The organism is Inhella gelatinilytica, assembly GCF_016093295.1.
GTDB lineage: Bacteria > Pseudomonadota > Gammaproteobacteria > Burkholderiales > Burkholderiaceae_C > Inhella > Inhella gelatinilytica.
This window is the reverse complement of sequence record NZ_JAEDAL010000009.1, coordinates 1-56,027: the sequence shown is the minus strand read 5'-3', so window position 1 is coordinate 56,027 and position 56,027 is coordinate 1. Positions and strand designations below refer to the sequence as shown.

Sequence of the window (56,027 nt, the reverse complement as noted above, 5' to 3'; positions counted from 1 at the left end):
TCAGGCGCGCTGGTCAAGCGTACGTTGAACTGCGTGTTGCACAGCGGGCTGTCTGCTTGGCCGGCCGGGCAATCCGGGTCGACCTGCGGATCCGCGGTGTTGGTATTGCTGGGCGGGCTGTTCACGTCCCACAGCGTGGGTGCGCGGAAGCCGGTGCCAGCGCTGGCGCGGAACATCACTTCTTTCGAAGGCTGGAAGCGGGCGCGCAGCATCGGGTTGAAGGTCCCCCCGAAGTCGCTGTAGCGGTCGTAGCGGGCCGCAGCGGTCAGCTCGAACTCCTTGCTGAAGGGCATGGCCAGCTCGCTGAACACGGCCATGACGTTGCGGCTGGCGCTGGTGGCCGGCACCGAGCCTTCGCCACCGATGTGCTCGCCGCGCTCGTACACGCCTTGCGTCGGGCGGTCGCTCGCCTTTTCCTTGCGCAGGTCGGTACCGATGGCGAGGGCCATGGCGCCGCCGCCGAGCTGACCGATTTCCTTGCTGGCCTTGGCGTCGAAGGCCATGGTCGTGCCCTTGGACTTGCGGACCGTGCCAATGAGCTGGGCGCCGTCGAGCAGCGCCACGCCGGTGGCGTCATTCGGGCCGAAGGGGTTGACGTTGCCGGTGCGCAAGGCGGCCAGATAGGGGTCCTGAGCCAGGTAACCTTCGTAGTCCAGCTTGCCGCGGGACTGGGCCAGCGTGAACGCCGCATCGACGTCCCAGCCTGCCATCACCGTGGTGGTGCCCACCATGGCGCGGTACTGCTCATTGGTGTTGTCGCTGACGCGGTTGCCACGGTCCAGCGAGCGCGTGGCCACTTCGGTGTACTTGCGGCCGTTGCCATCGACATAGGAAACGTAGTCCGCTTCCGTGTAACCCAAGCGGGTGAGCAGGGCCAGCGGGAAGTACTTGCTGTCGATCGGCATCACCATGCGCGGGTAATTGCCGTCGGCCTGCACCTTCATGGCCGAACCGTCCAGCGGCGAGGGCGCCGCCCGGCCCGTCGTGTGGTTGCGGGCAATCGAAAGTTCGGTGAACCAGCTGGTGTCGGCATCCACCTTGAAGGTGCCGCGGGCGAACAGGTCGGTCTTGGTGCTGTCCGGCAGGTTGTCCAGCATGGCCGCGTAGATGGCGCGGCAACGCAGAGCATTGTCGACGCCATTGGGGGTCTTGCCGCCGACCTGGATCACGGTGTTGGCGGGGTCGCAGGCAGCCATGTTGGCGCCAGGATTCGCGTAAGCACCGGGGCTCACGCCAATGTCCATCAAACGGCCCGGATAGGCGCGGAACGACGTCGGGGGGATGGAGCCCGGCACTTCCGTGGCGTGGCGCCAGTACCAACCCTGCTCCGCCGCTTCCAGTCGGCTCTGTTCCTTGATGTTGGCCGTCACCAGGAGGTTGTAGCCCTCGCGGTTCAGGTCGCCCATGCCGTAGGACAGGTTGCCGCCGTGCTCTTTGCCACCCTTGGTGGCTTGCGGGTCGTAGTAGCGAACGGTCAGCTCGCCCTTTTGGTAATCCTTGCGCGTGATGAAGTTCACCACGCCGCCCACAGCGTCAGTGCCGTAAATGGCGGAGGCGCCATCACGCAGCACCTCGATGCGCTCGATGGCGCCGAAGGGAATGCTGTTCAAGTCCACCGCGACCGAGCCGCCGATGGAGCCGAAGGGGTGGCCCGCCATGCGGCGGCCATTCAGCAGCACCAGGGTGGAGTTGGCACCCAGGCCGCGCAGGTTGGCGTTCGAAGTGGCGTAGCCCGCACCCTGCGTGGAGTCCGACAACATGCCCGTCATGCCGGAGATGCGGCGCAGGATGTCTTCGACGTTGGTCGCGCCGCTCTTCTCGATCTGATCTCGGGTCACAACGGTGACCGGAAGCGCGGTTTCAGCGGCGAGGCGCTTGATCGACGAACCGGTGACGACAACGCGCTCGAGTTGCTGGTCGGCGGCTTGAGCCATGACCTGGCCGGCGGCCAGGCCGCCAAACGCAACGGCCAGGGCCGCGCAAAGACGGGTGGGATGACGCATCAAAACTCCTTGAATCGGGAAATGGTTGGGGCAAGGACGCCCCGTCCGGCGAAATCGGTTCACCGGGTGGGGGCGGATTGTTGGGGCCTGAAACCCGGCGAAACCGTCAGGGTTACCCTGTAATTGATGCGCCAGGGCAACACCCCCGCCCACCCCTCCCCATGACGAATGGCGGGGCAACCCGGGGAGTGGCACATCCTGGCAATCAGACGTGGCCCCAGGCCACCAACACGTCCCGCCCTTGCACCACCAGTTGCGCCTTGGCCCCCACGGGCAGACAGACTTTGGTGCGGGGCACGTGGCCAATCGGCAAGCCTTGCAAGATGGGCGTCTTGGTGCGCGCCTGCACCGCCGCCAGGGCATCCTTCAGTCGATAGCCGCCGTCATGGGCAGCCGGTTTCCAGCCCCCGCAATCCCCGACCAAAACGACCTTTTGCTGGTCCAAAACGCCAGCCTGCGCCAGCTGCAGCAGCATGCGTTCGACCCGATAGGGGTGCTCAGCCACCTCTTCCAAGAACAGGATGCCGCCCTTCACCTTGGGCCAGTGCGGCGTGCCCAGCAGCGAGAGCACCATGGAGAGGTTGCCGCCCCACAGCAGCCCTTCGGCCTCCAGGCCCTCATGCGGCTGAGTTCCGCGGGGCGCTCCGCTCTCCCGAAAGCCAATCGCCTCCAATTCGCCGCGCACGGCTTCCACAAAACAGGCTTCCGTGATGTCATCGACCCCACCATCGGCCGCCGCCACACCGAAGTCCGCGACAGCCAAGGGGCCGTTCCACGTCACACCGCACCCCTTGGCGTGAGCAAGCAGCCCCAGTTGCAGGGCCGTGATGTCGCTCATGCCCACCCAGCGGGTGCCCCGCGCCACCGAAGCAGCGATCTTGGGCCAGTCCAGCGCGTCCAGCAGCCGGGTCAGCCCATAGCCCCCGCGGGTGGCCAGGGCAACTTCCACTCCGCTGTCGGCCACGCGATGCAACGCGGTCAGTCGGTCCGCATCGTCACCCGCGAAGCGCTGACGGCGTGCCGTCGCTGCAGCATCAACTTCCACCTCGAACCCAAGGCCAGACAAGTACTTCTCCGCCCGGCGCAAGCCGGCGCGATCGGTCACCACCCCCGACGGACTGAATAGACACAGAGTTTGCGATGCAATGGAGGCGGTCATGGGTGTTCTTTTGAAGGTTCGAAGGGGCCATCGTGAAGCTCAATGGCCTCACCCACAGGAATGGGGGCGGCCTGGCCAGACCGCAGCGCTCGCCGCTCACGCGCCTGCGCTCGCCGCTCTGCAAAAAAGTCACGCAGCAGGCGGGCGGCAGGGTCGGCCAACACGCCACCCTCGATCTGCGTGTGGTGATTCAACAGGGGCTGAGCAAACAGGTCGACCACCGATCCGGCAGCCCCGGTCTTGGGGTCCGGTGTGGCGTAGACGATGCGGGAAAACCGCGCATGCATCAACGCCATGGCACACATGGCGCAGGGTTCAAGGGTGACGAAGAGCTCGCAATCGGGCAGCCGGTAGTTGCTCTTGAGCGCCGCGGCGTGCCGCAGTGCCACGATTTCTGCGTGCGCCGTGGGGTCGTGGGTGGTGATGGGGCGGTTGTAGCCCGTCGCCAGCACCTGCCCCTGATACAAGATGACGGCCCCCACCGGCACCTCGCCAGCCAGCCAGGCGTTCTGGGCTTGGTCCAAGGCCAGGCGCATGGCCCATTCGTCGTGGGGTCGGGTCATGGCGTCGCCGCAGCGCTGGCCCGGTCAGCCGCCTGCTGCAGCTGCCCTTGAACCTGCTGCTCCACGGCGGCCGGCAGGGCCTGCAGCGGAACGGCGGAGGCGCCGGCGGCCGCACTCGCCGCGTCGCTGGGCAACGTCACCGTCGTTTGCATTTGCTTCTTGGCCAAGCTCAACACCATGGCCGCCACCAGGACCAGGCCCAGCACACTGAAAACCGCACGCATGGGTTTCGCCTTTTGTTTGTGATTTGCGGGGGAATTGTGCCGCTGCAAGACAATGGGCCCATGGATCGCATCGCCTTTGATTACACCCGCCAAGACGCCCACGGAGACGCCGGCACCGCACAAGCTTGGGCTCAAGTGCCGGAACCTGTCAGCCCCCTACTCGCCCAAACCCTGAAGGCCGAAGCCGCCGAGTTGCTGAAGGCCAAAGGGGCGGTGCTGGTCGCGCATTACTACGTCGACGGCCATTTGCAGGATTTGGCCCTGGAAACGGGCGGTTGCGTCTCCGATTCGCTGGAGATGGCGCGCTTTGGCCGCAACCATGCGGCGCAAACGCTGGTGGTGGCCGGGGTCCGCTTCATGGGGGAGACCGCGAAGATCTTGTCACCCGAGAAGACGGTGCTGATGCCCACGCTGGAAGCGACCTGTTCGCTGGATTTGGGCTGTCCAGAGGCCGAATTTGCAGCGTTTTGTGATGCCCACCCGGATCGGACGGTGGTGGTTTACGCCAATACCAGTGCCGCGGTGAAAGCACGAGCCGATTGGATGGTCACCAGCAGTTGCGCCCTGGACATCGTGAACCACTTGAAAAGCCGGGGTGAAAAGATCCTGTGGGCCCCAGATCGTCACTTGGGGCGCTACATCCAGGAGCAAACCGGCGCTGACTTGCTGATGTGGCAGGGCGACTGCATCGTTCACAACGAGTTCAAAGGGCTGGAATTGCAGTTGCTGCGGGAGCAGTACCCCGATGCCCCGGTATTGGTCCACCCCGAGAGCCCGCGGGCCGTGGTGGATCAGGCCGATGTGGTGGGCTCCACTTCGGCCCTGATTCAAGCCGTGGTCGAAGGGCAAGCCCAGCGCTACATCGTCGCCACCGACAACGGGATCTTGCACCGCATGCGGCAACTGGCCCCGAGCAAAACCTTGATTGAAGCCCCCACAGCCGGCAATGGCGCCACCTGCAAGAGCTGCGCGCATTGCCCGTGGATGGCCATGAACAGCTTGCGCAGCCTGATCGAGTGCCTCAAACAGGGCGCCCCAGCGGTTGCCGTGGACGAGGACACGCGCATCCGGGCGGAACGCTGCATCACGCGGATGCTGGATTTCACCGCGGCGCGCAAAGCCCAGGCAGCGCTGGCCTCGGGGATGGGTGCGGCCTGATCCCCTTTCTTGGCTGTGGCGGGTATAAAGTTCTCCATTGCGGAGGAACCATGGCGAATCCAGACTTTTCTCAGATCTACAACCACCACGAGCGAGAGGTCTTTGCCGCCGTGATGGATGCGGCGGCAGACTACCCGGACGTCGCCATCTCGCAGGACTTGCTGCTGGATGTGGCTTGCGTGGCGCTGAACAGGCTGCCGCCGCGTTACATCCGCCACGCGGTCGACTTCAGTTTTTATTTAACAGAGCACGAGCGCCTGGAGATTGACCAAGGCATCATCGATGCCGTGGCCTACGCCTTTAACTTTGTGGGCGCTCGCGTTGCGATGCGCAACAAAACCAGCTGAAGTCACAGCTGCCCCGGCACGCTGTCAACCGCGTCCCATCGGCCGATGGCGCGAAACGATACGCCGCCCCCCGTGCACCTCGTGACGCCGCCGACGGGCCTCCATCGGGTCGACCGTCAAGGGGCGATACACCTCCACCCGGTCGCCGTCCCGCAGCCCATCGTGGCGTTCCGCCTTGTGCCCCCAAATCCCCACGGTCTGCTGCGGCACCCCCAAAGGCAGATGCGCCAGGGCCTGTTCAACGGTTGCACCGATCGGCAGTCGCAGGGGCAGAACCTGGACCCGACCCGGCTCTGGGCTCCACGCCAGCTCAATATTCAGCTCAACGCTTGCCATAAACCGCCTCGGCTCGCTCCACAAACCGGTCGACAAACGTAGACGCCACCTTGTCGAAAACGGGGCTCAGAACGGCTTCAAGGGCACCGCTGGAAAACGCATAGCGGAGTTCAAAATCAATCTTGCAGGCGTTCACCTCGCCAGGCAGTGCCCCCGGCCGTGACAGGGGCTTGAACAGCCAGTCACCATCTAGATGGGTGAAAGGCCCATCCACCAATTGAACCCGTACCCGTCTGTCCCCGTCGTGGGTGTTGCGGGTGGTAAAGCTGGAGCGCACCCCCGCAAACGCCAGCGCCAATCGGGCCGTCACCCCGTCCTCGTGTTGGGCCAGCACCTCAGCCCGTTCACACCAGGGCAGAAACTCCGGATACCGCTCCACGCCGATGACCAAGTCGACCATCTCTCGCGGGCTGTACCAAAGCAAAACGGATTTTTTTACGGGCTTCATAGAATGCCCTCCATTCTAGGAACCCCGCCCACGGGGTTTTTCTTTTCCCATGAGCATCATTGAAAACCGTCGCGCCCGTTTTGAATATCACCTCGAAGAGCAGTACGAGGCCGGGATGGTGCTCGAAGGGTGGGAAGTCAAAGCCATCCGCGCGGGTCAGGTTCAGCTGACCGGCGCCTACGTCGTGGTTCGCGACGGTGAGCTGTTCTTGATCGGATGTCAGATCAACCCGCTGCGCTCGGCATCGACGCACGTTCGACCGGAAGCCCAGCGCAGCAAGAAATTGCTCCTGGCCAAGCAGGAAATCCGCCGACTGATCGGGAAGACCGAGCAAAAAGGCTACACCCTCGTCCCCTTGGACTTGCACTACAAGGCGGGCCGCGTGAAGTGCCAATTCGCCCTGGGCAAGGGCAAGGCGCTGCATGACAAGCGCGAAACCGAGAAAAAACGCGACTGGGAACGAGAAAAGGGTCAGCTGATGCGACACAAGATCTCGTCCCCACGGGAGTAAACCCTAGGTTCTGGGGCGACGCCTGGCGCCTCATTGCGCGGAAGATCGAGGCTGTTGCCTTAACCCACTTCGACCGCCGTGACCGACGACGATCGCACCGTTTTTCAGCCGCGCCCTGACCCCGCGCCGGCGCCACCCACACCAGCGGCTTGGCCCACGGACACCAGTCAAGCGCTACCGAATGGCTTCCGCCTGGACGAATTTGAAATTCAGGCCAAGCTGGGCGAAGGCGGCTTCGGCATTGTTTATCGGGCCTGGGACCACTCCTTGGGCCAAGTGCGAGCCATCAAGGAGTACATGCCGGGTGCCGTCGCGCACCGAGAAGGCACCGAGGTGGTTCCGCGTTCAGAGCGGGTCAAAGAGGCCTTCGACAGCGGACTGCAGCGTTTCATTGAAGAAGCGCAGACCCTGGCACGGTTTGACCATCCTGCTCTGGTGCGGGTGCTGCGCCGTTGGGAGGCCCATGGAACGGCCTACATGGCCATGCCGCTCTATGAGGGCAGGACGCTGCGTGAGCACATCAAACAGAGCGCCGAAAAGCCGAGCGAAAGCTGGTTACTCGGTTTGCTGGCGCCGTTGACCGAGGCCATGCAAGGCGTGCACCAGAACCACTGGCTGCACCGGGACATCGCGCCCGACAACATCATGTTGCTCAAGGACAGCGGGCGGCCCTTGCTGTTGGACTTTGGTGCCGCACGCCAGGTGATTGGCGACGTGACCCAGGATCTGACTGCCATCCTGAAACCGGGTTTTGCCCCGGTCGAACAATACGGGGATGCACCGGGGCTGGGTCAGGGGCCGTGGACCGATGTTTATGCCCTGGCAGCCACCATTCATTGGGCGCTCATTGGCAAGACGCCCCCTCCCTCGGTGAGTCGGGTGCTGGTGGACAGTTATCAACCCCTGGTGCAAGCGCTGCAGGGTCAGTACAGCGCCAGGTTTTTGGGTGCTTTGGACAAAGCCCTTCGGGTGGATGCCCGGCAACGAACCCAGTCGATGGCGGAATTCCGCGCCGATTTGGGTTTGGAGGCGCCCAGTTATGCGCCCACCATGGAATTGCCGGTGGCCAACCCTTTGAGGGCCGAAACCGCAGTGGGCTCGGCGTGGGAACCCACCGCACTCCTGAAACCAGTTGGGACGGCAGCCCCTTCGTTGGCTGATGCGCCCACGCAGGTGCTGTCGCAGCCCGTCGGTGATCGCATCATGCAGACCTTGCAGGTGCCCTCCGCCGGTCGATCCCCCCCCCTGGAGAAGCAAGACGCCCCCGCAAGCTCCCCTAGCACCCGTCGAAGCCCCGTGGGGCTTGCGTTGTTGGCCGGCGGCGTGGTGCTGATCGCTGGCTTGGTGTGGGCAGTGCTGCCGCGCGGAGCCGCCCCAAACCCCAGTGCCGATCCAACCGCGCGCGTCGGCACCCAAACGGCGCCCCCCGTGGCCTCAGCCCCTGCCGCGGTGACTTTCGAATGGGAGCGGGAAGTTCAGTCTCTGCTCAGCTTGCAAGACGCGACCTTGACGCCCGTTTTTGTGGATCCTCCAACCGCACTAAGCATTCGGAAGCACGATCGATTTCGGTTCAAGGTTCGGGCGCCGCAGGCGGGTTATCTCACGCTCTTCCTGAGGGACTCCAGCGGGCAGGCCTTGCAGCTCTTTGCTGACCAATCGCCGTTGGCGGTCAAGGCGGGTCAGGTTGTGACCTTGCCTCCGCCCGGAGCCACCGACATCGAGGCGGCCGACCCGCCCGGCCCTCACGAGGTGCTGGCCATCCTCACCCGGGCGCCCCACGCCTGGGACGCCTTGGTGGAGCCCCCGCAAAATGGTGTCGCCCTGCTTCGAAACGGGGCAGAAGCCACCACAGCGCGGCGGGCATGGACATTTGCCCAACCCATTTTGGCGGGCCGCCCCTCTCAAACCTGCCCGGCCTCGGATTCCGCTTGCGGCCAATTCGGTGCCGTTCGTCTGCCGCTGGCCGTCACCCCTTGAGCAGCCTGTTCACCCAAGCTATGGTGCGGCTTTCAGAATGACCGATCTCACGAGGATCCCATGAAATCGCTCCGCTCCCTGTGCCTGGTACTCGTCGCTGCCACCCTGTCGTTTGCTGCCACGGCCCAGACGCCACCGGCCCCTGAGAAAGTCCTGAAAGCAAAAGACGTCAGTACGGACGATTTAATCGACGCACTGGCCATCCCTCCCACCGAGGCCACGGGGCTGTCGCGCGGTTTCCGCCCCGTCGCGCCGGGTCAGGCCAAAGCCAAGCCCTACGGCCCCGGCAAGGCCAATTTGTTGGTGACCTTTTTGACCAACTCCTCGCAACTGTCGCCCGAGGCGGAGGGTTTGCTCGACAAGATGGCCGCAGCCATGCAGAGCGACACGCTGGCCGGGGTAGCCTTCAAAGTGCACGGGCACGCCGATGCACGAGGAGATGAATCAGCGAACTTCCTGCTTTCCAAGGCCCGTGCGGAGGCCGTGGTGAAGTATTTGGTGGGCAAGCATGGCATCCTGGAAATGCGCTTGCATTCCGAGGGCAAGGGTTCCGCCGAACCGTTGAACAAGCAGCGTGTCGACGCCCCGGAAAACCGACGCGTGACCTTCATCAGCACCCGCGAAGCCGCTCAGGGGAACTGACATGCGGAAAAAGCCGGCCACCCGCTGGGTGGCCGGTCTGCTGTTGGTGGGCGGCTGTGTGGCCGCTGCGGGTTGGCTCTGGCGACACGTACCCTCCCCGCCCCCCGCTTCCCACCCAACCGGCGACGCCTGGCCCCTGCTGACCACGGAAGAACTGCTGGAACGCCACACCCAAGGCCATTGGGCCTGGGCCCGATGGTCCGAGTGGCCCGACGCGGTGGTCGTGCAGTTCCCCAGTCTGGAGTCGCAGGGCGCGGCACTCAACCGCCTCGCCGCCTGGAAAGAAAAGGGGGCGGCGCCCCGGGATCGATTGCTGGATGACTTGGCGCTGGCCACCCTGATCCACACCGCCGGTGACAACGCCGCCACGTTTTATGGTGGCCACGATTACCGATTGCAGGACGTTCAGGCGTTTTTCGATCACGCCCGCAAGCAGCATGTCACGCTGAATCCGGAGGAGCACCGGATTCAGGAAACGCTCCACGCACAGGGTTGGCTGCCGGTAGGGTCCTCGCCAGGGGTGCGCGCCCTCATCAGCTTCTCTGACCTTCAAGGCGACAACCCGGGTACCCAGCATGACGAAACGGTGGATGCGCTGCGTCGTGAGTCCGTGCTGCGTCACGAACTGAGCCATGCGCGGTTTTTTCTGGACGCCCAGTACCGTGAGCGCTGCCACACGTTCTGGCACCAAGCGCTCACACCGACCGAACGACAGACCATTCAATCCCGTTTGAGCGAAGCCGGTTACGACGTCGGGCAACCGGAATTGATCGTCAATGAGGCCCAAGCCCTGCTGTTTCACACGCGCGATCCGCGTGCCTTTGTGCCCCACAGTTTTGGGCTGTCGCCCGAGCGACTCAAGGCCCTGCGCGAGCAGTTCGCTCGGCAGGGGCCCTGAGTCAAGGACAGGCTGGGTCAGCGCGGGCTCAGTTGTCGCTGTTCAAACAGGTAGTCCCCGCCGCGCCCAATGGCATGAACACCGCTGTAGCCGTACTGTGGGGACTGCGGGAACTTGTTGGCCACGCGGAAGCGCACCGTCTCAAAAACATTGGCCCCCGGCTTCCAGTTCTGCAGCTTGCCCAAAGTCTGCATGAGGTGGAATGCAAACGGTGAATGCCCGCCTTCGCCGGCATCGGCCACCGGTGCGTTGCCACCTGACGACATGACCACCACCGTGCGGTCACTCAGCACCTCATTGGGGTTGACGGGGCCCGGCGTTGCACGCACGCGGGGACCGTCGACCAGACGTCCGGAATAGCAGCTGTCCGACAGAAGCGCCACTTGCCTTGCCTTGATCAAATTCAGCAAACGACCGATGTCGTTGTTGGACAACCAGGACTGGGGCGACTTGGCCGAGCTGTCCGCCAACTGCCAATAGCCGTTCTTGACCCCCGACTCCTGCGCCACGGCCTCATCGCCATGCCCGGCGTAATAAATGAGGACTTGGTCCTGCGGATTCGCCTCCATGGCCAGGCGGTTGAGCGTGGCCACCACCTGCGCCTTGGTGGGGTTGCGCAGCATCAAGGTTTCATAGCCCAGCGGCCCCTCGGCCAGCCGCGCCAGCGCTTCGGCGTCGCCGACAGCGTTTTCGAGCTGCGGAATTGACTTGTCTTCGTAATCGTTCACCCCGATCAGTACGGCGATCTTGCGTTGAATTTGCGGCAGGCTGGCGCTCACCACAGGACGCTTGGGCCCCAGCGTGGGCGCAACCCAAGCCGGCCGCACCGTGGCGGCCGCAGGGCTGACCGAGGGGGCGGGTTTGGCAGGCGGCGGCAGCCCTGCAGCCTTGCCGCCCACGGTGGGCTGGGCGTCATTGACACGCTCCTGCGCCAACTCCGCGATCAAGGCTTCGGTCACCAGGCACTTGCCGCTTTCGGCGTCTTCCCGATTGGTGCACAGGCGGTTGTCCGCCAGCTCCGGGTTCAGGCTGAGTTGCTCCAGAGCCACGCCCAATGCCTGGCGCTTCACCCGCTCGCGCTCTGTCAGCAATCCTTGAATGCTTTCCTTGCTCATGGTGGCGGTGTTCACCGAACCCGAGCCTGGAGCCGCCACTTGCGCGGGGGCCATGATCGATGCGCCCAAATCGAGAACGCCTCCATTGCTGTGCTGGTTGGGCGCGCCAATCAAGACCAAAGTGGACGTCTGCAAACGTTGGGCTTCGATGAGGGGCGGCTCGGCGGGGCCGCCCACCGCCGTGACGGTGAGGGCTTGCGCATTGCCGGGGGCTTGGCTAAAGGTGTAGTTCGCTGCTGTCAGGCCCGATCCCGTGATGGCAAAACTGCCCGCCACCGAGAGCACGCTGTCCGGCGACGCCGCCGCAGGGCTGGTGAACTTCACAGTGCCCACCGCGGCGGTCGCTTGGGTCTCTCCCGCCACCCAACCCTGAACCAACCCTGCGAACGCGCCTGCGGCCTGCCCCACCGTGCGAGAGGCAGGTTCAGCCACATAAACCAGCGTCGCCGGCAAGATCGTGCCGGTCAGGGTGGGCAGGACCATTTGGTAGTTGCCGGCTTCCTTGCCCTGCAGGCTCAGACCTTGCAAGGTCACGGACTTGCCATTGCCCACATTCTTATCGCCGAACTGTGCCAACGCTGTACCCGCCACAGTGACGGTGTCTCCACCCAACGGGGCCACCGTGGCCTGCCCCGTCAAAGGCGCCGACGTCGACGCGTCGTACACCTTGGTCTGAACCGTCAGCCCACCCACAGCCAGCGGCGCCGGCGTGATGGTGGCCTGAAGGGTGGTCGGTGCGATCGGGGTGTAGTTCCCAGCATCGACCCCGGACAGGGAAAGTCCGGTGACCGTGACGAGCTTGCCCACGCCAACGTTCTTGTCGCTGAACTGGCCCGTTGGCGTGCCCGTGAGGTTCACGATGTCAGCGCCCAGCGCGGTGAAGCTGGGCGTGCCCGTGAGTTGCGCCACCGTCGTGGCGTCATACACCTTATTCTGCGCCGTCAGACCCGTCACGCTCAGCGGCGCGGGGGTGATGCTCGCCGTCAGGCTCGTGGGCGCAATGGCTGTGTAGTTGCCCGCGTCGCTTCCACCGAGGGCCAGCCCCTGCAGCGTCACCGTCTTGTTCACCCCCACGTTCTTGTCACTGAACTGTCCGGTCAGGCTGCCCGTGAGGGTCACGTTGTCACTGCCCAGCGCCGTAAAACTGGCCGTGCCCTAACACCCCGCTGGCGCTGCCCACAACGCTGACCGTGTCACCGCCCAGCGGACTGACCGCCGCGCTGCCCGTGACCGTCGCCACCGTCGTGGCGTCGTACACCTTGTCTTGCGCTGTCAGACCCGTCACCGTGAGTGCAGCGGGTGTGATGTTGGCCTGCAAGCCCGTCGGGCTGAGGACCGTGTAGTTCCCAGCGTCCGCACCTGTCAGGTTCAAGCCACTGACCGTCACCGCTTTGCCCGTGCCCACGTTCTTGTCGCTGAACTGCGCCACCGCGCAGCCACAGAGACTCACCTCATCGTTGCCCAGCGGGTTGACCTGGGCGTTGCCGCTCAGTTGCGCACCCGTCGTGCCGTCATACACCTTGGACTGAGCCACCAATCCCGTCACCACCAAGGAGGCCGTTGTGATCGAGGCCTGGAGCGCCCCCGAAGCCACTGGGACATAGTTCCCTGCATCCGGCCCCGACAGACTCAAGCCCACCAGGGTCACGCTCTTGTTCGTTCCAACGTTCTTGTCCGCAAACTGACCCGTCAGCCCCCCCGTCAAAGTCACGTTGTCATTGGCCAGGGGACTGAAGCCCGGCGTGCCGCTCAACGGGGCGGCTGTCGTGGCGTCGTACACCTTGTCGAGCGCAACGAGCCCCGTGATCACCAGTGGGGCGGGCGTGATGCTGGCACTCAGGCTGGGCAGAACCAGTGTGTAGTTGCCGCCATCCACGCCGGAGAGACCCAGGCCCGAAACCGTCACCCCCTTGCTAACCCCGGCATTTTTGTCGCCAAAGTTTCCTGTAGCGGTGCCGGTGACGATCACGCTGTCACTGCCCAAGGGGGCCACGACCGGGGACCCCGTCACGCCGGCCACCGTAGTGCTGTTGTAAACCCTGTCTGCGGCGACAAGCCCCGTCACCAGCAGCGGTGCCGGTGAAATGTTGCCCGTCAGGCTCGGCATCGTCAGGGTGTAGTTCCCCGCATCGGGTCCGGTGAGACTGAGCCCTGAAAGGGAAATCGGCTTGCTTGTGCCCGCCTGGCGGGTGGCGAATTGCGCCGACACGGTGCCCAGCAGTCCCACATCGTCGGACCCCAAGGGCGTGACTTGCGCGGCTCCGGAAACCGACGCACTGAGTGTTGTGTCATAGACCTTGCTTTGTCCGGTCAACCCCGTGACCACTAAGGGGGCCGGCATGACGCTGGCCTGCAGATGGGTGGGCGCCACGACGGTGTAATTGGCCGCATCCGCACCCGTCAAACTCAGCCCTTGAACCGACACGGCCTTGTTGACGCCGACGTTCTTGTCATCAAAGAGTGCGGAATAGCCCGTCACCACAGCCACCGTATCGGCACCCAAGGGACTGACGGTCGCCGTACCCACCAACTGCGCCACCCGCGTGGCGTCGTAGGTTTTGTTTTGAACGATGAGCCCTCCGACCACCAGCGGAGCCGGCGTGATGCTTGCCTGCAAGCTGGTGGGCACGATGGCCGTGTAGTTGGCCGCATCAGCCCCCCCCAAAGTCAGCCCGGTCACCGTCACCGGCTTGTTCGTCCCGACGTTCTTGTCCGCGAACTGGCCGGCCTGGCCACTGACCGTGACCGAGTCGCTGCCCAAGGTCGTGAAGGTCGGCGTGCCCACGAGGGGGGCACTCACGGACGCGTCGTACACCTTGCTCTGCGCCGTCAAGCCCCCGATGGGCAGCGGCGCTGGCGTGATGCTGGCGGTCAAACTCGGCGCGCTCAGCGCGTAGTTGCCCGCGTCGGCGCCGGTCAAACTCAAGCCCGAAATGGCGACGGTTTTTGATGAGCCCACGTTCTTGTTGGAGAAGGCCCCGGCCGCTGTGCCCACCAAGCCCACCGCATCCGATCCCAGGGGGCTGACGACCGGTGTGCCTACGAGGGTCGCACTCGCTGACGCGTCGTACACCTTGCTCTGCGCCGTCAAGCCCCCGATGGGCAGCGGCGCTGGCGTGATGCTGGCGGTCAAACTCGGCACGCTCAGCGCATAGTTGCCCGCGTCGGCGCCGGTCAAACTCAAACCGGAAATGGCGACGGTTTTTGATGAGCCCACGTTCTTGTTGGAGAAGGCCCCGGCCGCTGTGCCCACCAAGCCCACCACATCCGATCCCAGGGGGCTGACGGCCGCCGTGCCCACCAGCTGGGCCGTGGCGGTGGTGTCGTAGACGCGGTTCTGAGCGCTCAAGCCGGTCACAAGCAACGGCGCTTTGGTGATGCTGGCTTGCAAGCCACTGGGCGCAATGAGGGTGTAATTCCCTGCGTCGGTACCCGTGAGGCTGAGGCCGCTGACGGTAACTGCCTTGTTGGTCCCCACGTTTTTGTCGCTGAACTGGCCGGAATAGCCCGAAGCCACGGAGACCACGTCACTGCCCAGAGCAATCACCGTTGGCGTGCCCGACAGCGAAGCCGACACACCCGCGTCGTACACCTTGTTAAGGGCACTCAAGCCCGCCACGCTCAAGGAGGCTGGCGTGATGGTCGCGGTCACCGAGGCCGGAACGACGTTGTAGCCGTAGACCGGTTGCCCACCCGCGTCGACCGCGGTTAGCCCCGAAATTTGAATCGTGGCCGCACGGGCCGCCCCAGCCTGCTTGTTCACGAAGGACGCGCTGGACCCCGTAAAGCTCAGGGTGTCGCCACTCAGCCCTGTGACGGTGACGCCACTGGCACTGGCGGCGGTCGTGCTGTCGTAGACCTTGTTGGCCACGGAGCCACTGACCACAGCATCCATGGATTGGCTGAACCAAAAACCATTGCCAAAACCCGACACCGCGGCCGGCGAGTAGGTCCCCGCGCCGTAGCGCCGGTAGGCATGGGTCAAGCCATTGGGATTGAACTGGCGCTGGCCCGAAGTGTAGACCGCGCTGTCCCGTGGGTCCACGCCAATCAGTGTCCACTGGGTAATCGCCGAACCGAAAAGCCCCGACCCGACCTGGTTGTCAATGCGCTCCGCCCCGCCCCCGTTGAACCCCATGACCGCAGCCTGCGCCGTCGGCCCGGAAGACGAAGCCGAGATCGACATCAGGCTGAAGATCCCGTCGAACGCCACCAGACTGTTCCCGCCGATCTGCGTCGAAGACCCCAGGAACTGGTGCGAGTTCGCCATCAGCCGGATGTCATCACCGCCCAGGAGTTGGCTCCAATTCCAAATGACGTCGGAGGCCCGAATCACCACACTGCGGGTGTCCGGTGCCTGGTTGTCATGCGCGATGTTGACTTGATTGAACTCGATCCCGCCACTGTCGGCCTCGATGCGTAGACGCGCCACGCTCAAGTTGTTGATATTGAACGAACCATCCGTGCCGTTGATTTGGATCGCCGGTTGGTTGGTCGCATCAGTCCACCCTTGAATCCGGACCTCGCCTACCCGGGTCGCCTCCAGGCTGGTACCCCCGCTGGAACTCAGCTGAACCCCCATGCCACTGCCCCCGGTGGCCTTGCCATCAATCGTGAGTGCGGCCGTGCTGGCATAACTGCCAGGCTCGTTCAATGAGAAAAACGAGTTGTCGGCATACACGCCAAACAAGGTCCCCTCGCCCCGCAGGGTCAAACCCGTGCGGGCGTTCAGTGTCGCGCCGTGTACGTACACGCCTTTGCCACTGAGCGCCTTGCCCTGAATCTCGATGCTCTGCCCCTCATAAGTGCCGCCCTGCAGATCCACGCCATGTGAGCCGAAACCGTTGTGGCCCTTCATCTTCAAGGCCCCACCCGAGGTCAGGTCGGCGTTGTCGATCCAAATCGACGGGAACCCGTCGCCGCTGCCCGGTGCCGCGCCTGAGAGCGAGCCACCGAGGGTGATGTCCCCCTGCGTGTTGATGGTCGTACGGGAATTGAGCTGAATGCCCCCTTGCCCCCCGCGCCCGGCCTGCAGACTCACATGCAAGGTGCTGTCGCTGGAGATGGACGAGCCCGTGTCGAATTGCACGTTGCGATCGGCAATCAGGTTCAGCGTCACGGCGCTGTTGAGCGCGTTGACGCTGAGGTTGGCACCGCGCCAAAAAATATCCCCGTCGCCCGTTCCCGGCGCGGTCGTGATGGTGACGTTCTGGCCAGCGACCAGAGCGCTGGCAATGGTGTCGGTGGTGATTTGGGAAGGCGAGCTGCTGGGTGAGAACAGGCCCGCCGAACCCACCACATTGATGTCCGGGCCCGTACGGGTCACGATTTCAATGCTGAACGGATCCAGCAGCCATTGCCCTGCCTGGCCCTTGACGGCCAGCGTGTTGATGGCGCGCGGTCGCGCATCCAACCAGCCCCCTGAGGTTTCGATGAAGCCTCCGTTACCCCCTTGGGCACCGCCCTGAGCGCTGAGGGACCCGTACGCGCGTGTCGCGTTGTCGCTCCACAGGATGACGCGACCGCCATCGCCCAGCCGGGTGGCGTCGGCGCGCAGCTGGGCGTCGGCCCCGAAAAACACTGCGCGCGCATTGGTCCACCGTGCATCCTGCCCTTGCAGGCCACCGCCAACCAGGATCTCGCCGCCCCCCGTGGCGCCACTGGCGTCCACGACCGAGGTCCCGAGAAGGCCAACTTCTTTGCCGAGTAACCGAACCTGACCGCCCAACCCTTCAGTGCCCTGCGCCGAGATGCGGCCTTCCTGAAGCAAGGTGCCGCCCGCAGCGTCCACCGTCACGGTGCCGCCCTGGGCGCCATCGGCTTTCAGTTCCCCGAGCTGGCGAACGGCTGCCGCGGCAATGTCGATGCGCCCCTCGCCCGCCTCAATCAGCCCGCTGTTGAACACCTCGCCTGCGGCCAGCGGCACGCGAATCCGGATGTTGGGGGTGCTGCTATCAAACAGTTCCACCTGACGCCCCGCGGCGAGCACCGCCTGCCCCCCCGGGGTCTGGATGTGGCCTTCGTTGCGGACTTCCGTGGCCACCAACGCCACCTGTCCACCATGGGCACTGTGCAGCAGGCCCTGGTTCACGATGCCGCCCGCCGCCAAGGTGTTGTCGCCGCCCAAACGCAGACGCCCCGCGGTGAAGTCGGCATCCGCCACCGACAGGGTGGTGGCCACCAGCCCAGCCACATCCACCCGCGCATTGGCACCGAACAAGATGCCACTGGGGTTTTGCAACCACACCTGGCCATTGCTGGTCAGGTCGCCCAGGATGTAGGAGGGGTCCCGGCCCACCACACGATTCAAAACTTTGCTCGAAGCGCTTTGCTGCTGGAAGTGAACTTTGGCCCCTGCACTGATCGAGAACCGATCCCAGTTCAAGATGGCGTTGGGGGTGTTGGTGACGGTCATGCTGGAGCCCTGCTGACTCACCACGGCCGACCCCTGAACCACCTTCAGTCCCGAGGGCAGGGTTTGGGCCTGCGACACGGGCAAACTGATGACCGCGCTGGCCACCAAGGCCTGCGCCAGCGGGCGCAGCAAGAAGCCGGGACGGCAAAGGCGTTGTGCGTTGGACTTCATATCAACTTCCCTTTATTCCAAGCCGTAGCTGGCCGCCACGTGAATTCGATTGCTGCCCGATTCGGTCTGGGTACCCGATCGCAGCGCATGGGCCACATCGGCAATCAAGCGCCACCGCCCGCGGCTGGCCCGCAGCCCCAGACCCACGGAGCCCACATTGCACGTGGTCTGCCCCGCGCGGCACTCCAGGTCCCCGTGGTTCTTGGCCTGTCCCCAGTCGGTGAAGACCACCGCCTGCAGCTGCGTGTCGCCCAGCGTCGACCAGGTCCAGACCGGGCTGCGCAGCTCCGCACTGGCGAGCCAACCGTTGTCCCCCAGCACCTCCCGCTCCCGATAGCCCCGCACCGAGTTGGCGCCCGCAGGGCCAAACTGCTCGCCAGAAATCAAGGCATGCGGACTCCACTGGCCCAATGCCCGAGCACTGAGTTGCCACTGCGCCGGCAACCGCCACTGCACCTGCCCCCCCAACCGCAGCACGCGATAGGACTTGACCGCGCCCGCACGCACCGCGTCAAAGTGGGCCGCACTGCCAAAACGCCCGCCTAGCCCCAAGTTTTGCACCGCACTGATGTGCCCCTCCCAAGCCGGGTCGCGCCCCCCTTGGGCGCTGTATTCCACTGAAAGCGGGTGGACGGTGACCGACTCCCCGGCCGGCCCGCAAGCCCCCTCCGGTAAACCTTCAATGGCGCAACGATTCCGGTACTCGCGGGTTTCAAGCCCCGCGCGCAGGCGGTGGCCCCAATCCCCCCGGCGCAACAGCAACTGCGTCCACTGCGCCCCCAGCACATGGCCTCGTCCGTTGAAGGTCAGCGCCCCGGCCGCGGTGGCGGTGTTGCCCCCGTCCACGTTCGAGCGCATGGCGTAGAAGTCCAGTCGCTGCGCGGGGCTTGGCAAGGGCAGGACGTAATTGCCGGACACGATGGCCACCCGACTGGGCCGCTCCACCGAGGTCTGAAGCATGCCCGTGAATTGGTGGCCCCAACCCGCCACGTTCGCGTGGCGCAGGCCAGCACTCACGCGAGTCCGACCACTTTGCTCACTGCCCGTGTTGTCCAGCGCCGCCTGCCCTTGCAGCACGGGGGACTCGGTCACCCCGATCTGGGCATCCACCGAGCCGATACGCTGGCCCGGCTCAAGGGTCACCGCCAGCTTGCGCGCCGGGTTCTGGTTGGCGAGCTCCACCTGGCGATCGATCTCCACAACGCGCGGGGTTTGCCCCTCTGCCAAGGCCGGGAGCGCTTGGCGAACCGAGTCGGCACTGAATTGCTCGGCACCCACGGCCACAACACGCCCCACCTTGCCCTCCAGCACCCGCACCTCGGCAATGCCGTCGCTCCCCGGGGCGAACACGCTCACCAACACAGCGCCATACCCCGCCTCGCGGTACGCCGCTTGCACGGCCTGCGCCGCCACCCGCAATTGCTGGTTGGTGCGCTCCCCTTTGTGTGCGACCAGAACCGCCTCGATCACCGCCGGCTCCAACAGGCTGTTGCCGTTGATCTTGAAACCCTTCACCACCGGCGCGGACTGCGCCGCCACCTGACTGGCCGCCATCACGCCAATCAGGGCCCAGCCCCAGGGCGCCCATGTGCACTTACGCATTGTTTTGCTTTCGTTCGAGTAATCGAGCCCGCCGGCCCGGGCGACACGCACCCAATTCCCGGTCTCGTTCAAAAGCAGTATTCGACCGCGCCTTCACAACCAGAGCAAGGGCAAACCCACCCCCCTGTTTGGAGGAGCCCGACGCAGACCATCGGCCAAGGCTGCAGTTCGTCGCATGCGGGCCGGTACAGGCCCCGTGCCCCGGCTTTTCGCGCCTACAGTCCGCCCGCCTTCAGGAATCGAACCATGAACCCCAAAACCTCCTCGACGTCCCCCGGTTTCATTCGCCGCGCGCTGCGCCCTTGGTGGGCGCGAGTCACCCTTCTGGCTGCGGGCATCGGTCTGGCCTGGGGGGCGTATCGACTGGTCAACCCACCCCCGCCCCCACCGGCCCCACCCAGCGGGACGGCGGCGCTTGCCGACATCCTGCAAACCGTGCAAGCCGCCGGCGTGTTGCAACCGCGCGTCAAAGTCGATGTCGGCGCCCAGGTCAGCGGCCAGGTGCAGAAGATTCACGTGCAACTGGGCCAGCAAGTGAAGAAGGGCGATTTGCTGGTCAGCCTGGACCCCGAGCTCGCACGCAGCGAAGTGGCGCAGGCCGAGGCCGCCGTGGCCCAGCAAGCTGCATTGATTGAAGCGCGCCAGGCCGATCTGAAGCTCACCCGAGCAGAGGTTGAGCGCCAGCGCCGCCTGCTCAAGGGCGAGGCCACCGCCGCGACCGAAGCCGAGCGTGCCGAGGTCGAACTGACCAAGCTGGAAGCTGACCTGCGCGGCCAAAGCGCCAGCCTCAAGCGCCTGCAGGCGGAGCTCGACAAGCGCCGGCTCTCGCTGGGCCACACCTCGATCACCGCCCCCATGGACGGCACGGTGGTGAACCTGCCGGTGCAAGAGGGACAGACCGTCATCGCCATCCAGATCACGCCCGTGATGGTGACCTTGGCCAACATGGACGAGATCACCGTGCGCACCCGGGTGCCCGAGGCCGACATCGCCAGCGTCAAGGTGGGCCAAAAGGCACGCTTCGTCACCCTCTCGGGTGAGGCGCAGCGCTACGAAGGCTCGGTGCGCGTCATCCAGCCGGTCCCTGAGCGCGCCGGCAACGCCGTTTTCTACAACGTGCTGTTCGAGGTGCCGAACAAGGAACGCAAGCTGCTCTCGGACATGACGGTGCAGGTCAACATCGAAACCGGCAGCGCCAAGCAGGTGCTGGCCATTCCCGTGGTGGCGCTGGGTGCGCGAGACGATGAAGGTCGCTTCGCCGTGCAGGTGCTGGAGGCGCCGGCGAAGGAGAGCAAAGATGCCCCGAAGCACAAGGAGCGCAAGATTCGCACCGGTTTGCAAGACGGGGGCCGCGTGCAGGTGCTCGAAGGCCTGAAGGCCGGCGAAAAAGTGCTGCTGGCCCCGCCGCCGCCCGAATCTGCTGCCTCAGCCGCGGCCTCGGCTGCAGCCAGCGGGCAGTGACGCCATGGCCCGCGACCTCCTGATCCACCCAGCCGCCCAAGGCGACGGGCTGCACCCATCGCCGCAGCGCAGCGCGCCGCCGCTGATCGAGTTGCGCGCCATCGGCCGGCACTACACCCTCGGCGACATCGAGGTGCGCGCACTCGACGGCGTGAGCCTGGCCATTGAGGCCGGCGAGTTTGTCGCCGTTATCGGCCAGTCCGGCTCGGGCAAGAGCACCCTGATGAACGTGCTGGGCTGCCTGGACAACCCGACCGAGGGCCAGTTCCTGATCGACGGCCAGGACGCCAGCCACTTCGGCCCGGACGAACTGGCCGCGTTGCGCCGCGAGCGCTTTGGCTTCATCTTCCAGCGCTACCACCTCCTGCCGCACCTGGATGCGCGCGCCAACGCCGCCCTGCCCGCCGTGTACGCCGGCGCCAGCCAGGCCGAGCGCAGCAGCCGCGCGCAAGCCCTGCTGGAGCGCTTGGGCCTGGGCGAGCGCCTGCACCACAAGCCCAACGAACTCTCGGGTGGCCAGCAACAGCGGGTGTCGATTGCCCGCTCGCTGATGAACGGTGGCCAGATCATCTTGGCGGACGAGCCCACCGGCGCACTGGATTCCGCTTCGGGCGCCGAGATGCTCAAGCTGCTGCGCGAACTCAACGAGCGCGGTCACACCATCATCCTGGTCACACACGACCACCAGGTCGCCGCCCATGCGCGTCGCGTCATCGAGCTCAAAGACGGCAAGGTGATCCGCGACAACGGCACCCCCGCCACGCACCAGCCGCCGCAGAGCGAGGACAGCCAGCCCCTGCCGCCCGCAAGTTGGTGGCGGCGCCTGCAGGCGCAGTGGCGCGAGGCCTTTGCCTCGGGCGTGCAGTCGCTCAAAGGCAACCGCCTGCGCACCGCGCTCTCCATGCTGGGCATCAGCATCGGCATTGCCGCTGTGGTGTCCATCTTGGCCCTGACCAGCGCCGCGCGCGGCAGCATCGAGAAAGATGTCAGCGGCTTCATGTCGGGCCGCATCATGGTCTGGCGCGGCAACCCCAATCTGCCGCCCGGCCAGCAGGCCAAGGCCTTCACCGCGGCGGACATGGCCTCGATTCGCGCGCTGGCGGGCGTCAAAGCCGTCACCACCGAGCGCGAAGCCCAGATGACGGCCCGCCACGGCGCCCGCGACAGCTTGGTCACCGTGCTCGGCGCCGAGGCCGACACCCTGGCCATGCGCAAGCTCAAGCTCGACGCCGGCCGCGTGTTCCAGCCCCATGACTTCAGCAGCGCCGCCCAGGTGGCCCTGATCGACGAGAAGGCCCGCAACAACCTCTTCAAGCCGGGCGAGAACCCGGTGGGGCGCACCCTGCTCATCAACCCCATGGCTGGCATGGGGGGCGACCCCATGGCCACGGTGGCCCAGGGCGGGCCTGTGGCCCCACCGGCCGTGGGCGTGGCGCTGCCCGTCACCATCATCGGCGTCGTCAAACCCGACACCGGCGGTTTGGTGAACTTTGGCTCGTGGCTGGGCCAGGTGTTCGTGCCGCACACCGCCTTCGCGCGCAAGCTGGACCTGCGCACCGATGCGGATCAGTTCAATGTGCTGCTCGACTTCACGGTGCCCCCCGAGGAAGTGCGCCGCCACATCGAGTACCGCCTGCGCGCGCTCCATGGCGCCGAGGACTTCGGCACCTGGAGCGCGGAAGAGGAGTTCCGCAAGTTCCAGCAGGTCACCGGTGCGATGGCACTGCTGTTCGCCGGCGTGGGCGCCATCTCCCTGCTGGTGGGTGGCGTGGGGGTGATGAACATCATGCTGGTGTCGGTCAGCGAGCGCACCCGCGAGATCGGCATCCGCATGGCCGTGGGCGCGCGCCAGCGCGATGTGCGCCTGCAATTCCTGGTCGAAGCCGTGCTGCTGTGCTGCCTGGGCGGCTTGGTGGGCGTGCTGCTCAGTTGGCTGGGCGCACAAGGCATCAATGCGGCGCAGAGCGACCTCAAAGTGGAGGTGAGCTGGGCGGCGCTGGGCGTGGCCTTTGCGGTCTCCAGCCTGGTCGGCCTGATCTTTGGCACCTTGCCGGCGCGGCGCGCTGCCGCCCTGTCCCCCGTCGATGCGCTGGCCCGGGAGTAAGAACATGAACAACAAGACCATCCTGGCCAGCACCCTGGCCCTGCTGCTGGGCGGCTGCGCCGTTCAGCCCCCCGTGGCTCCGCAAGCCAGCACCGCCCTGCCGGCGCAATGGCAGCAGTTTGAGGGCCAAGACGCCGGCGCGGCACAGCCCGACTGGGCCGGCCTGCTCGACCCGGCCCTGAGCCAGTTGCAACAGCAAGCCCTGGCCGCCAACCGCGACATCGCCCAGGCGGTCTTGCGCTGGCGCCGGGCCGAGTTGCAGACCCAAGGCGCTGGGCTGGACCGCCAGCCCAGTCCCAGCCTCGGCTTGGACGCCTCGCGCAGCCGTGCCGTGGAGCACGGCCCCACTGCACGGAGCCACGGCCTGAGTGCTGGGCTGAATTACGAAGTCGATCTGTGGCAGCGCCTGGCCCAGACCGAGCGCGCTCAAGCGGCCGAAGCCGAGGCCGCGCGCACCGACATCGCGGCGGCCCAATTGCTGATCCGCACCCAGGTGGCCGAACGCTATTGGAGCCTGGCCGCGCTGGCGCTCGAAGAGCCGCTGATCACTGAACAGTTGCAGGCGGCCGAGCAGGTCGTCGAGCTGACGAGACAGCGCGTGCGCGAGGGCAAGCTGTTGCCCATCGAGGTGGACAAGGCCGCTGCCACCGTGCAAGGCCTGCGTTCGCGCCTGGCCCAGCTGGCGCGCGAACGCAGCAGCCACCGCCTGGCCCTGGGCTTGCTGCTGAACCAGACCGAACCCGTCCTGCCGGCCGCGGCCCAGTTGCCCCACGCCGCGCCGCCGCGATGGCTGCCGCCGCCGCCCGAGCAGGCGCTGGCGCGCCGGCCGGACGTGCAGCGGGCCCGTCTGCAGGTGGACGCCGCCCTGGCCCGCCAGCGCAGCAACGAGGCCGCGCGGTATCCGCGGCTGAGCCTCAGCGCGGGCCTCAGCACCGGCGGCAGCGACGCCGGCGACTGGCTGCGCAACCCGCTGGCCAGCCTGGCCGCCAACCTGGTCGTGCCCTTGGTGGACTGGCGCCGCCTGGACCTGCAGCGCCAAGGAGCATTGACCGACGTGGAAAGCAGCGCACTCGCCCTGCGCGACAGCCTGCACCGCGCCTTGGTTGAGATCGAAGGCTTGGCCGCCGAGCAGCGCGAGCTGCAGGCACAGGAGCTGGCCAATGCAGCCCGATTGCAGGAAGCCCGGCGCACGGCGCAGCTGGCCCAGTTGCGCTTTGAAGTGGGCGCCATCGCCCGCGCCGACTGGCTGCAGGCGCGCAATGCCGCGCTGGCGGCCGAGCAAGAAGGCATCCGCCTGCGGCTGCGCGCCTGGCTGAACCAGGCGGCGCTGCACAAGGCACTGGCCAGCGACCGTTGAGGGGCGGCTGGCCGCCTGCAGCGGGGCGGCCGGGCTCCGCTCAGCCGCCCGCCAGCGGCGCCAGCGCCTGCGCCAGATCGGTGGTCAGCACCTCGGGCTCTTCCAGACCAATGGCCAGGCGCAAGACGGGCCCGCGGCGCCCCCCGGGCAGGCTCCGAAGCAAGGCCAAGTCATAGGGCACGGCCAGCGAGACTGGCCCGCCCCAACTCCAAGCCAGGCGGAACACCCGCAGCCGGTCTGCCGCGGCTTCCACGGCTGCCGAGCTGACCCCCTCGTGGAACGTCAGCGTGAGCAAGCCAGCGGCGGCCTGGGCGTCTCTGGCCCAGGCGGCGTGGCCGGGAGAGCCGGGCAAGGCCGGGTGCAGCACCTGGCGCACGGCCGGGTGCTGCTGAGCCCAAGCGGCCACCTGCCGCGCCGCGGCGTCCTGCGCCGCATATCGCAGCGGCAGTGTGGCCAGGCCCCGCAACACCAGTTCCACGTCGTTGGCCCCCACCCCGAGGCCGCTGCGGCCGTGGGCCGCCGCCAAACGCTCATAGAGCGCGCGGTCGCGGCAACCGATGGAGCCCATCAGCACATCGCCGCCCCCGCTGGGGTACTTGGTCAAGGCGTGAATCGTCACGTCCACGCCGAAGTCAAACGGCGCAAACGCCAAGCCCGCGCCCCAGGTGTGGTCCAGCGCGATCAGCGCCTGCGGCGCCCGCTCGCGCACGGCGGCCACCAAGGCCGGCAGGTCAGGGAACTCCAGCGTCACCGAGCCAGCCGCCTCCAGCCAGACCAAGCGGGTGGCCGGCGTCAGGCGGGCCGCCAGGTCAGCCGGGTCCAGCGGGTCGTAGACGTCGAACGTGATGCCCCACTGCGCGAGCTCGTGGCGCGCCGCATTGCGGCTGGGCCCGTAGACGTTGTCCGGCAGCAGCAGGTGATCCCCGCTCTTCAGAAACGTCTGGTTGACCAGATTCAGCGCCGCCAGACCGCTGGGCGCGAGCAGGATGTGCTCCGCCCCTTCCAGCGTGGCCAGCCGGGCCTCCAGCGCAAACGTAGTCGGTGTGCCCTGCAAGCCGTAGGTGTAGGCGTCGCGATCGGCCCAGCGCACGCGCTTGAGGGCGGCCACGTTGGGGAAGAAGATCGAACTGCCCTTGTGCACCGGCTCGACGGGCGAGGCAAAGCCCGCGGGCGGCTGATAGGGGTGGTGAATCAGCTCTGCGGCGGGCTTGCGGTCGGTCATGACTCAGATCGGCTGGGCGATCAAATCGTGACCTTCAGCGGCCACCACGCGGGCGCGGGTGAACTCCCCCACCTTGAGCTGCTTGCTGGCCTTTTCGGGCGGCAGCAAGCGCACCGTGCCATCGATCTCGGGCGCGTCGGCGAACGAACGCCCCACGCCGCCCTTGCGGCCCAGGGCCGGCGCGCTGTCGATCAAGACCTGCAGGGTCTGGCCCACGCGCCGTTGCAGGCGCTGCACCGACACCGCCTCGGCCACGGCCATGAAGCGCGCACGGCGCTCCTCCCGCAGGGCATCGGGCAACTGGCCGGGCAAGGCATTGGCGCTGGCGCCCTCCACCGGCGAGTAGGCAAAACAGCCGGCGCGGTCGATGCCCGCCTCGCGCACGAAGTCCAGCAGGTGCTGGAATTCTTCTTCCGTCTCCCCGGGGAAACCGGCGATGAAGGTTGAGCGCACCACCAGCTCCGGGCAGGCCTCGCGCCAGCGCAGCAGGCGCTCCAGGTTTTTCTCGCCGCTGGCCGGGCGCTTCATGCGCTTGAGCACATCGGGGTGCGAGTGCTGGAACGGCACATCCAGGTAGGGCAGCACCAGACCCTCGTTCATTAGGGGAATCAGCTCGTCCACGTGCGGATAGGGGTAGACGTAGTGCAGTCGCACCCAGGCGCCATAGGGTTTGGCCAACTCGCCCAGCTCACGCACCAGATCCAGCATGCGGGTCTTGACGGGTTTGCCGTCGAAGAAGCCGGTGCGGTATTTCACGTCCACGCCGTAAGCGCTGGTGTCCTGGCTGACCACGAGCAACTCTTTGAGCCCGCCCTCGAACAAGGCCTTGGCTTCCTTGAGCACATCGCCCACCGGGCGCGAGACCAAGTCACCCCGCATGCTGGGGATGATGCAAAAGCTGCAGCGGTGGTTGCAGCCCTCGCTGATCTTCAAATAAGCGTAATGCTTGGGCGTGAGCTTGATGCCCGCGGCCGGCACCAGATCCATGAAGGGGTCGTGCGGCTTGGGCAGGTGCTGGTGCACCGCGTCCATCACCTCCTGCGTGGCATGGGGGCCGGTCACGGCGAGCACCTTGGGATGGATCTGCTGCACCAAGTTGGCCCCATCGGCCGCCTGTTTGGCGCCCAGACAACCGGTCACGATGACCTTGCCGTTCTCGGCCAGCGCCTCGCCGATGGTGTCCAGGCTTTCCTTGACCGCATCGTCGATGAAGCCGCAGGTGTTCACGATCACCAAGTCGGCGCCAGCAAAGGTCTTGCTGGTCTCGTAGCCCTCAGCGCTCAGCTGCGTCAGGATCAGTTCGCTATCCGTCAACGCCTTGGGGCAGCCCAGGCTCACGAATCCCACTTTGGGCGTGCTCGCCCCGTTCACATCACTCATCACTTGGTCTTTCCAAAACCCGGCACCCCAGGGAACAGCGCGCCCTTGGCCATCTGCTCTTGCATTTGCACAAACAGGTTTTTGCTCTGTTCGAAGTAGTTCCCCATCAGCCCTTGCATCATGGGCGCCTGGCCCTGCATGAACTGCGCCCACGCTTCCGGCGTCAGGCCCATGGCCCCGCTTTGCTCGGCAAAGCGCTGCTGCATGTCGGCAAAGGTTTGCAGGTTTTTGGCCAAATAGTCCTGCAACACACCCTGCATGGCTTGCCCATAGAAGCGGATGATTTGCTCCAGCATGGGCGTGGAAAACAGCGGCACGCCCCCGGTCTCTTCTTCCAGAATGATTTGCAGCAGGATGGCGCGCGTCAGGTCTTCGCCCGTCTTGGCGTCCCGCACCTCAAAGTGCTGACCGTCCAGGACCATCGCCTTGACATCCTGCAGCGTGACATAAGCGCTGGTCTGGGTGTCGTACAGCCGACGATTGGGGTACTTCTTCAGCACGCGCGGTGCGGCCGTGGGGCTGGCTGCTTCGGCGTCTGGGGCGGCTGCGCGGCGCCGAGTGGCCATGGGGGCTCCGGTCAGGTTGGTTGTTGAGTTCGGCATTTTAAGGAGGCCCCTGTCGCCACTACGATTCGCGCCCGCGCCGTTTAACGAATGCACGAATGAATCAACGAGTTACCCCCTGGGCCTTTGTTCCAGAAACCCGCTTTGGCCTGTGGTTCTTATCGACCGCCACCTGGCGAATTCATGTTCTCGCCCGAGCGCTAAATGACCTGCAGCGCCTGGCGCCGGAGTTGCCGATGGGCGGCGTGGTGTTGGACCTCGGAACCGGCCGTGGCCATTCGCTGCTTGAACTCAGCTCCCGTTTCAAGCCACAGCACATCCATGCCACCGACCCTGACCCTGAGTTTTTGATTCGCAGTCAGGCCAACGCTGACGCCTGCCCAGCACCCGTCACCCGCCACCAAGCACATGCGGAGCAGCTACCGCTCCCAGACGCGTCGGTAGATTTGGTGCTCTGCCACCAAACGCTCCATCACATCGTGGACCAGGAACGTGCGCTCAAGGAAGTCTTTCGGGTGCTCAAGCCCGGTGGGTACTTGCTACTGGCCGAGAGCTGTCGCGCTTACATCCACAGTTGGGTCATCCGATACTTGTTCCGACACCCGATGCACGTCCAGCGAACTGCACCGGAGTATCTCCAGTTGCTACAAGCCGCGGGGTTTGAGGTCGCAGCCAACCGCGTCAGCACGCCGTACTTGTGGTGGAGTCGAAGCGACCTGGGTGCCTTCGAATGGTTTGGCTTCAAGGTCCCCGAGCTGGGGCACCGGGAAGAAACACTGTTGAATTGCATCGCCCAAAAACCGTTGGACTGATAGCGAAAAACCCCGTCAGCCAAACGACTGACGGGGTTTTGAATTGGTAGGCGCGATTGGACTCGAACCAACGACCCCCACCATGTCAAGGTGGTGCTCTAACCAGCTGAGCTACGCGCCTGGGGTCTGCTCTTGCGCTGCGAGCACTGCTGCACTGCAAGAGCCCGCCACTATAACACAGGTTTTAGCGCCGTCGAGCCGCACGAACGCCTGGGACTTGGGTGATGGCGCGCAGCGTTTGTTGCAAAGCCTCAGCGCCGGGCAGTTCGAGGGTGAAGGCCATCCACTGCGTGTCCGGGCGGCTGCCGCGCTGGGTCTGGGTCTTGGCGCTGCTGACGCGCAGGCGCAGCTTGGCGAAGACTTCGAGCACGTCGCGCATGACGCCGGGGCGGTCCTGCGCCTCGACACTGAGTTCGACGGGGTAGAGCTGGCCGGCCGTGTTGCCCCAAGTGACGTCGATCTCGCGCTCCGGGTCGCGGCGCAGGGCCTCGCGCAGGTTGCTGCAGTCGGCACGGTGGATGGCGACGCCGCGCCCACGGGTGACGAAACCCCGGACGGTGTCCGGCGGCGCCGGGCGGCAGCAGCGAGCCAGGTTGGTAAGCAAGGAGTCCACGCCCACCACCAGCACGCCCCCGCGGTCCGTGCGCTCAGCGGCGGGGCGCACGTGCTGGCGCGCGGCCGCCTCGTCGTCGTGCTGCGGATCGGGTGCCGCTGTGGGGCGCAGCAACTGCTCGATGGGTTTGAGCGAAAATTCGTCCTTGCCCACCACCTCGAACAGCTGCTCGGCGTTCTTGAAACCCAGACGCTCGGCCAGTTCATCGTGCTTGATGGCGGTCTTGCCCTCGCGGGCGAGCAGCTTCTCCACCGCCTCACGGCCGCGGGCGATTTCCTCCTCGGTGTGCAGGGCGTTGAACCAGGCCCGCACCTTGGCACGCGAACGCGGCGAGGCCAGGAAACCCAGCTCCGGGTTGAGCCAATCGAGCGAGGGGCCTCGCTCTTTGACCGCCAGCACTTCCACCGTCTGGCCGCTTTGCAGTGGCGTGTTGAGCGGCACCAGCTGGCCGTCGACCTTGGCGCCTCGGATGCGGTGACCCAGGTCGGTGTGGACGTGGTACGCAAAGTCAATGGGCGTGGCCCCGGCGCACAGCTCAATGACGGCAGCCTGAGGCGTGAACACGAACAGGCGGGCGTCCGCCTCGCGCATGGGCTCCGGGCTGTGCTCGCTGAGGTCGCGCTCCCAAGCGAGCAGCTGGCGCAGCACGGCCTTTCGGGCCTCGCGCACCTGGGCCTCCTGGTCCCCCGCCGTGGCCTGGCCGGCATAGCCCTTGGCGCCAGCCTCCTTGTAGGCCCAATGCGCCGCCACGCCGTGCTCGGCGTGTTCGTGCATGGCCCGGGTGCGAATTTGCACCTCCATGGTTCGACCGTCCGTCCCGCGAACCACGGTGTGTAGGCTTTGATAGCCATTGGCCTTGGGGCGCGCGATGTAGTCGTCAAACTCGCCATCCACCGGCGTGTACAGCTCATGCAAGCGCGCCAGCACGGTGTAGCAGTCGTCTACCGTCTCGACCACCACGCGCAAGGCCCGCAGGTCGAACACGCGCTCCAGCGTCAGGCCCTTGCCCTGCATCTTTTTCCAGATGCTGTAGAGGTGCTTGGGGCGCCCCTGCACCTCGCCCGAGACGCCCAGGCGCTGGAGTTCGCTACTCAACTGCGCCCGGGCCTGGTGCACACGCAGTTCGCGTTCCAGGCGCTTCTCGTGCAAGGCTTTGGCCAGGCCGTGGTAGGGCTCGGGCTCCAGGAACCGGAAGGCCAGATCCTCCAGCTCCCACTTGATCTGCCAAATGCCCAGCCGATTGGCCAGTGGCGCGAAGACTTGGCGCGATTCCAGCGCCAGCTCATGCGGGCAAGGCTGCCGAGCTGCCGCATGCCAGCGCAGGCTCTGCAAGCGCGAAGCCAGGCGCAGCAGCACCACACGCAGGTCCTTGCTAAAGGCCAGCAGCATCTTGCGCACGCGCTCCAACTGCAGGGCGGCCGCTTCGGCATCTTCAATGTGCGCCGCGCGTGCAGCGCGCTGGATGCGCATCAGCTTGCGGGTGTATTCCACCAATTCCGCAAAACTCGGACCAAATGCCTTGCTGGTCGCCTCTTCGGGGTGAGCCAAATGCTCCGCGGCATACACCAAGTACGCCGCCGCTTGAATGCTGGGAGACGCGCCAATACCGGCCAAGATGGCCACCACGCCATCCGCGTGCGCCAGTTGGTCCTCCCCAGTATCCAGCAAGCGGCCTGACAGCAGGGGTTCGGCAAAGGCGCGGGCCCGCGTGAGCAGGTCCGGCGCCTGGACTGAACGAGTCGCGCCGGGCAGCCGGTCCGGCAACTCAAGAGCCGGCCCTTCCTCCAGCAACTGAACAATGGGCGCTCGCTGGGCTTCGTCGGGCGCAGTCTTCATGGTTGGCGCAGGAACTCCAAAACAGGTCCGAAATGCGTCGAACGATCGAGCAACGAGGCGTGCCCGACCTCGGGCAAATTCACCCACTGCGCCTTGGGGCCCGTCAGCGCCATGCGCTGTGCGGTCTCGGGTCGCAGCAAATCGCTCTGTTCGCCCCGGAGCAGCAGCACCGGCTGCCGCAAGCTTTCGTAAGCGGCCCACAGAAAGAGCTCTGACTCCATCGCCGTCTCCGGCGTAAGGGCGCGCAGCGCCAAGCCGATACCCGGGTCGTAATGCAGGCGCACCCCGTCAGGCGTTGCGCGAAGCATGGGGGCGGAGCGAGTGGTCCAGTCCGCTTCGCTGTAGGCACCAAAACCTGGCGAAATTTCACGTAAATGCGCCGTGGCCACAGCAGCGCTGGGGAAGTGCATCTCGCGGCCGATATAGGTGGCGATGCGCTGCAGGGCGCTCCACTCCAGAGCGGGGCCCACGTCATTCAAGACCAAGCGGCGCACCGGGCTGTCGGGCAAGGCCGCCAAGATCAAGCCGATCAAACCGCCCATCGAGGTTCCCACCCAGTCCACCTGCGCAACATTCAGCCGCGCCAACAGGGCCACCATGTCGGCCGCGTACTGCTGCAGGCCGTAGTGCTCGGGGTCCTCCAGCCAATCCGACTCCCCCCGGCCCACCACATCGGGGCAGATCACCCGGTACTCGCCCATCAATTGCTGGGCCAGCGTGTCGAAGTCACGCCCTTGGCGGCTCAGCCCATGAACGCACATCACCCCGTTTGGATTCTGAGGATCGCCCCAGGACCAATAAGCCATGCGGTGCAACCCCGAAGGGTTCAGGCACTGAACATGATGGAGTTGGGGCGCAGGCATTGGCTATCCTCTGTGGACTCGGAACCATCCTAAGGGAAAGCAGATGTTGAAAGGCAAGACCGCCCTGATCACGGGCTCAACGAGCGGCATTGGGTTGGGGCTCGCTCTCGCCTTGGCCCAGGAAGGTGCCAATGTGATGCTCAATGGCTTTGGGGACGTGGAGGCGGCCCGAGCGGCTGTGGGGCATTTGGGCGTCGAAGTCGACTACCACGGCGCTGACATGAGTCGCCCCGACGAAGTCGTGGACTTGGTTCGCGCCACCGAGGCGCGGTTCGGCGGCCTGGACATCCTGGTGAACAACGCCGGCATCCAGCACGTGGCGCCGATTCAGGACTTTCCCCCCGAGCGCTGGGATGCCATCTTGGCCATCAACTTGAGCAGCGCCTTTCACACCTTGCGCGCCGCCCTGCCCGGCATGTTGGCCCGGAACTGGGGGCGTGTGATCAACATCGCGTCGGTTCACGGCCAAGTGGCCTCGGTCAACAAGAGTGCTTATGTGGCGGCCAAGCATGGGCTGGTGGGTCTCACCAAGGTCGCGGCCTTGGAGACGGCCACCACGGGTGTCACCGTGAACGCCATTTGCCCGGGCTGGGTCCTCACCCCCTTGGTGCAGAAGCAGGTGGACGCCCGCGCCCAAGCTGACGGCGTCGATGGAGAAGAGGCGACGCGGCGCCTCTTGGGTGAGAAGCAGCCCTCCCTGGCTTTCACCACCCCTGATCAATTGGGAGCACTGGCGGTCTTCCTGTGCAGTGAGGCGGCAAAGAATGTGCGCGGGCAAGCCTGGGGCATGGATGGCGGGTGGACGGCCCAGTAACCCGATGACCGAACGCCGCACCAATTTGTAACAAGTGTGCGACGAAGCGTCGCCAGCGCTGTGAATTTGTAACAAGGGGCGAGCCGGCGCTTTCAAAATCGACCCCTGCTGGTTGTTCAGCCGCCTGGAGCCCCGCCATGACTGCCTCTTACGCCTCGCCCCGTGTTCAGCGCATTGCTGTGGTTGACGACGATGCCCGCATCCGCGATCTGCTCAGGCGCTACCTGACGCAAGAGGGGTTTGAGGTCTACCCCGCAGAGGATGGGGCGGCACTCACACGGCTGATTGGCCGCGAAACCCTGGACTTGATCGTGCTGGACCTGATGATGCCGGGCGAAGACGGCTTGTCGATTTGCCGGCGCCTGCGCGGTGCGGGCAATGCCACGCCGATCGTGATGCTCACGGCCAAAGGCGAAGACGTGGACCGCATCGTTGGGCTGGAAGTGGGGGCGGACGACTACCTGGCCAAGCCCTTCAACCCCCGCGAACTGCTCGCCCGCATTCACGCGGTGCTGCGGCGCTCGCCCGGCCCCGAAGCGCCCGGCGGACCCTCACGCGAAGCCGAGACGGTGGCCTTTGGCCCCTTCCGGTTTGACATCGCCGCCCGCCGCTTGAGCCGCGACGGCCAAGAACTGCCGCTCACGACCGGTGAGTTCGCCATGCTCAAGGCTTTGGTTCGCCACCCCCGGACCCCGATGAGCCGCGAGCGCTTGGCCCAACTCACTCGCGGCCGAGAATTCGAGCCCTATGACCGCAGCCTGGACGTTCAGGTGTCCCGGCTGCGCAAAATGATCGAATCCGATGCCGCCAGTCCGCGTTACATCCAGACCGTTTGGGGTCTGGGCTACGTCTTTGTGCCGGATGGCGCTGAAGGGTCGGCTCCCGCCACGCCGTAACCGCCCTCACGGACCTTGCAGATGATCAAACGGCTGGTCGGCCTGAACCTGTTCTGGCGCACGTTCGCCTGGCTGGCCCTGCTGCTCGCCGGTGCCGGGCTGGGTTGGTTGACCACCTTCCGCGCCCTGGAAGCCGAGCCCCGGGCACTCCAAGCCGCTCAGCAGTTGGGGGACCTGGTCTTGCTGTCCCAAGCGGCGCTGGGACACGTGGAGGCCATCGAACGCGTCATACTCATCAAGTCGCTGGAGCAAGGCGCTGCCGTCAAAGTGCGTGTGGCCGAGCTGCGGGACGAGTGGCAGAGCTACGACCACTCGCCCTTCGAGCGACAAATCGCCTCGGCCCTGATTCGGCGGCTGGGCTCGGAAACCTTCGTCGCCCGCAGCGTGAACGGTGAGGCCGGTTTGTGGGTTCGATTTCAGGCGGGGCGAGATGCCTTTTGGCTGCGGGCCGCCCAGGAACCCAGCGCCAGCCTGCCCGCCCCCCGAATCTGGTGGCTCATGATCGTGGCCGGCGCCACCTTATTGGGCTCGGCCTTGATTGCCGGGTTGATCAACCGGCCGCTGCGGGCGCTTTCTGTCGCGGCGCACCGAATCAAAGAGGGCGAGTACGACTCTCGCCTGGATGAACACACGCTCACCAGCGAGATTCGCGAGGTGAACCGCGGCTTCAACCGCATGGCCCAAGTGCTTGCCAAGCTGGAGCAAGACCGCTCGATCATGATGGCGGGCATCTCGCACGACTTGCGAACGCCCCTGGCGCGGTTGCGGCTGGAGCTCGAAATGAGCGTGAACGATGAAGCCGCCAAGCAGGCCATGGCCCAAGACATCGATCAGCTCGATGCGGTCATTGGCAAGTTCATGGACTACGCCCGTCCGGGCGAGCGAACGGATCAGGCCCTGGCGCTGTCGGACGCCGTGGCCCGCGAAGCCCTGGCCTTTCGGGATGCGAAACAGATCCGCATCCACAACCGCGTGGCGCCTGATTTGTTGGTTCGCGGCGACCCCACCGAGCTGGCCCGCGTGCTGCAAAACCTGTTCGAAAACGCTCGCCGCTATGGCCACGCCCCGGGAGAAGCCGCGGACGTTCACGTCAGCGCGCTGGCGCAGGGTGCGGAAGTGCTGCTCCAGGTTCGTGACCATGGCCCGGGCGTCCCCCGCGACAGCCTGCCGGAGCTCACCAAACCCTTCTACCGCGGGGACCGTGCCCGCACCGCAGCCAGCGGCTCCGGGCTGGGGCTGGCCATCGTCGAAAAGTCGCTCGCCCGCATGGGGGCCCAATTGGAAATCAGCAATGCAGACGGGGGCGGGCTGCAGACCAAGATCCGCTTTCGTCGCGCCAACTGAGCCGTTTCGGGCCGGTGATGCCGCTGGGATCAGCCCGTGAGAAGGCAGATGGCCCGCGCCTCAATGGCTCGCTTTTCACCCACCGGCCCCAGGTGCTCCGCCGTCTTGGCCTTCACGTTCACCGCCTGCGGCTCCAGGCTCAGCACAGCCGCCAACCGCTGACGCATCGCTTCGATATGCGGTGCCAGCTTCGGCGCTTGAGCGACAACGGTGCTGTCTACGTTCACGATCTGCCAGCCTTCGGCGCGAACACGCCGGGCGGCCTCGGCCAACAAGGCCATGGAGTCCGCGCCCTTGAACGCCTCATCGGTGTCGGGGAAATGGTGCCCGATGTCCCCCAGCCCCGCAGCGCCCAGCAGCGCGTCGGTGATGGCATGCGCCAGCGCGTCGGCGTCCGAATGCCCCAGGAGCCCATGGCTGTGGGGAATGGTCACGCCGCCCAAGATCAAGGGGCGCCCTTCTACCAGCTGGTGCACATCCCAGCCCTCGCCCACCCGTAGTTTCGGCAGCGTCATGCGCGGCTCCTCAGCAATCGCTCCGCCAGCGCAAAGTCTTGCGGCAGCGTCACTTTCAGGTTTTCCATTGAGCAGGGCACCAGCAGGGGCCGCAAGCCCAGCGCTTCGATAGCACTGGCCTCGTCCGTCACCACCACACCCTGGGTTTTAGCCTCGCGCAAGGCTCGCTCGAGCAGGCCGAGCCGAAACATCTGCGGCGTCTGCGCGGCCCACGCATCGCGCCGGTCCACGGTGCGCTGCGCGCGCTGACCGGGGCCGTGCTTGAGCGTGTCCGCCACCGGCATCGCCAGCAAGCCCCCCACCGCATCGTCCACACACGCCTCGATCAGGTTCTGCACCCACTCGGGCCGCAGCAAACAGCGCGCCGCGTCGTGCACCAGCACCCAATCCTCGTCCCGCGCGCCGCGCTCCCGCAGCGCCTGCAAGCCCGCTGCCACGGTGTCCGCCCGCGTCGCCCCGCCACAGCGCGCGACCCAGGCGCGCGGCCCCACAAACATGGGCGCGGCCGCCTCAAAGGCCCCATCCTGCGGCGCCAGCACCACCAGCACGGCGGCCAAGGCCGGCACCTGCATCAGGGCATCCGCCGAGTGCGCCACCACCGTGCGCCCCACCAGCTCCACGTACTGCTTGGGCCGCCCCTGGGCGGCCCGCTCCCCCACACCGGCGGCGGGGACCAGGGCAAAACAGCGGGGGGGACTTGGAGTCGAGTTCGGAATCACAGGGGAATTTTAGGAAGAGGCCTACATCCAGCACGCGTAGCCTGCAAACAGATGCGGTCGGTTCAAGGCGACGAACTGCGGACCCAGCGCGGACCCTCACCCAGCCTCAACGTTGAGGCTGAGCCGCGAGCGGCGGACTGCCGACGCGAATCGGCTCGAGCGACCGGTTAGGGCGCTTTAGGAACATAGCGGTCCAAGCAAAGGTTGATTGGCTCGAAACCACTCACTTGCCTCAGAATCCCAGGGCCATACACCGCTAGTACTTGGCCAGAGCATTTGCAACGCTTCGAAATCCGGCCCACCATACAGCCACGAGGCTGAACGCATGTACTCCGCACGGTGCTGGCGGTCGACGAGCCCAAATTGGACCTCAAAGCCTTCTAGAAAGTCTGCGTACAAGACTCCAGGCGAAAACCTCTCTCCAGCTCGCACTCTGCGGTTGTACTCATTCACAAGCCAATGAGAAATTTCTGGCTTTAGCCCCACAACAATTAGCTCTGGTGCTTGGCTAGATTGCGCAATCCCGATGGAGTACGAGAAGGGCGGCTCGTCTCCATCTGGATCAAACACGGACGTCACGCTGCATCCGCATTTCTCGATGTGCGTGTGAATGTTCTGCTCGTATTCGGTCATTTGCTCCCTAACCTGTTACGGGGAGACTGCGTATTAACACACCATGCCGCGTAATGCGGTCCTGCATCTCATCTGCAAGTGCTTGTCACACATCGAGTTCCCACACATCGACTGCATCTTTACACAGTCCAAATTGGCGCCCCAATGCATTCGCCGCACAACACCTCTGTGCAATGGGATCTGCCTGACCTTGGGTCACTATGCCAGCGTTTGGGAGCATCGAAGACGGGGCCAGCAGGCTTCAAACGCCACCACCCCACCCTCACAACAACACGATGTCGTAATGCTCGGTCTGGTTGCCCGGCTCGGCGGTGAGTGAAATCGGGCGGCCGATGAAGTCGGAGAGGCCGGCGAGGTGCTGGCTTTCTTCGTCGAGCAGCATCTCCACCACGTCGGCGCTGGCGACCACGCGCAGCTCCTTGGCCGAGAACTGGCGGGCTTCGCGCAGGATTTCGCGCAGGATCTCGTAGCAGACCGTGCGGGCGGTTTTCACCATGCCGCGCCCTTGGCAGGTGGGGCACGGTTCACACAGCATGCGCGCCAGTGACTCGCGGGTGCGCTTGCGCGTGAGTTCCAGCAAGCCCAGCGGGGTGAAGCCGCCGACCGCCACCCGCGTTTTGTCACGCACCAAGTGTTTGCGCAACTCGGCCAGCACGGCTTCGCGATGGTCTTCCCGCCCCATGTCGATGAAGTCCACGATGACGATGCCCCCGAGGTTCCGCAGGCGCAATTGGCGGGCGATGGCGCCTGCAGCTTCGAGGTTGGTCTTGAAGATGGTGTCGTCAAAGTTCCGGGCGCCCACAAAGGCGCCGGTATTGACGTCAATAGTGGTCATGGCTTCGGTTTGGTCAAAGACCAGATACCCCCCGCTCTTGAGCTCCACGCGACGGGCCAACGCGCGCTGCAATTCCTCGTCGATGCTGTAGAGATCGAAGATGGGGCGCTCGCCGCTGTAGTGCTCCAGCTTGCCCACCAAGCCTGGCATGTACTGCTGGCCAAAAGCCTGCAGCGCCTCGTACTGCAGGCGGCTGTCGATGCGCACTTTCGTCGTGCGTTCACTGCACAAATCGCGCAGCACGCGCTGTACCAAGTTCAAGTCTTCATGCAGCAAGGTGCCCGGGGGCGACTTGAGCGCCCGCTCGCGCACCGTGTTCCAAGTCTTGCGCAAGTACGCGATGTCCGCCGCGAGCTCGGCATCGCTCGCGTCCTCGGCATTGGTGCGCAGGATGAAACCGCCGCCGCCCCCGGTGTCGCGGGTGCCCACGAGCGCCACCATGCGCTGGCGCAGCGCCTCCCGCGTTTCGGGCGAGCCAATCTTTTGACTGATGCCGATGTGATCGTCTTGCGGCAAATAGACCAGCATCCGCCCCGCGATGGAGACTTGACTGGACAGCCGAGCCCCTTTGGTACCGATGGGATCCTTAATCACCTGGACCATCAGCGCCTGCCCCTCAAAGAGCAGCTTCTCGATGGGAATGGGGGTTTCACCCCGGGGCGCCGCCGTGTGCAAGTCCGCGACGTGCAGAAACGCCGCACGTTCCAAACCGATGTCGATAAACGCCGACTGCATGCCGGGCAATACCCGGGCCACTTTGCCTTGGTACAGATTGCCGACCAAGCCCCGCTCCAGCGTGCGCTCCAGATGCAATTCCTGCACGGCGCCGTTTTCTACCAGCGCCACCCGCGTTTCTTGAGGGGACCAATTGATCAGGATGTCTTCGGTCACGGTGGAACTCCAGCCCGGCGATGAAAGATCAAAGATCCCAGCCGGCTTGGCGCAACAACTGCGCGGTTTCAAAGAGAGGCAAACCCATGATGCCCGAATAGCTGCCCTCAATCCGCTCGATCCAGCCCGCAATTTGGCTCTGGATGGCGTAGGCACCCGCCTTGCCCTGGGGCTCCCCGGTGGCCACGTAGCGATGCAGCACCGCGTCGGGAACCCGCGCAAATCGAACGGTCGAAACACTCACCAACTGGGCTTCACGCCGCGTGTCAGCCTCCCACCACGCAAGGCTCACGGCCGTGAGCACACGGTGCGTCTGCCCCGACAAGCGCTGCAACATCATCAGCGCGTCAGCGTCATCGGCGGGCTTGCCCAGGATGTCATTCCCCAACGCAACGGTGGTATCGGAGCAAAGCACCGGCCGCTCGGGAAGGTCCCGCTGCTGGCGACGCTCGAGCGCCGCCCACAGCTTGTTGGTGGTGACCCGGGCCACATAGGCATCGGGGCCTTCTCCGGCCAACTGGGTCTCCAGAGCTTCAGCGTCTTCCTCGGGGCCGGGCAACAGCAATTCGTGCGCCACGCCCAACTGAGTCAGCAGTTGGCTGCGGCGCGGGCTCTGAGACGCCAAAAAGAGGCTAGATTTCATTCGCGGTGATAGGGGTGACCGGCCGTGATGGACCAAGCCCGATACAAGCCTTCGACCAGGAGCACACGAGCCAGCGCATGGGGCAGCGTCAAGTCCGACAAGCGGAGCCGCTCATCCGCAGACTGCCGCAACGCAGGGTCCAAGCCGTCCGGCCCCCCCATGTAGAGCACGACATCCCGGCCGTCCAGCTTCCACTGGTCCAGTCGCTGGGCCCACTGCACGCTGGTTAGCCGTTCACCGCGCTCGTCCAAGACCACCCGGCGCGCCCCTTTGGGCGTGGCTTCTTGCAAGCGCAGCGCTTCGGCCGCCATCATTTGCGCCGCAGTCTTGCCCGTCGTGCGCGGCTCCGCCTTCACGGTCTTGAGCGTGAAAGGCAAATCCGGCGGAAAGCGTTTGGCGAAGTCGGCAGTGGCCTCGTCCGCCCAGGCGGGCAGACGCTGACCCACCGCCAACAATAGCAACTGCACTTACTTGACGGCCTTCTTCGCTGGGGCCTTTTTGGCTGCCACGCCAATGCGTTTGGCCGGTGCGGCCTTTTTGGCGGGCGCCGCTTTCTTCACGGGGGCGGCCTTCTTGGCCGGTGCCGCTTTCTTGGCGGGCGCGGCCTTCTTGGCCGCAGGGGATGCCTTCTTGGCCGAGGTCTCGCCCACTTTGACCACCTTCACGGGGGTCGCGGTCTTGGCGGCGACCTTGCGGGCTGGCGACTTGCGGGTCGGCGTCAACTCGCCATCGCCTTTGGCTGGGCTGGCGCGTTTGACGGCGGCCTTTTTGGCCGGCATGCCCAAAGCCTTTTCGGCGCGCGTCTTGGGCAAAGCGACCGCTTCGTTCTTCAGCGCTTCAGCGGCGCTGCCCGAACGGCGTGAGGTCGCAGCCTTCTTGGCGGGTGCCTTTTTCGCGGGCGCCTTGGCGCCCGCGTCTTCGCTGGCCTTCACCAAGCCCTTGACCGCACCGATCTTCATCTTGACCGGCTTTTCGCCCCAGATTTCTTCGAGGTGGTAGTAGTCGCGAATCTGCGGCTGCATCACATGCACCACGGCCGCGCCGCAGTCCACGATGATCCATTCCCCGTTGTCCTCGCCCTCGGTGCGCAGCACCTCAAACCCGGCGCCTTTGACCGATTCACGCACGCTGCTGGCCAGGGCCTTGGTCTGGCGATTGCTGGTGCCGCTGGCGATGATCACGCGCTCGAACAGCGGGCTCAAGTGCTCGGTATTGAAGATCTCAATGCGCTGGGCTTTGACGTCTTCCAGGCCGTCCACGATGGCCCGTTGTAGTTTGCGAATGTCCATGAGGGTGCGGCGTCAAGCGCCGTAAAGGTGGTGTTGGGCAATATAGCCGGCCACGTGCGGGCCAACCAGGGGGGTGATGTCCTCGCCACGCGACAGCCGGCGTCGGATTTCGGAGGCACTCACCGGGTCCTCGGCGAACTCAATCGCGGTGACCGCATGAGGCGGCAACGCCGGGTCCGCCTGCACCGATTGTCCCGCACGGGCGGCCACCGCCAAGCGACAGCTCGCCAAAAGCGCGTCCACCTGTCGCCAAGTAGAGAGCCGGGCGTATTGGTCCTGGCCGATCACCAGTGTCCAGTGGGCCTGGGGGTAGCCCACCCGCAGCCGCGCCAAAGTGGTGGCGGTGGCGCTGGGTTCGTCGCGCTCGATCTCCAGCGCGCTCACCTCCACCCTATCCATACCCGCGAAGGCCAACTGGGTCATGGCCAGCCGATGCGCGGCAGGGGCCAGGTCACCCTGCCCGGCCTTTTGCCAGGGCTGACCGGCGGGCATGACGATCAAACGGTCCAGCTGCAACTGCGCCAGCGCCGCCTGCGCCAATGCCCAGTGAGCCCGATGCGGGGGATTGAAACTGCCGCCGAACAGGCCCAGCTGCATGGCGCTTAAGCCCTCACAGCCACAACGCGGTCGGCTTTTCGTTCAACCAATCGCGCGGGGGCAGGAAGTCGGTGTAGAGCCGTGCCTCGGGCGTGCCGGCCTCCGGCTGGTACTGGTAGCGCCAGTTGGCCACCGGCGGCATGGACAAGAGGATGGATTCCGTCCGCCCACCCGACTGCAAACCAAACAAGGTGCCACGGTCCCACACGAGGTTGAACTCCACATAGCGCCCCCGGCGGTAGGCCTGGAAGTCGCGCTCGCGCTCGCCATAGGCATACCCATGCCGCCGCTCGACGATGGGCGCATACGCCGGCAAAAAGGCGTCGCCCACCGCTTTCATGAGCGAGAAGCCGCCGTCAAAACCGCCCTCTTCGTAGTCGTCATAAAAGACGCCGCCGATGCCCCGTGCTTCGTTGCGGTGCTTGAGAAAGAAATACTCATCGCAGGCTGGTTTGAAGCGCGCATAACGCTCGGGCCCCACGGCTTTCTCGCACACCCGGTGGAAGTGCTGGGCGTCACGCTCAAAGCCGTAATAAGGCGTCAGGTCCATGCCGCCGCCAAACCAGCTCACCGCCGGGCCGTTTTCCGGCTGGGCCGAGAGCATGCGCACGTTCAGGTGCACCGTGGGCACAAAGGGGTTGTGCGGATGAATCACGAGCGACACGCCCAGCGCCTCGAACGGAGCCCCTGCCAGGTGCGGACGCAAGGCCGTCGCCGAAGGCGGTAGCACCCGCCCCTTGACATGGCTGAACAGGACCGCCGCCCGTTCAAACACGGCGCCGCCTTCCAGCATGCGAGACAGCCCTTCGCCTTCCAAGCGCCCGCCGGGCTCGCGCTGCCAGGGGTCGGTGGCGAACACCTGGCCATCCAATGCTTCCAAGCCGGTGACGATGCGGTGCTGAAGGTCCAAAAGATAGTCGCGAACCTGGGCGGTGGTGGCGTTCATGGTCAAACTCGAAATAAGGCTGGGTCGATCCAGGGCCCGCGCACAGCCTCTCAGCGCAGCTGAATGGGGCTGGCCAAATGGGGTTTAAAACCCTGTTTGTCGGAAAGGATGCTGCGAAACGTCGAGAAGTCGGTCTCGGCGTCTCCGCTCAGGATGACGAAATCCACCACGCCGAAGGTCTTGCTCGGCACGTCAAAGTAGGCCAAGCAGCACGGCACCCCCGCTTGCACGGCCACATGGTAGGCCCCGCCCCGCCAGCCCGGCACGTAGGAGCGCGTGCCTTCCGGGGCCACAGCCAACCAGAAGTATTCACCCCGCGCTTTGGCCTGGCGCACCTGCTCGGCCGTGGCCCCCACCAGGCCCTTGGGGTTCTTGCGATCGACAGGGATTCCCCCGATCCACCGCGCCCAGGCGCCCAGCAGCGGGATCTTGAACAGGCTGTCTTTGCCCCACCAGCGCACCTGAACCCCCAGCGCCCACTTCACGAGCACACCAAGAACAAAGTCCCAGTTGGAGGTATGGGGGTAGACCATCACCACGCCCTGGGGGCCGGGAAAGCCTTCAAAAAGGATCTTCCAGCCGAACAGGCGGAGCAGGCCCCGCGCCAATGCGCTCCCCCGCGGCTTGAACTCCGCCCGCCCGGTCAGGCGCTGAAGCGGCGGGGTCACCGGTTGGCTGCCCGATTGACGGCGCGATGCCCGATGTCTCGACGCAGTTGCTGCCCATCGAAGTGCACAGGCGCCAGCAACTCGTAAGCACGCGCCTGCGCCGTACGGACCGACTCACCCAGCGCCGTTGCACAGAGCACACGGCCACCGTTGGTGAGTACCTGACCCTGGGCATCCAGTTGCGTGCCGGCGTGGAACACCATGGCGTCGTCCTGGTCAGCGGGCAGGCCCGCAATCACGTCTCCCTTGCGCGGGTTGAGCGGGTAACCGGCAGCAGCCAGCACCACGCCCAGGGCGGCCCGGCGGTCCCACTGCAACTCTTGCTCCATCAAGCGGCCATCCGTCGCCGCGTAGAGCAGCTCGAAGAGATCCGTTTTCAAGCGCATCAGGATGGGCTGGGTTTCCGGGTCGCCCAACCGCGCATTGAATTCGATGGTGTAGGGCCGGCCTTCCGCGTCAATCATCAAGCCGGCGTAGAGAAAGCCCGTGAACGGGATGCCGTCCTTGGCCATGCCCGCAATCGTCGGCAAGATGATTTCGTGCATGGCCTTGGCATGCACATTGGGCGTCACCACCGGCGCGGGCGAGTAAGCCCCCATGCCCCCGGTGTTGGGACCTTCATCCCCATCCAGCAGGCGCTTGTGGTCCTGGCTGGTGGCCAGGGCTTGGACGTTGACCCCATCACTGATGACGATGAAGCTGGCCTCTTCCCCTTGCAGGAATTGCTCAATGACGACCCGCGCGCCCTCGACGTTGTGCGTCACGCCCAGGGTGTTGTCACGCAGGATCATGTCGATGGCCGCATGCGCCTCGTCCAGCGTCATCGCAACCACCACACCCTTGCCCGCAGCCAGGCCGTCGGCCTTGATGACGATGGGCGCGCCCTGTTCCGTCACATAAGCGTGCGCCGCGTCGGCATCACTAAAGGTCTGATAACGCGCCGTGGGAATGTTGTGGCGCGCCATGAAGTCCTTGGCGAAAGCCTTGGAGCTCTCCAACTGCGCGGCCGCCCGGGTGGGACCGAAGATGCGCAAGCCCCGGCTGCGAAACAGGTCCACCGCACCGGCCGCCAACGGCGCCTCCGGGCCCACGACCGTCAGCGCCACCCGCTGCTCCTGCGCCCAATCGGCCAGTTCGTGCAGATCGGTGATCGGCAGATTCTTGAGTTTGGGGTCACGCGCGGTGCCCCCATTGCCCGGCGCCACAAACACCTGGCTCACACGTTGGCCTTGGGCCAGCTTCCAAGCCAACGCATGTTCACGCCCGCCATTGCCGATCACGAGTACTTTCATTGCGTCAGCCCAGGTCGAGTTCGGCGTTGTGGAAGACGTTTTGGACATCGTCCAGGTCTTCAATCATGTCCAGCAGCTTTTGCATGCGCTGCGCATCGTCCCCGGTCAGGGCAATGGTGTTTTCGGCGCGCATGGTCACGTCAGCGAGTTCCGCCTTGAAGCCCTTGGCTTCAAGCGCGTTCTTCACCGCCTCGTAGTCGGCCGCCGAGGTCAGCACCTCGATGGCGCCGTCGTCGCCGGTGATGACGTCTTCGGCACCCGCATCGAGCGCGGCTTCCATCAGCGCGTCTTCCGACGTGCCCGGCGCAAAAATCAATTGCCCGCAGTGCTTGAACTGGAAGGCCACCGAACCCTCGGTGCCCATGTTGCCTCCGCACTTGCTGAAAGCATGGCGCACTTCAGCCACCGTTCGCACCCGGTTGTCGGTCATCGTGTCCACGATGATGGCCGCCCCGCCAATGCCGTAGCCCTCGTAGCGGATTTCCTCGTAGGTCACGCCTTCGAGGTTGCCCGTGGCCTTGTCCACATTGCGTTTGATGTTGTCCGCCGGCATGTTGGCGGCCTTGGCCTTTTCGATGGCCAAGCGCAAACGCGGGTTCATGGCGATGTCGCCCCCGCCCGTGCGCGCCGCGACGATGATTTCACGCGTGATGCGCGTCCACACCTTGCCCCGCTTTTCGTCCTGACGGCCCTTGCGGTGTTGAATATTGGCCCATTTGGAATGTCCGGCCATAAGCGCGCGCACCCTGCGAGTTGATAAAGAGGGGCGATTTTACGAGGGCCGCCTCGCTAGACTGCCGCCAGACTGGAGAGAACCGCCCATGATTGATCCGATCCTGCTCGCTCGCCACGGCGAAGCCGCCTGCCACCTGCTGCCCGCGCTGGCCAACCGACATGGCCTGATCACCGGCGCGACCGGCACTGGCAAGACCATCACCCTGCAGAAGCTGGCCGAAGGGTTCAGCCAGATCGGTGTCCCCGTCTTCATGGCCGATGTGAAGGGCGACCTGACGGGTATCAGTCAAACCGGAGCGCCCAGTGAAAAGCTGCTGGCGGTACTCAAGGATCGCGGGCTTGAGGTCCCCACGCCCACCCGCTGCCCCGCCACGCTGTGGGATGTCTTCGGCAAAGCGGGGCATCCGGTGCGCGCGACGGTGAGTGACATGGGTCCGCTGTTATTGGCCCGCATGTTGGACCTGAACGAAACCCAAGCCGGGGTGTTGCAACTGGTATTCAAGATTGCGGACGACGCGGGGCTGCTGCTGCTGGACCTCAAGGACTTGCGAGCCATGCTTCAGCACGTGGGGGACAACGCCAGCCAGTTCACCACCGAGTACGGCAACGTCAGTGCCGCCAGCGTTGGGGCCATCCAACGGGGCCTGCTCCAGATTGAATCCCAGGGCGGGGATGCGTTCTTCGGCGAGCCCATGCTCAACATCGCGGATTTCATGCAAACCGATCGAGGGATGGGCGTCATCAATATCCTGGCGGCCGACCAACTGATGAACGCACCGCGCCTGTATGCCACCTTCCTGCTGTGGATGTTGAGTGAGTTGTTCGAGTCGCTTCCCGAAGTCGGCGACTTGGACAAGCCCAAGCTGGTGTTTTTCTTCGACGAAGCGCACCTGCTGTTCAAAGAGGCGCCCGCGGCGCTGGTGGAACGCATTGAACTGGTCGTGCGCCTGGTGCGCTCCAAAGGCGTGGGCGTCTATTTCGTGACCCAAAACCCGCTGGACATCCCCGACAGCGTGCTGGGCCAGTTGGGCAACCGCGTGCAGCACGCGCTGCGCGCCTTCACACCCCGCGATCAAAAAGCCGTCAAAAGCGCCGCCGAGACCATGCGCCCCAAGCCAGGCTTGGACATCGAAGCGGCCATCACCGAGTTGGGTGTGGGCGAGGCCCTGGTCAGCCTGCTCGACGAAAAGGGGCGGCCCAGCATCACCGAGCGCGTTTATGTGCTGCCGCCCGGCAGCCGCATTGGCCCCGTCACGCCCACCGAGCGACAGGCCTTGCTGGATCAGTCGTTGGTTGCTGGCGTCTATGAGAAGGCGGTCGACCGCGAGTCAGCGTACGAAAAGCTGACGAGACGTCTGCAGGCCGCCGCCCAACCGGACGGTGCAAGTCCGGCGAGGAACCCCGCGGGCGCCACTGCCTCAACGCCACCGGGGCCGGGCGAGAACGAAGAAGGCGGCCTCATGGGGGGCCTCAAGGACCTGCTATTCGGCAGTACGGGGCCGCGGGGGGGACGCCGGGAGGGGCTGGCCGAGGCGGCGGCCAAGTCGGCGCTGCGCTCCATCGGCTCCTCGGTCGGCCGGGAAATCGCGCGCGGTGTGCTGGGCAGCCTGCTGGGCGGCAGTAAGCGCCGCCGCTAACGGTTCAGCCCAACCGCCAAGCCTCCCACCCAGTCCACCTGCTGTGACCTGCCGCTCCGTTGATCGACGCGGGAAACCACTCGCGAGGCTGGGCGCCCGTCCATCCCCGGCCCCTGGCGCCCAGGGTGGGCGCCTGTCAGCATGCCCCCCATGACACCGCCGACTCACCTGACCCCCACCCGCCTCGGCTGGCGCCAAACTTGGCGCCGCGATGTGCTGGCCACCCTGGTCGTTTGCCTCTTGGTGGGCCTGCTACTGACCGCCATCCGCGGGCGCAACCTAGCTGGGCACCTGATTTACTCCTTTGCCATCGGCACACAGATTTCGCTTTACATCGGTCTGCTGCAAACCGCCGCCTGCCGCTGGCTGCTGCGCCGGCGACCCGATGATCCACGCCTGCTGGCCGGCTGGCCCGGTCTGGTGTGGATGGCACCCGCTATCGGCGTGGGGGGTCTGATGGGCTACAGCGGCGGCATCCTCTTAGGGGACTGGCTGACGGGCAGGCGCAGCAGCCAGCTTTGGGAGCTGGGCTTCAGCAGCGCGCTGGTCACCGGAGCCTTTGTGCTCAGCATTTCGGTCCTGGTCACGGCCTATTTCTACACGGTGGAGAACGCTCGTCGGGCGCAACTGGAAGCCGAGCGGGCGCAGCGCCAGGCCGCTGAGGCCCAGCTCACGCTGCTGCAAAGCCAGCTCGAACCGCACATGCTGTTCAACACGCTGGCGCACTTGCGCGTCTTGATCCAGCTTCGGCCTGACGATGCACAGCGCATGTTGGACCAGTTGATCGCCTTCCTGCGTGCCACGCTGCAGGCCAGCCGCGTCGAATCGCATGCGCTGCGGGCCGAGTTCGAGCGCCTGCGCGACTACCTGGCCTTGATGCAAGTCCGCATGGGCGCGCGCCTCCAGACGGAGCTGGACCTGCCTGCAGACCTGATGGACCTGCCGGTACCACCGCTGCTGCTGCAACCCCTGGTGGAGAACGCCATCAAGCACGGGCTAGAGCCCAGCATTGCCGGCGGGGTGCTGCGGGTTAAGGCTCGCCGGGAGGGCGGGCTGCTGCGGCTCGACATCACGGACAGCGGCGTTGGCCTGGGCGCTGCCCCGCCGAGCGACGGCACCACCTTCGGCCTGCAACAGGTGCGTGACCGCCTGCGCACCCGGTATGGGGCGGCCGCTCAGCTGAGCCTGCAGGCCGAACCAACGGGAGGCACCCGGGCCCACATCACAATTCCGCTATGAATGCAGCACCCCGCGCCCTGATTGCCGAAGACGAAACCCTGCTGGGCGAACACCTGCAGGCCGAACTGCAAGCCCTGTGGCCCGAGCTGGAAGTCTTGGGCATTGCTCCCAATGGCCAGGCGGCCTTGGAGCAAGCCCTGCGCCTGCGCCCGGACATCGTCTTCCTCGACATTCGGATGCCGGGACTGAGTGGGCTGGAGGCGGCCACGGCTTTGGCTGAGGATTGGCCCGAGGCCCCTCTGCCTCTGGTGGTTTTTGTGACCGCGCACGACGAGTACGCCCTTCAGGCCTTTGAAGCGGCGGCCGCGGACTATGTGCTCAAACCCGTGCAGCGCTCCCGACTGGGGCAAACCGTGCAGCGCCTGCAGGCCGCCCTGACGCAGCGCGGCGGCGGTGCCGACACCTTGGCCGCCCTGCGCCAGCTGCTGGCCCAGCCCGGACTGGCAACAGGGGGCTCTGCCCCTCAAGCGCGGCTGCGCCACCTGCAAGCTGCAGTCGGACAGAGCGTGGAATTGGTGCCCGTGGAGACTATCGTCTACCTGGAGGCCGCCGACAAGTACGTGCGCGCCGTCACCGCACAGCAGGAGTATTGGGTGCGGATTTCGCTGCGCGAGCTGCTCCCCCAGCTCGACCCCGAGCGTTTTTGGCAGGTGCACCGCAGCACCGTGGTGAACATCGACTGCGTGGCCCGTGCCGAGCGCCAGGAAAACGGCCAGGCGCTGCTGGACCTGCGCAACCGGCCCGAGCGCCTCACCGTCAGCCGCGTGCATGCGGGACGGTTCAAGGCGCTGTAAAGCCACTGTGCTAACGCGCGGGGCCGGTCAGTCCGGACTTTTACAATCGCCCCCCCTTTCGGGCCTGCGCCCTTTTGCCTCACCACCATGACCAGCCCCGCCGACACCCCCACCCCTGGCCACAACTTCCTGCGCGCTCAGATTGAGCGCGATCTGGAGCAATGGGCACAGGGCCACGGCTCCGAGCGCCGCTTTGGTGGCAGCCCCGGTGACGCCACCCATCACGCGGCCGGGCCGCTCGACCCGGCCAAGATCCGCACCCGCTTTCCGCCCGAGCCGAACGGTTATTTGCATATCGGCCATGCCAAAAGCATCTGCCTGAACTTCGGCCTGGCACGCGACTACGGTGGAGCGGCCCACTTGCGATTTGACGACACCAACCCCGAGAAGGAAGAGCAGGAGTACGTCGACGCCATCAAGGAAATGGTGGCGTGGCTCGGTTGGAGTTGGGAGCACGCCGGCCAGACGCACCTCTACCAAGCGAGCGACTACTTCGGCTTCATGTACCGAGCCGCCGAGGCACTGGTCGAGGCCGGCTTGGCCTATGTGGACGAACAATCTGCCGAAGACATGCGCAAGAACCGCGGCGACTTCACCACGCCCGGCACCAACAGCCCCTTCCGCGACCGCACGCCCGCCGACAACCTGGCCCGCCTGCGCGAAATGCGCGCTGGCCAGCACGCCGACGGCTCCATGGTCTTGCGCGCCAAGATCGACATGGCCAGCCCCAACATCAACCTGCGCGACCCGGCGCTGTACCGCATCAAACACGCGGAACACCATGCCACGGGCAGCGAATGGTGCATCTACCCGATGTACACCTTCGCGCACCCGATCGAGGACGCGCTGGAGCGGATCACGCACAGCATTTGCACGCTGGAGTTTGAAGACCAGCGCCCCTTCTACGACTGGCTGCTGGAACATTTGGCCCAGCTTGGCCTGCTGGCCCGCCCACTGCCCCACCAGTACGAATTTGGCCGCCTGAACCTCAGCTACGTGGTCACCAGCAAGCGCAAGCTCAAGCAACTGGTGGACGAGCAACACGTCTGGGGCTGGGACGACCCGCGCATGCCCACCCTGGTCGGCATGCGCCGCCGCGGCTACACGCCGGAAAGCATCCGTGCACTGGTCGAGGGCAGCGGCACCACCAAGACCAACAGCTGGCTGGACTACAGTGTGCTGGAGGGCTGCCTGCGCAGCGACCTGGAAGGCCGCGCCCCTCGCGCCATGGCGGTGCTGGAGCCGCTCAAGCTGGAGCTGGTTAACTACGCCGACGTGTTTGGCTCGGCCGAGTTCCGCGACCCCTGCGCCGCCCCGGCCCACCCGCACCACCCCGAGCTGGGCGAGCGCCGCTTCAGCTTCGGCCCCGAGCTCTGGATCGAGCGCGAAGACTTCGCGGAGGTGCCCCCCAAGGGCTACCACCGCCTCTATCCAGGCAACAAGGTGCGCCTGAAAGCCGGGCACGTGGTGGAGTGCGTCGGTTGCACCAAGAACGAAGCGGGCGAGATCGTCGCCGTGCAAGCCAAGGTGGTGCCCGACACCAAGAGCGGCACGCCCGGCGCGGACGCGATCAAGGTCAAGGGCGTCATCACCTGGGTGGCGGCGCACGAGGCCGTGCCGGCCGAAATCCGCTTGTTTGACCGCCTCTTCAAGGACCCGCAGCCCGACGCGGGCGGCAAGGACTTCCTCGATGCCTTGAACCCCGAGTCCCTGCGCGTGGTGCACGGTTTCGTCGAGCCCTCGCTGGCCCAGGCCGCGGCCGCCAGCCACTGGCAGTTCGAGCGCCACGGTTACTTCGTGGCCGACCGCAAGGATCACGCACCCGGCAAGGCCGTGTTCAACCGCACCGCCACGCTGAAGGACAGCTGGGGCGCGAAGTAATCCCTACGCGGCGCCCAACCTGATGGCGCCGCGGGTGCCACCTGGATCCCCAATCAAGTGCCACCGTGGAACCTGCTTTGCCGGGCCACGGGGGGCGCCCCTTCAGCGGGAGGCGCCGAAGGCGCTTCGGGGGTGTGCCGAATCAACACGCACAAGCCAATCCGATGGCACGGCCCCGCATGCTGCCGGGTTCGGCGCCCTCGGCCACCGGGTGTCCATCGCGCTTCCAAAAGTCCAGTCCGCCCAGCATCTCTTTGACCTGGAAGCCCAGCGCCGCCATCTTGTAGGCGCCCTTGGTGGAGCCGTTGCACCCAATGCCGTCGCAATAGGTGACGTACACCTTGCTGCGATCCAAGTGGGCGGTGGAAGCGGCGTCCATGTCCCGGTGGCGCAGGTTGATGGCCCCAGGAATGTGCCCGGCGGCATATTGCTCGGCGCTTCGGGTGTCGATCACCACCAAACGATCCACGCCCAGGCTGAGATCCTCCGCCACGTCCCAGGCATCGGCGTGAAAACTGAGCTTCCAGCGCATGTAGTCCGCAGTTTCCTCGGGGCTGGCAGGGGGAAAGGTCAAGACAAAGGACTCGCTCATGGTGGGCTCCTGATCGGGTGAACCGCCGCACTGTAGGCCGCATCGCATCCGGTCAACAGACCACTTCCGCACCAGACAACCAGACCACTTGGCCGCCGCCAGCGACAATGGCGCCCATGGACACGCGCCGGCTCTGGCTTCAACCCATCGATTGGTCGGCCCGACCCGGGGTCACCCGCTGGGAGCAGTTGTGCGATCTGCTGCGCCTCGCGGCGCGGCATGCACACGCGGACCAACTCTTGCCCTCCAGCCGCCAATTGGCCGCCGATTTGGGGCTCTCGCGCGCCACGGTGGAGGCGGCCTATCGCCAACTGGGCGCGGAGGGCTGGGTCACAAGGCGCCACGGCAGCGGCAGCTGGCTGCATGCACCGAGCGCGGCGCGTCCGGCGCAAGCCACGCCCTTGCACCTGCCCGCGACGCTCTCGGCTCGGGGGCAAATCCTGCAGGCCATCGTGGGCTGCGACGACCCCGAGCACCCCCTGCCCTTCGCAGCGGGCAGCCCCGATTTGCGCGACTTCCCCTGGGCGGTTTGGCATCGTTTGGCGCGGCGCCTGGAGGCCGAGGCAGTGCAGCTCGGCCGCTACCAAGCCCCCCAAGGCGTCGCCGAACTGCGGAGCGCGTTGATGGAGCATTTGGCCGCCTCACGCGGCCTGCGCGCCCATGCCGATCATGTCCTGACCCTCACCAGCTCTCAACAGGCGCTGCATCTGCTGAGTCAACTGCTGCTGGACCCGGGCGATGTCGTCTGGATGGAAGACCCCGGGTACGCGGGCGCCCGGGCCGCGTTTGCCGCCGCGGGGGCGCAGGTGGTTCCCGTGCCTGTCGATGCGGAGGGGCTGCACCCCCACAGCCGGCTGCCCAAACCCAAGCTGATCTACGTCACCCCGGCCCACCAATACCCGTTGGGTGTGCGTCTGTCGATGCGTCGCCGTCGGCAACTGCTGGCGCTGGCGCAACACAGCGGCGCCTGGATCTTGGAGGACGATTACGACAGCGAGTTCCATCCCTCCCCCAGCGCTCTGCCGGCCCTGCAGTCCCTGGATCGCAGCGGTCAAGTCATCTACCTTGGCACCTTTTCCAAGACGCTGATGCCCAGCCTGCGCCTGGCCTACGTCGTGTTGCCCGCCGGCTTGGTGGCGGCGGCGACCCATGCGCGTCATTTGATCGATGGTCATGGGGCAGGCGCCCCCCAAGCACTGGTCGCTGCCTTCATCCAGGAGGGGCACTTTGCGGCCCACCTTCGCCGACAACGCGAAGCGGTCCGCCAGCGGCGAGAGACGCTACTTGAGAGTCTGGCGCGCGTCGCCCCGTGGGTCACTCCCACAGCTCCGATGGCCTGTGGGCTCCAACTTTGCGTGGAGTTACCGCCCCGCGCGGAACGCACTCTGACTCGCAGGGCATTGGCGCGTGGCATCCGTACGCCGACGCTCAGTCCCTTAACACTCACGTCAATGCGCGAGGGCTGGCTGTTGGGCTTTGGCGCCCTCAGTGTGGACGAGATCCAAGCTGCCACACAGCGGCTGCGCAATCTGGATCGCGATGACCCCTAACCAAAAAAAGAAAGCCTCGGGATCCGGAGACCGCGAGGCTCTGCGCTTGACATCTACAGAGATGGTGCCTGGGACGGGACTCGAACCCGTACGGCCCTTTTCAGGAACCGGCGATGTATCCGCAGACTCGCAACTTATTGACACATCATGAGGCCGATAAATCAACAACTTAGCGAGTTCAATGTGTCGCGTAAAGCACCACGAATACGGACTCTTCAGGGCCTCATGTGTACATAGCCGATGAACCGGCAAGCAGTACAACGATGGAGGCGCTTGCATGTTCCGATGCCCTAGACCGGTCAGAGAAGCGGATTGATCAGCGGGGGCGGTGACGCCAATCAATAGCGAGTGGCTTGGCGACACGAAGTCAATTGCAGCGGCCCAATAGCTTGCTCTTCGTTGACTGATAGGCGGCTTACGACCCCAAGCGGCTGTTCGGCTGAGTTCACCTACTCGCCAGGTGAGCAGTCACTCAACGTTTGAATTCAGCCGGCCAGGGTCGGCCGCAATGAGTGGCTAGGCCGCATTGCTTACTTTCTAGAGATTGCGTCCGCTACAGCCTGAAGGCGATAGCAAGCTTCCGCAAATGACACATCAAGCACCTCAAACTCACGCGCAGCTAGCAGACCAACATTCATTCCTTGAATTTCAATAGCCGACAGATTTGGGTCACCGCGCAAAAAACTTCGCAGAATAAATATCTGCTCTCGCACAATGCGGAGCGGCTCAGCGGCGCCGTGTTCCCCGATGAGCGAAGACACTGCGCTAAAGTCTGTTCGATGAACGCCAGATCTTCGATATGGGCTTCGGTCGACATCCGGCCTAACGTTTTAAGTGAGGGGCCGCCGGAGCCTAGAAACGGCAGAGGGCATTTTCAAACACGGCCTGCAAATCGTCCCCCTCGACGGAGTTGTTAGAGCGCTTACTTGGTAAAGACATGGTTTTCAATCTTTCCTGTTGAAAGAGAAATTGTGCAATTGAAACCGGCAAAGTTGCCGACAATCAATGGGGTCTCACTATTAACGTTCATGTATGCGTCAACAGGAAGTTCGGTTGGATTTTCAGCGACCCACAAAGCTTCTCCGCCGACGCCATAGGCAACCAGATTATTTGCTGGACGATATTGCAAATATGCCATGTAGTCGTGAATGACAACGACAGTCTCATTGATCAACACTACCTCCAAGACGGGCTTCTCCAGAGCAATGATACCGCCTGGGGTAAATACAGTTGATGCATCGAACCGGAGTTTCATTTGCTCTGCGATCTAACGAATGAAAGGGACTTCCCCGTCCCGAGCTAGCCGCGGTGAGCGGCAAACGGCAACAAGTGCCACGATGGGGTTGCGAAATCTCATCAACTCACTCTGAAAGGGGAAGTCCATGGCCATTGTCTGCGTCGGCATCGATCTGGCGAAGAACGTATTTGCCCTGCATGGGGTGGATGAGGCGGGCAAGCCCGCGCTGGTGCGGCCCACGGTGCCGCGCGCAAAGCTGCTGGAGGCCATCGCCGCGCTGCCGCCGTGCCTCGTCGCCATGGAAGCCTGCTCGGGCGCCCACCACTGGGCGCGCGAGTTCCAAGCCTTGGGCCACACCGTCAAGCTCATCGCCCCGAAGTTTGTGATTCCGTACCGGCTCTCGGGCAAGCGTGGCAAGAATGATGCCGCAGACGCCGCAGCCATCTGCGAAGCCGCCCAACGCCCCAGCATGCGCTTTGTGCCCGCCAAGAGCTTGGAGCAGCAAGGGCAGCTGTGCTTGCACCGGGTGCGACAAGGCTTCATCGAACAGCGCACTGCATTGATCAACCGCATTCGGGGCCTGCTCAGTGAGTTCGGCATCGTCTTGCCCTTGAAGGCCGCCACCGTGCGGCGAGAAGCCCTCTTGCACCTGGAAGACCTGCCCGGCTGGGCCAACCTGGCCGTGGGGGATTGCCTGAGCGAAGTGGGGCGGCTTGACGAGCGCGTCCACGAGTACGACCGTCACTTGGCGCACCTGGCCCGCGAGAACGAAGCCGCCAAGCGCTTGATGCGCCTGTCGGGCATTGGCGAGACCACGGCCACCGCGCTCACTGCGGCCATCGGCAACGGCCACGACTTCCAATGCGGGCGCCAGTTCGCCGCTTGGCTGGGCTTGACGCCGGGACAGTACAGCTCGGGCGGCAAGACGCGGCTGGGGCGCATCACCAAAGCAGGTGACGCCTATCTGCGCAGCCTCCTGGTGCTGGGCGCGCGGGCGGTGCTGGCGGCGGCCAAAAACAAAGCCGACCCGATCAGTCGCTGGGTGCGAAACGTCGAAGAGCGGCGCGGCTATTGGAAGGCGGTGGTGGCCATGGCGGCCAAGAACGCGCGGCTGGCCTGGGCCGTGCTGGCCAAGGGCGACGCCTTCAAGCTCGCGGTCTGAACCGCACCGAGCCACCCGATCCACCCCGGCAACCGGAGACTACCCCCCCCCAACAAACATTCCGCCGCGTGACCGGCCTGTCGTTGATGAGCAAGGTTGGACCTGTGCGGGGCGTGCCTGATTAACTCAAGGGAGCGGGAAACCGGCTCCGGCTAACGAATGAGGCCCCCGCGCGCGTCTTCACATCAGGGTCCGCAGCATCGAAAAGCTGCACGAATGACCGTTTGTAGTAACCCAAGTCCGCACTTGCTCTGTGCTCAGCGAACCGGCCCCAATCGCGTTGGAAATCCAACTGCAAACCCCTTGATGAATGGCTGCGCCATTCATCAGGGCTGAATATTGCTTGCAATTAGTGGGGAAGCCCTTGTAGTTGGAGTTCAGCCGACCGGACGGCGCAGCCGGCCAGGGTCGGCTGCAATGACGGGTTAGGCGTCATACGCGCGGCACCCGGACCCAATGAAGCTTTTCAAGCAAGAGGCGCGAATGCACGAGCTGAATTGCATTTACTCCCTCCACACGGATGGCCTTGAACTCCTTGGGGTCCCCAGGCCTATTGAATAGAACCCAGTAGACGTGCGGGGCGACAGAGGCGATACCAAACGCGGTTTCCTCCACCATACCCCGACGGTGCTTCACAAGTTGGTCTCGATCCGTGAACTGATCCATTACCTCGATGTTCTCGACCGGCAGGTCCGCGGCATGACCAGCCGCAGTCAATCCGTGCCGAACTACGAACTTCTCCGCGGACTTCACTGCCCCATTCTCTTCATTAGTTAATTCGCGCGTGCTACCCAGTGACGCGCATGCGGCAATTAGCACAACCATGGAGACAAGCAGCGCGCGCATACGTTTCTGTGACGCCTAACGTTTGAATTCAGCCGACCGGCCGGCGCAGCCGGCCTGGGTCGGCTGCAATGAAAGGTTAGCCCGCACGCTTCGTTGCCTCGGTGAACTGCTGTAGGAAGTTCTCGCCAAACATGGCGTCAACCTTGGCAATAGCTTGAACTGCAGCTTTGACGTCGAAATCTCTGCCTTCGAGTACCGCCAACGCCTCGTTGTGCAAAGAATAGGCAAGGTGCGCGGCCGCGCGGGTGGATAGATCGGATTCGTTGTCGCTACCGAGGTGCCCGGCCAACAGAAGCCGAAGCTCATACACGGCGAATGCCAGGATTTTTGCTTGGTCTTGATGCGCACTCATAGCTCTGTGCGGGCTAACAATCAGCGTTTATCTGCCGCGCCACGAACATGGCGAGCGGCCTGAGCGGAAATCGCGGCAGATAAACCATGTTGGACTGAACCGTCGCGGCGACGGTGGCGGGGGCCTAGGGGATTGGATGC

The 56,027-nt window shown here is 65.3% G+C and carries 50 protein-coding genes and 1 tRNA gene (1 of these 51 running past the window's edge); 19 read left to right on the top strand and 32 right to left on the bottom strand.

Going from position 1 to position 56,027, the window contains the following annotated elements; all coding sequences use genetic code 11:
• From I7X43_RS14645 to I7X43_RS14630, 4 genes are all read right to left on the bottom strand, one after another.
• On the bottom strand, positions 1–2,003 hold the 5' portion of the coding sequence (locus tag I7X43_RS14645; RefSeq protein WP_198101697.1) for a TonB-dependent receptor plug domain-containing protein. It extends 757 nt beyond the left edge of the window; 2,003 of the gene's 2,760 nt are visible here — the first part of the coding sequence; it begins with the start codon at positions 2,001–2,003; the stop codon falls past the left edge of the window.
• A 205-nt stretch (positions 2,004–2,208) separates the two neighbouring features.
• A complete protein-coding gene (locus tag I7X43_RS14640) occupies positions 2,209–3,162 on the bottom strand; it encodes an LD-carboxypeptidase (protein WP_198101696.1) in 954 nt (317 codons plus the stop codon).
• Positions 3,159–3,725 carry a tRNA adenosine(34) deaminase TadA gene (gene tadA, locus I7X43_RS14635; protein ID WP_198101695.1) on the bottom strand — a complete coding sequence of 189 codons (567 nt, stop codon included), beginning with the start codon at positions 3,723–3,725 and terminating at the stop codon, positions 3,159–3,161. The genes I7X43_RS14640 and tadA overlap by 4 nt, the downstream gene beginning before the upstream one ends.
• Positions 3,722–4,051: a hypothetical protein gene (locus tag I7X43_RS14630; RefSeq protein WP_375140398.1), complete on the bottom strand. Its 330-nt coding sequence runs from the start codon at positions 4,049–4,051 to the stop codon at positions 3,722–3,724. The genes tadA and I7X43_RS14630 overlap by 4 nt, the downstream gene beginning before the upstream one ends.
• On the opposite strand from I7X43_RS14630, the gene nadA reads away from it, so the two are divergent.
• The gene (gene nadA / locus I7X43_RS14625; protein ID WP_198101693.1) at positions 4,010–5,107 is read left to right on the top strand and encodes a quinolinate synthase NadA; all 1,098 of its coding nucleotides are present in this window, start codon (positions 4,010–4,012) and stop codon (positions 5,105–5,107) included. The genes I7X43_RS14630 and nadA overlap by 42 nt on opposite strands.
• 50 nt (positions 5,108–5,157) lie before the next feature.
• Positions 5,158–5,454 carry a late competence development ComFB family protein gene (locus I7X43_RS14620; protein WP_198101692.1) on the top strand — a complete coding sequence of 99 codons (297 nt, stop codon included), beginning with the start codon at positions 5,158–5,160 and terminating at the stop codon, positions 5,452–5,454.
• A 24-nt stretch (positions 5,455–5,478) separates the two neighbouring features.
• On the opposite strand, the gene I7X43_RS14615 is transcribed toward I7X43_RS14620, so the two are convergent.
• Together I7X43_RS14615 and I7X43_RS14610 are read right to left on the bottom strand one after the other, a co-directional pair.
• A complete protein-coding gene (locus I7X43_RS14615; RefSeq protein ID WP_198101691.1) occupies positions 5,479–5,790 on the bottom strand; it encodes an RnfH family protein in 312 nt (103 codons plus the stop codon).
• Positions 5,777–6,238, bottom strand: coding sequence for a type II toxin-antitoxin system RatA family toxin (locus I7X43_RS14610; RefSeq protein WP_198101690.1), 462 nt, complete (start codon positions 6,236–6,238; stop codon positions 5,777–5,779). The genes I7X43_RS14615 and I7X43_RS14610 overlap by 14 nt, the downstream gene beginning before the upstream one ends.
• A 49-nt stretch (positions 6,239–6,287) precedes the next feature.
• Here I7X43_RS14610 and smpB point away from each other — a divergent pair, with 49 nt between their 5' ends.
• The 4 genes from smpB to I7X43_RS14590 all read left to right on the top strand — a co-directional run bounded on the left by smpB (position 6,288) and on the right by I7X43_RS14590 (position 10,266).
• Positions 6,288–6,749, top strand: a complete 462-nt coding sequence (gene smpB / locus I7X43_RS14605; protein ID WP_198101689.1) for an SsrA-binding protein SmpB — start codon at positions 6,288–6,290, stop codon at positions 6,747–6,749.
• Between the two features lie 78 nt (positions 6,750–6,827).
• The gene (locus I7X43_RS14600; protein ID WP_198101688.1) at positions 6,828–8,726 is read left to right on the top strand and encodes a serine/threonine-protein kinase; all 1,899 of its coding nucleotides are present in this window, start codon (positions 6,828–6,830) and stop codon (positions 8,724–8,726) included.
• A gap of 60 nt (positions 8,727–8,786) precedes the next feature.
• The gene (locus I7X43_RS14595; RefSeq protein WP_198101687.1) at positions 8,787–9,368 is read left to right on the top strand and encodes an OmpA family protein; all 582 of its coding nucleotides are present in this window, start codon (positions 8,787–8,789) and stop codon (positions 9,366–9,368) included.
• Between the two features lies 1 nt (position 9,369).
• Complete coding sequence (locus I7X43_RS14590) at positions 9,370–10,266, top strand: hypothetical protein (RefSeq protein ID WP_198101686.1); 897 nt, start codon at positions 9,370–9,372, stop codon at positions 10,264–10,266.
• Between the two features lie 17 nt (positions 10,267–10,283).
• Here I7X43_RS14590 and I7X43_RS16515 read toward each other — a convergent pair whose 3' ends face one another.
• Genes I7X43_RS16515 through I7X43_RS14575 form a run of 3 tightly spaced genes read right to left on the bottom strand, consistent with a single transcriptional unit; the run spans position 10,284 to position 19,569 of the window.
• A complete protein-coding gene (locus I7X43_RS16515; RefSeq protein WP_198101685.1) occupies positions 10,284–12,500 on the bottom strand; it encodes a YDG domain-containing protein in 2,217 nt (738 codons plus the stop codon).
• A 4-nt stretch (positions 12,501–12,504) separates the two neighbouring features.
• Positions 12,505–17,967: a YDG domain-containing protein gene (locus tag I7X43_RS14580; RefSeq protein WP_198101684.1), complete on the bottom strand. Its 5,463-nt coding sequence runs from the start codon at positions 17,965–17,967 to the stop codon at positions 12,505–12,507.
• A gap of 12 nt (positions 17,968–17,979) precedes the next feature.
• Positions 17,980–19,569, bottom strand: a complete 1,590-nt coding sequence (locus I7X43_RS14575; RefSeq protein ID WP_198101683.1) for a ShlB/FhaC/HecB family hemolysin secretion/activation protein — start codon at positions 19,567–19,569, stop codon at positions 17,980–17,982.
• Positions 19,570–19,815: 246 nt separating this feature from the next.
• Here I7X43_RS14575 and I7X43_RS14570 point away from each other — a divergent pair, with 246 nt between their 5' ends.
• The 3 genes from I7X43_RS14570 to I7X43_RS14560 are packed head-to-tail and all read left to right on the top strand — an operon-like array spanning position 19,816 to position 24,491.
• Positions 19,816–21,030, top strand: a complete 1,215-nt coding sequence (locus tag I7X43_RS14570; RefSeq protein WP_198101682.1) for an efflux RND transporter periplasmic adaptor subunit — start codon at positions 19,816–19,818, stop codon at positions 21,028–21,030.
• Between the two features lie 4 nt (positions 21,031–21,034).
• Positions 21,035–23,134 (top strand): ATP-binding cassette domain-containing protein, encoded by a 2,100-nt coding sequence (locus I7X43_RS14565; RefSeq protein ID WP_198101681.1) that lies wholly within the window; start codon positions 21,035–21,037, stop codon positions 23,132–23,134.
• A 4-nt stretch (positions 23,135–23,138) separates the two neighbouring features.
• Positions 23,139–24,491 (top strand): TolC family protein, encoded by a 1,353-nt coding sequence (locus I7X43_RS14560; protein WP_198101680.1) that lies wholly within the window; start codon positions 23,139–23,141, stop codon positions 24,489–24,491.
• Positions 24,492–24,531: 40 nt separating this feature from the next.
• Here I7X43_RS14560 and I7X43_RS14555 read toward each other — a convergent pair whose 3' ends face one another.
• From I7X43_RS14555 to phaR, 3 genes are read right to left on the bottom strand one after another with little or no spacing between them, the layout of a single operon-like run.
• Positions 24,532–25,713, bottom strand: a complete 1,182-nt coding sequence (locus I7X43_RS14555) for a PLP-dependent transferase (RefSeq protein WP_198101679.1) — start codon at positions 25,711–25,713, stop codon at positions 24,532–24,534.
• 3 nt (positions 25,714–25,716) lie between these two features.
• Entirely contained in the window at positions 25,717–27,093 is a 1,377-nt protein-coding gene (gene rimO, locus I7X43_RS14550; RefSeq protein ID WP_198101678.1) for a 30S ribosomal protein S12 methylthiotransferase RimO, read from the bottom strand.
• The gene (gene phaR / locus I7X43_RS14545; RefSeq protein ID WP_198101677.1) at positions 27,093–27,659 is read right to left on the bottom strand and encodes a polyhydroxyalkanoate synthesis repressor PhaR; all 567 of its coding nucleotides are present in this window, start codon (positions 27,657–27,659) and stop codon (positions 27,093–27,095) included. The genes rimO and phaR overlap by 1 nt, the downstream gene beginning before the upstream one ends.
• Before the next feature lie 95 nt (positions 27,660–27,754).
• Between phaR and I7X43_RS14540 the strand changes: the two genes are divergently transcribed.
• The gene (locus tag I7X43_RS14540; protein ID WP_198101676.1) at positions 27,755–28,468 is read left to right on the top strand and encodes a class I SAM-dependent methyltransferase; all 714 of its coding nucleotides are present in this window, start codon (positions 27,755–27,757) and stop codon (positions 28,466–28,468) included.
• Between the two features lie 44 nt (positions 28,469–28,512).
• Here I7X43_RS14540 and I7X43_RS14535 read toward each other — a convergent pair.
• The 3 genes from I7X43_RS14535 to I7X43_RS14525 all read right to left on the bottom strand — a co-directional run bounded on the left by I7X43_RS14535 (position 28,513) and on the right by I7X43_RS14525 (position 31,678).
• Positions 28,513–28,589, bottom strand: a tRNA-Val gene (locus tag I7X43_RS14535).
• Between the two features lie 63 nt (positions 28,590–28,652).
• The gene (locus I7X43_RS14530; RefSeq protein ID WP_198101675.1) at positions 28,653–30,917 is read right to left on the bottom strand and encodes a RelA/SpoT family protein; all 2,265 of its coding nucleotides are present in this window, start codon (positions 30,915–30,917) and stop codon (positions 28,653–28,655) included.
• Entirely contained in the window at positions 30,914–31,678 is a 765-nt protein-coding gene (locus I7X43_RS14525) for an alpha/beta fold hydrolase (protein WP_246480454.1), read from the bottom strand. Before I7X43_RS14525 ends, I7X43_RS14530 begins: the two co-directional genes overlap by 4 nt.
• Before the next feature lie 145 nt (positions 31,679–31,823).
• On the opposite strand from I7X43_RS14525, the gene I7X43_RS14520 reads away from it, so the two are divergent.
• From I7X43_RS14520 to I7X43_RS14510, 3 genes are all read left to right on the top strand, one after another.
• The gene (locus tag I7X43_RS14520) at positions 31,824–32,594 is read left to right on the top strand and encodes a 3-hydroxybutyrate dehydrogenase (protein ID WP_198101673.1); all 771 of its coding nucleotides are present in this window, start codon (positions 31,824–31,826) and stop codon (positions 32,592–32,594) included.
• A gap of 137 nt (positions 32,595–32,731) precedes the next feature.
• Positions 32,732–33,490: an osmolarity response regulator transcription factor OmpR gene (gene ompR, locus I7X43_RS14515; protein WP_198101672.1), complete on the top strand. Its 759-nt coding sequence runs from the start codon at positions 32,732–32,734 to the stop codon at positions 33,488–33,490.
• Between the two features lie 21 nt (positions 33,491–33,511).
• Positions 33,512–34,834, top strand: a complete 1,323-nt coding sequence (locus tag I7X43_RS14510) for an ATP-binding protein (RefSeq protein WP_198101671.1) — start codon at positions 33,512–33,514, stop codon at positions 34,832–34,834.
• A gap of 29 nt (positions 34,835–34,863) precedes the next feature.
• Here the strand turns inward: I7X43_RS14510 and ispF are convergent, their stop codons facing one another.
• The 12 genes from ispF to I7X43_RS14450 form a co-directional block, all read right to left on the bottom strand.
• On the bottom strand, positions 34,864–35,349 hold the full coding sequence (ispF, locus tag I7X43_RS14505; protein ID WP_198101670.1) for a 2-C-methyl-D-erythritol 2,4-cyclodiphosphate synthase: 486 nt from the start codon (positions 35,347–35,349) through the stop codon (positions 34,864–34,866).
• Positions 35,346–36,068, bottom strand: coding sequence for a 2-C-methyl-D-erythritol 4-phosphate cytidylyltransferase (ispD, locus tag I7X43_RS14500; RefSeq protein ID WP_310737580.1), 723 nt, complete (start codon positions 36,066–36,068; stop codon positions 35,346–35,348). The genes ispF and ispD overlap by 4 nt, the downstream gene beginning before the upstream one ends.
• Positions 36,069–36,245: 177 nt before the next feature.
• Positions 36,246–36,701: a DUF4262 domain-containing protein gene (locus I7X43_RS16640; protein ID WP_198101669.1), complete on the bottom strand. Its 456-nt coding sequence runs from the start codon at positions 36,699–36,701 to the stop codon at positions 36,246–36,248.
• A gap of 262 nt (positions 36,702–36,963) precedes the next feature.
• Entirely contained in the window at positions 36,964–38,427 is a 1,464-nt protein-coding gene (rng, locus tag I7X43_RS14490) for a ribonuclease G (protein WP_198101668.1), read from the bottom strand.
• Between the two features lie 28 nt (positions 38,428–38,455).
• Positions 38,456–39,070 (bottom strand): Maf family protein, encoded by a 615-nt coding sequence (locus I7X43_RS14485; RefSeq protein ID WP_198101667.1) that lies wholly within the window; start codon positions 39,068–39,070, stop codon positions 38,456–38,458.
• The gene (rlmH, locus tag I7X43_RS14480) at positions 39,067–39,537 is read right to left on the bottom strand and encodes a 23S rRNA (pseudouridine(1915)-N(3))-methyltransferase RlmH (protein WP_198101666.1); all 471 of its coding nucleotides are present in this window, start codon (positions 39,535–39,537) and stop codon (positions 39,067–39,069) included. Before rlmH ends, I7X43_RS14485 begins: the two co-directional genes overlap by 4 nt.
• Positions 39,538–40,359 carry a ribosome silencing factor gene (rsfS, locus tag I7X43_RS14475; RefSeq protein ID WP_198101665.1) on the bottom strand — a complete coding sequence of 274 codons (822 nt, stop codon included), beginning with the start codon at positions 40,357–40,359 and terminating at the stop codon, positions 39,538–39,540.
• Between the two features lie 12 nt (positions 40,360–40,371).
• Entirely contained in the window at positions 40,372–40,956 is a 585-nt protein-coding gene (nadD, locus tag I7X43_RS14470) for a nicotinate (nicotinamide) nucleotide adenylyltransferase (RefSeq protein WP_198101664.1), read from the bottom strand.
• A gap of 13 nt (positions 40,957–40,969) precedes the next feature.
• Positions 40,970–41,902: an oxygen-dependent coproporphyrinogen oxidase gene (hemF, locus tag I7X43_RS14465; RefSeq protein WP_198101663.1), complete on the bottom strand. Its 933-nt coding sequence runs from the start codon at positions 41,900–41,902 to the stop codon at positions 40,970–40,972.
• 50 nt (positions 41,903–41,952) lie between these two features.
• Complete coding sequence (locus tag I7X43_RS14460) at positions 41,953–42,570, bottom strand: 1-acyl-sn-glycerol-3-phosphate acyltransferase (protein ID WP_198101662.1); 618 nt, start codon at positions 42,568–42,570, stop codon at positions 41,953–41,955.
• Positions 42,567–43,862 carry a phosphoribosylamine--glycine ligase gene (purD, locus tag I7X43_RS14455; RefSeq protein WP_198101661.1) on the bottom strand — a complete coding sequence of 432 codons (1,296 nt, stop codon included), beginning with the start codon at positions 43,860–43,862 and terminating at the stop codon, positions 42,567–42,569. The genes I7X43_RS14460 and purD overlap by 4 nt, the downstream gene beginning before the upstream one ends.
• Positions 43,863–43,866: 4 nt before the next feature.
• Positions 43,867–44,595 carry a YebC/PmpR family DNA-binding transcriptional regulator gene (locus I7X43_RS14450; RefSeq protein ID WP_198101660.1) on the bottom strand — a complete coding sequence of 243 codons (729 nt, stop codon included), beginning with the start codon at positions 44,593–44,595 and terminating at the stop codon, positions 43,867–43,869.
• 88 nt (positions 44,596–44,683) lie between these two features.
• Between I7X43_RS14450 and I7X43_RS14445 the strand changes: the two genes are divergently transcribed.
• From I7X43_RS14445 to I7X43_RS14430, 4 genes are all read left to right on the top strand, one after another.
• On the top strand, positions 44,684–46,234 hold the full coding sequence (locus tag I7X43_RS14445; protein WP_198101659.1) for a helicase HerA-like domain-containing protein: 1,551 nt from the start codon (positions 44,684–44,686) through the stop codon (positions 46,232–46,234).
• A gap of 150 nt (positions 46,235–46,384) precedes the next feature.
• A complete protein-coding gene (locus tag I7X43_RS14440; RefSeq protein ID WP_198101658.1) occupies positions 46,385–47,473 on the top strand; it encodes a sensor histidine kinase in 1,089 nt (362 codons plus the stop codon).
• On the top strand, positions 47,470–48,267 hold the full coding sequence (locus I7X43_RS14435; RefSeq protein ID WP_198101657.1) for a LytR/AlgR family response regulator transcription factor: 798 nt from the start codon (positions 47,470–47,472) through the stop codon (positions 48,265–48,267). The genes I7X43_RS14440 and I7X43_RS14435 overlap by 4 nt, the downstream gene beginning before the upstream one ends.
• Before the next feature lie 87 nt (positions 48,268–48,354).
• A complete protein-coding gene (locus I7X43_RS14430; protein WP_198101656.1) occupies positions 48,355–50,148 on the top strand; it encodes a glutamine--tRNA ligase/YqeY domain fusion protein in 1,794 nt (597 codons plus the stop codon).
• Between the two features lie 142 nt (positions 50,149–50,290).
• On the opposite strand, the gene I7X43_RS14425 is transcribed toward I7X43_RS14430, so the two are convergent.
• Entirely contained in the window at positions 50,291–50,740 is a 450-nt protein-coding gene (locus tag I7X43_RS14425; protein ID WP_198101655.1) for a rhodanese-like domain-containing protein, read from the bottom strand.
• A 116-nt stretch (positions 50,741–50,856) separates the two neighbouring features.
• Here I7X43_RS14425 and pdxR point away from each other — a divergent pair, with 116 nt between their 5' ends.
• Entirely contained in the window at positions 50,857–52,290 is a 1,434-nt protein-coding gene (gene pdxR, locus I7X43_RS14420; protein ID WP_198101654.1) for a MocR-like pyridoxine biosynthesis transcription factor PdxR, read from the top strand.
• 530 nt (positions 52,291–52,820) lie between these two features.
• Here the strand turns inward: pdxR and I7X43_RS16660 are convergent.
• Positions 52,821–53,051: an immunity protein Tsi6 family protein gene (locus I7X43_RS16660; RefSeq protein WP_510602559.1), complete on the bottom strand. Its 231-nt coding sequence runs from the start codon at positions 53,049–53,051 to the stop codon at positions 52,821–52,823.
• Positions 53,052–53,212: 161 nt separating this feature from the next.
• Positions 53,213–53,545: a DUF7957 family protein gene (locus I7X43_RS14415; protein WP_198101653.1), complete on the bottom strand. Its 333-nt coding sequence runs from the start codon at positions 53,543–53,545 to the stop codon at positions 53,213–53,215.
• Positions 53,546–53,672: 127 nt separating this feature from the next.
• On the opposite strand from I7X43_RS14415, the gene I7X43_RS14410 reads away from it, so the two are divergent.
• Positions 53,673–54,689, top strand: coding sequence for an IS110 family RNA-guided transposase (locus I7X43_RS14410; protein ID WP_198101652.1), 1,017 nt, complete (start codon positions 53,673–53,675; stop codon positions 54,687–54,689).
• Positions 54,690–55,121: 432 nt separating this feature from the next.
• Here I7X43_RS14410 and I7X43_RS14405 read toward each other — a convergent pair whose 3' ends face one another.
• Entirely contained in the window at positions 55,122–55,535 is a 414-nt protein-coding gene (locus I7X43_RS14405; RefSeq protein WP_198101651.1) for a hypothetical protein, read from the bottom strand.
• A 76-nt stretch (positions 55,536–55,611) separates the two neighbouring features.
• The gene (locus I7X43_RS14400) at positions 55,612–55,887 is read right to left on the bottom strand and encodes a hypothetical protein (RefSeq protein ID WP_198101650.1); all 276 of its coding nucleotides are present in this window, start codon (positions 55,885–55,887) and stop codon (positions 55,612–55,614) included.
• Positions 55,888–56,027: the final 140 nt, after the last annotated feature.

What these genes read in the sequence shown, in the direction of transcription:
- I7X43_RS14640 (WP_198101696.1), bottom strand. Translation starts at nt 3,162, where the DNA reads ATGACCGCCTCCATTGCATCGCAAACTCTGTGTCTATTCAGTCCGTCG.
- tadA (WP_198101695.1), bottom strand. Translation starts at nt 3,725, where the DNA reads ATGACCCGACCCCACGACGAATGGGCCATGCGCCTGGCCTTGGACCAA.
- nadA (WP_198101693.1), top strand. Translation starts at nt 4,010, where the DNA reads ATGGATCGCATCGCCTTTGATTACACCCGCCAAGACGCCCACGGAGAC.
- I7X43_RS14620 (WP_198101692.1), top strand. Translation starts at nt 5,158, where the DNA reads ATGGCGAATCCAGACTTTTCTCAGATCTACAACCACCACGAGCGAGAG.
- I7X43_RS14615 (WP_198101691.1), bottom strand. Translation starts at nt 5,790, where the DNA reads ATGGCAAGCGTTGAGCTGAATATTGAGCTGGCGTGGAGCCCAGAGCCG.
- I7X43_RS14610 (WP_198101690.1), bottom strand. Translation starts at nt 6,238, where the DNA reads ATGAAGCCCGTAAAAAAATCCGTTTTGCTTTGGTACAGCCCGCGAGAG.
- smpB (WP_198101689.1), top strand. Translation starts at nt 6,288, where the DNA reads ATGAGCATCATTGAAAACCGTCGCGCCCGTTTTGAATATCACCTCGAA.
- I7X43_RS14595 (WP_198101687.1), top strand. Translation starts at nt 8,787, where the DNA reads ATGAAATCGCTCCGCTCCCTGTGCCTGGTACTCGTCGCTGCCACCCTG.
- I7X43_RS14590 (WP_198101686.1), top strand. Translation starts at nt 9,370, where the DNA reads ATGCGGAAAAAGCCGGCCACCCGCTGGGTGGCCGGTCTGCTGTTGGTG.
- I7X43_RS14580 (WP_198101684.1), bottom strand. Translation starts at nt 17,967, where the DNA reads ATGAAGTCCAACGCACAACGCCTTTGCCGTCCCGGCTTCTTGCTGCGC.
- I7X43_RS14575 (WP_198101683.1), bottom strand. Translation starts at nt 19,569, where the DNA reads ATGCGTAAGTGCACATGGGCGCCCTGGGGCTGGGCCCTGATTGGCGTG.
- I7X43_RS14570 (WP_198101682.1), top strand. Translation starts at nt 19,816, where the DNA reads ATGAACCCCAAAACCTCCTCGACGTCCCCCGGTTTCATTCGCCGCGCG.
- I7X43_RS14565 (WP_198101681.1), top strand. Translation starts at nt 21,035, where the DNA reads ATGGCCCGCGACCTCCTGATCCACCCAGCCGCCCAAGGCGACGGGCTG.
- I7X43_RS14560 (WP_198101680.1), top strand. Translation starts at nt 23,139, where the DNA reads ATGAACAACAAGACCATCCTGGCCAGCACCCTGGCCCTGCTGCTGGGC.
- I7X43_RS14555 (WP_198101679.1), bottom strand. Translation starts at nt 25,713, where the DNA reads ATGACCGACCGCAAGCCCGCCGCAGAGCTGATTCACCACCCCTATCAG.
- rimO (WP_198101678.1), bottom strand. Translation starts at nt 27,093, where the DNA reads ATGAGTGATGTGAACGGGGCGAGCACGCCCAAAGTGGGATTCGTGAGC.
- phaR (WP_198101677.1), bottom strand. Translation starts at nt 27,659, where the DNA reads ATGGCCACTCGGCGCCGCGCAGCCGCCCCAGACGCCGAAGCAGCCAGC.
- I7X43_RS14540 (WP_198101676.1), top strand. Translation starts at nt 27,755, where the DNA reads ATGAATCAACGAGTTACCCCCTGGGCCTTTGTTCCAGAAACCCGCTTT.
- I7X43_RS14530 (WP_198101675.1), bottom strand. Translation starts at nt 30,917, where the DNA reads ATGAAGACTGCGCCCGACGAAGCCCAGCGAGCGCCCATTGTTCAGTTG.
- I7X43_RS14525 (WP_246480454.1), bottom strand. Translation starts at nt 31,678, where the DNA reads ATGTGCGTTCATGGGCTGAGCCGCCAAGGGCGTGACTTCGACACGCTG.
- I7X43_RS14520 (WP_198101673.1), top strand. Translation starts at nt 31,824, where the DNA reads ATGTTGAAAGGCAAGACCGCCCTGATCACGGGCTCAACGAGCGGCATT.
- ompR (WP_198101672.1), top strand. Translation starts at nt 32,732, where the DNA reads ATGACTGCCTCTTACGCCTCGCCCCGTGTTCAGCGCATTGCTGTGGTT.
- I7X43_RS14510 (WP_198101671.1), top strand. Translation starts at nt 33,512, where the DNA reads ATGATCAAACGGCTGGTCGGCCTGAACCTGTTCTGGCGCACGTTCGCC.
- ispF (WP_198101670.1), bottom strand. Translation starts at nt 35,349, where the DNA reads ATGACGCTGCCGAAACTACGGGTGGGCGAGGGCTGGGATGTGCACCAG.
- I7X43_RS16640 (WP_198101669.1), bottom strand. Translation starts at nt 36,701, where the DNA reads ATGACCGAATACGAGCAGAACATTCACACGCACATCGAGAAATGCGGA.
- I7X43_RS14485 (WP_198101667.1), bottom strand. Translation starts at nt 39,070, where the DNA reads ATGAAATCTAGCCTCTTTTTGGCGTCTCAGAGCCCGCGCCGCAGCCAA.
- rsfS (WP_198101665.1), bottom strand. Translation starts at nt 40,359, where the DNA reads ATGGACATTCGCAAACTACAACGGGCCATCGTGGACGGCCTGGAAGAC.
- nadD (WP_198101664.1), bottom strand. Translation starts at nt 40,956, where the DNA reads ATGCAGCTGGGCCTGTTCGGCGGCAGTTTCAATCCCCCGCATCGGGCT.
- hemF (WP_198101663.1), bottom strand. Translation starts at nt 41,902, where the DNA reads ATGAACGCCACCACCGCCCAGGTTCGCGACTATCTTTTGGACCTTCAG.
- purD (WP_198101661.1), bottom strand. Translation starts at nt 43,862, where the DNA reads ATGAAAGTACTCGTGATCGGCAATGGCGGGCGTGAACATGCGTTGGCT.
- I7X43_RS14450 (WP_198101660.1), bottom strand. Translation starts at nt 44,595, where the DNA reads ATGGCCGGACATTCCAAATGGGCCAATATTCAACACCGCAAGGGCCGT.
- I7X43_RS14445 (WP_198101659.1), top strand. Translation starts at nt 44,684, where the DNA reads ATGATTGATCCGATCCTGCTCGCTCGCCACGGCGAAGCCGCCTGCCAC.
- I7X43_RS14440 (WP_198101658.1), top strand. Translation starts at nt 46,385, where the DNA reads ATGACACCGCCGACTCACCTGACCCCCACCCGCCTCGGCTGGCGCCAA.
- I7X43_RS14435 (WP_198101657.1), top strand. Translation starts at nt 47,470, where the DNA reads ATGAATGCAGCACCCCGCGCCCTGATTGCCGAAGACGAAACCCTGCTG.
- I7X43_RS14430 (WP_198101656.1), top strand. Translation starts at nt 48,355, where the DNA reads ATGACCAGCCCCGCCGACACCCCCACCCCTGGCCACAACTTCCTGCGC.
- I7X43_RS14425 (WP_198101655.1), bottom strand. Translation starts at nt 50,740, where the DNA reads ATGAGCGAGTCCTTTGTCTTGACCTTTCCCCCTGCCAGCCCCGAGGAA.
- pdxR (WP_198101654.1), top strand. Translation starts at nt 50,857, where the DNA reads ATGGACACGCGCCGGCTCTGGCTTCAACCCATCGATTGGTCGGCCCGA.
- I7X43_RS14415 (WP_198101653.1), bottom strand. Translation starts at nt 53,545, where the DNA reads ATGAAACTCCGGTTCGATGCATCAACTGTATTTACCCCAGGCGGTATC.
- I7X43_RS14410 (WP_198101652.1), top strand. Translation starts at nt 53,673, where the DNA reads ATGGCCATTGTCTGCGTCGGCATCGATCTGGCGAAGAACGTATTTGCC.
- I7X43_RS14405 (WP_198101651.1), bottom strand. Translation starts at nt 55,535, where the DNA reads ATGCGCGCGCTGCTTGTCTCCATGGTTGTGCTAATTGCCGCATGCGCG.
- I7X43_RS14400 (WP_198101650.1), bottom strand. Translation starts at nt 55,887, where the DNA reads ATGAGTGCGCATCAAGACCAAGCAAAAATCCTGGCATTCGCCGTGTAT.